This window comes from Paenibacillus oceani, from assembly GCF_014705615.1.
Lineage (GTDB): Bacteria > Bacillota > Bacilli > Paenibacillales > NBRC-103111 > Paenibacillus_AB > Paenibacillus_AB oceani.
In genome coordinates this window covers 1-57,671 of the sequence record NZ_JACXJA010000052.1, presented here as the reverse complement: position 1 = coordinate 57,671, position 57,671 = coordinate 1, and the positions used below count along the sequence as shown (strand labels likewise).

At 56.0% G+C, this 57,671-nt stretch carries 41 protein-coding genes (1 of these 41 running past the window's edge); 8 read left to right on the top strand and 33 right to left on the bottom strand.

Translation table 11 applies throughout. The features are described from left to right. From IDH45_RS29415 to IDH45_RS29355, 13 genes are all read right to left on the bottom strand, one after another. Positions 1-612, bottom strand: partial view of an ABC transporter substrate-binding protein gene (locus IDH45_RS29415; protein ID WP_190931731.1) — the beginning only. It extends 1,026 nt beyond the left edge of the window; the window shows 612 of its 1,638 coding nt (coding positions 1-612); it begins with the start codon at positions 610-612; its stop codon lies off the left edge, out of view. An 86-nt stretch (positions 613-698) separates the two neighbouring features. After that, positions 699-1,619, bottom strand: coding sequence for an oligopeptide ABC transporter permease (gene opp4C, locus IDH45_RS29410; RefSeq protein ID WP_190931730.1), 921 nt, complete (start codon positions 1,617-1,619; stop codon positions 699-701). Between the two features lie 18 nt (positions 1,620-1,637). Continuing rightward, on the bottom strand, positions 1,638-2,588 hold the full coding sequence (locus IDH45_RS29405) for an ABC transporter permease (protein WP_190931729.1): 951 nt from the start codon (positions 2,586-2,588) through the stop codon (positions 1,638-1,640). A gap of 31 nt (positions 2,589-2,619) precedes the next feature. Next, entirely contained in the window at positions 2,620-3,645 is a 1,026-nt protein-coding gene (locus IDH45_RS29400; RefSeq protein ID WP_190931728.1) for an ABC transporter ATP-binding protein, read from the bottom strand. Next, complete coding sequence (locus tag IDH45_RS29395) at positions 3,629-4,651, bottom strand: ABC transporter ATP-binding protein (RefSeq protein ID WP_190931727.1); 1,023 nt, start codon at positions 4,649-4,651, stop codon at positions 3,629-3,631. The genes IDH45_RS29400 and IDH45_RS29395 overlap by 17 nt, the downstream gene beginning before the upstream one ends. Before the next feature lie 240 nt (positions 4,652-4,891). Beyond that, positions 4,892-5,914 carry a LacI family DNA-binding transcriptional regulator gene (locus IDH45_RS29390; RefSeq protein ID WP_190931726.1) on the bottom strand — a complete coding sequence of 341 codons (1,023 nt, stop codon included), beginning with the start codon at positions 5,912-5,914 and terminating at the stop codon, positions 4,892-4,894. A 54-nt stretch (positions 5,915-5,968) separates the two neighbouring features. Continuing rightward, complete coding sequence (locus IDH45_RS29385) at positions 5,969-7,573, bottom strand: DUF4127 family protein (RefSeq protein ID WP_190931725.1); 1,605 nt, start codon at positions 7,571-7,573, stop codon at positions 5,969-5,971. Between the two features lies 1 nt (position 7,574). Beyond that, positions 7,575-8,960, bottom strand: coding sequence for an FAD-dependent oxidoreductase (locus tag IDH45_RS29380; RefSeq protein WP_223837100.1), 1,386 nt, complete (start codon positions 8,958-8,960; stop codon positions 7,575-7,577). Between the two features lie 166 nt (positions 8,961-9,126). After that, positions 9,127-9,828, bottom strand: coding sequence for a hypothetical protein (locus IDH45_RS29375; RefSeq protein ID WP_190931724.1), 702 nt, complete (start codon positions 9,826-9,828; stop codon positions 9,127-9,129). Between the two features lie 828 nt (positions 9,829-10,656). Beyond that, positions 10,657-11,553: a hypothetical protein gene (locus tag IDH45_RS29370; protein ID WP_190931723.1), complete on the bottom strand. Its 897-nt coding sequence runs from the start codon at positions 11,551-11,553 to the stop codon at positions 10,657-10,659. 278 nt (positions 11,554-11,831) lie between these two features. Beyond that, on the bottom strand, positions 11,832-23,291 hold the full coding sequence (locus IDH45_RS29365) for a fibronectin type III domain-containing protein (RefSeq protein WP_190931722.1): 11,460 nt from the start codon (positions 23,289-23,291) through the stop codon (positions 11,832-11,834). 86 nt (positions 23,292-23,377) lie between these two features. After that, positions 23,378-23,578 carry a stalk domain-containing protein gene (locus IDH45_RS29360; protein ID WP_190931721.1) on the bottom strand — a complete coding sequence of 67 codons (201 nt, stop codon included), beginning with the start codon at positions 23,576-23,578 and terminating at the stop codon, positions 23,378-23,380. Positions 23,579-23,596: 18 nt separating this feature from the next. Then, complete coding sequence (locus IDH45_RS29355; RefSeq protein ID WP_190931720.1) at positions 23,597-24,082, bottom strand: VOC family protein; 486 nt, start codon at positions 24,080-24,082, stop codon at positions 23,597-23,599. A gap of 197 nt (positions 24,083-24,279) precedes the next feature. Here IDH45_RS29355 and IDH45_RS29350 point away from each other — a divergent pair, with 197 nt between their 5' ends. Further along, positions 24,280-26,334: a LuxR C-terminal-related transcriptional regulator gene (locus IDH45_RS29350; protein WP_190931719.1), complete on the top strand. Its 2,055-nt coding sequence runs from the start codon at positions 24,280-24,282 to the stop codon at positions 26,332-26,334. Between the two features lie 195 nt (positions 26,335-26,529). Beyond that, positions 26,530-27,867 carry a hypothetical protein gene (locus tag IDH45_RS29345; protein ID WP_190931718.1) on the top strand — a complete coding sequence of 446 codons (1,338 nt, stop codon included), beginning with the start codon at positions 26,530-26,532 and terminating at the stop codon, positions 27,865-27,867. A gap of 2 nt (positions 27,868-27,869) precedes the next feature. On the opposite strand, the gene IDH45_RS29340 is transcribed toward IDH45_RS29345, so the two are convergent. From IDH45_RS29340 to IDH45_RS29320, 5 genes are all read right to left on the bottom strand, one after another. Continuing rightward, on the bottom strand, positions 27,870-28,862 hold the full coding sequence (locus IDH45_RS29340) for a FecCD family ABC transporter permease (RefSeq protein WP_190931742.1): 993 nt from the start codon (positions 28,860-28,862) through the stop codon (positions 27,870-27,872). 28 nt (positions 28,863-28,890) lie between these two features. After that, positions 28,891-29,898, bottom strand: a complete 1,008-nt coding sequence (locus IDH45_RS29335; protein ID WP_190931717.1) for a FecCD family ABC transporter permease — start codon at positions 29,896-29,898, stop codon at positions 28,891-28,893. A gap of 10 nt (positions 29,899-29,908) precedes the next feature. Further along, positions 29,909-30,928, bottom strand: a complete 1,020-nt coding sequence (locus tag IDH45_RS29330; protein WP_397327115.1) for an ABC transporter substrate-binding protein — start codon at positions 30,926-30,928, stop codon at positions 29,909-29,911. 23 nt (positions 30,929-30,951) lie between these two features. Then, positions 30,952-31,704: an alpha/beta hydrolase gene (locus IDH45_RS29325; protein WP_190931715.1), complete on the bottom strand. Its 753-nt coding sequence runs from the start codon at positions 31,702-31,704 to the stop codon at positions 30,952-30,954. A 71-nt stretch (positions 31,705-31,775) separates the two neighbouring features. Beyond that, entirely contained in the window at positions 31,776-33,437 is a 1,662-nt protein-coding gene (locus IDH45_RS29320; protein WP_190931714.1) for an AraC family transcriptional regulator, read from the bottom strand. A 339-nt stretch (positions 33,438-33,776) separates the two neighbouring features. Here IDH45_RS29320 and IDH45_RS29315 point away from each other — a divergent pair, with 339 nt between their 5' ends. Further along, positions 33,777-34,598, top strand: coding sequence for an alpha/beta hydrolase (locus IDH45_RS29315; RefSeq protein ID WP_190931713.1), 822 nt, complete (start codon positions 33,777-33,779; stop codon positions 34,596-34,598). A gap of 71 nt (positions 34,599-34,669) precedes the next feature. Here the strand turns inward: IDH45_RS29315 and IDH45_RS29310 are convergent, their stop codons facing one another. The 3 genes from IDH45_RS29310 to IDH45_RS29300 all read right to left on the bottom strand — a co-directional run bounded on the left by IDH45_RS29310 (position 34,670) and on the right by IDH45_RS29300 (position 39,191). Then, entirely contained in the window at positions 34,670-37,828 is a 3,159-nt protein-coding gene (locus tag IDH45_RS29310; RefSeq protein WP_190931712.1) for a hybrid sensor histidine kinase/response regulator, read from the bottom strand. A gap of 71 nt (positions 37,829-37,899) precedes the next feature. Beyond that, positions 37,900-38,919: an iron-hydroxamate ABC transporter substrate-binding protein gene (locus tag IDH45_RS29305; RefSeq protein ID WP_223837098.1), complete on the bottom strand. Its 1,020-nt coding sequence runs from the start codon at positions 38,917-38,919 to the stop codon at positions 37,900-37,902. Positions 38,920-39,047: 128 nt separating this feature from the next. Then, positions 39,048-39,191, bottom strand: a complete 144-nt coding sequence (locus IDH45_RS29300; RefSeq protein WP_190931711.1) for a hypothetical protein — start codon at positions 39,189-39,191, stop codon at positions 39,048-39,050. Between the two features lie 148 nt (positions 39,192-39,339). Between IDH45_RS29300 and IDH45_RS29295 the strand changes: the two genes are divergently transcribed. Then, entirely contained in the window at positions 39,340-40,182 is an 843-nt protein-coding gene (locus IDH45_RS29295; protein ID WP_190931710.1) for an AraC family transcriptional regulator, read from the top strand. Between the two features lie 119 nt (positions 40,183-40,301). After that, the gene (locus IDH45_RS29290; protein WP_190931709.1) at positions 40,302-41,159 is read left to right on the top strand and encodes a phytanoyl-CoA dioxygenase family protein; all 858 of its coding nucleotides are present in this window, start codon (positions 40,302-40,304) and stop codon (positions 41,157-41,159) included. A 139-nt stretch (positions 41,160-41,298) separates the two neighbouring features. Here the strand turns inward: IDH45_RS29290 and IDH45_RS29285 are convergent, their stop codons facing one another. Genes IDH45_RS29285 through IDH45_RS29265 form a run of 5 tightly spaced genes read right to left on the bottom strand, consistent with a single transcriptional unit; the run spans position 41,299 to position 47,879 of the window. Next, entirely contained in the window at positions 41,299-43,101 is a 1,803-nt protein-coding gene (locus IDH45_RS29285) for a hypothetical protein (protein WP_190931708.1), read from the bottom strand. Positions 43,102-43,105: 4 nt separating this feature from the next. Beyond that, positions 43,106-44,173, bottom strand: coding sequence for an alpha/beta hydrolase family protein (locus IDH45_RS29280; RefSeq protein WP_190931707.1), 1,068 nt, complete (start codon positions 44,171-44,173; stop codon positions 43,106-43,108). A gap of 60 nt (positions 44,174-44,233) precedes the next feature. Continuing rightward, entirely contained in the window at positions 44,234-45,532 is a 1,299-nt protein-coding gene (locus IDH45_RS29275) for an ABC transporter substrate-binding protein (protein ID WP_190931706.1), read from the bottom strand. Positions 45,533-45,562: 30 nt separating this feature from the next. Further along, positions 45,563-46,900, bottom strand: coding sequence for a sialidase family protein (locus tag IDH45_RS29270; protein ID WP_190931705.1), 1,338 nt, complete (start codon positions 46,898-46,900; stop codon positions 45,563-45,565). Positions 46,901-46,952: 52 nt separating this feature from the next. Continuing rightward, a complete protein-coding gene (locus IDH45_RS29265; protein ID WP_223837094.1) occupies positions 46,953-47,879 on the bottom strand; it encodes a dihydrodipicolinate synthase family protein in 927 nt (308 codons plus the stop codon). Positions 47,880-48,391: 512 nt separating this feature from the next. Between IDH45_RS29265 and IDH45_RS29260 the strand changes: the two genes are divergently transcribed. The 3 genes from IDH45_RS29260 (at position 48,392) to IDH45_RS29250 (ending at position 51,210) form a co-directional block, all read left to right on the top strand. Next, positions 48,392-49,069 (top strand): FadR/GntR family transcriptional regulator, encoded by a 678-nt coding sequence (locus IDH45_RS29260; RefSeq protein ID WP_190931704.1) that lies wholly within the window; start codon positions 48,392-48,394, stop codon positions 49,067-49,069. 425 nt (positions 49,070-49,494) lie between these two features. Further along, positions 49,495-50,196, top strand: a complete 702-nt coding sequence (locus IDH45_RS29255) for a FadR/GntR family transcriptional regulator (protein ID WP_190931703.1) — start codon at positions 49,495-49,497, stop codon at positions 50,194-50,196. 150 nt (positions 50,197-50,346) lie between these two features. Continuing rightward, a complete protein-coding gene (locus IDH45_RS29250; protein ID WP_190931702.1) occupies positions 50,347-51,210 on the top strand; it encodes a helix-turn-helix transcriptional regulator in 864 nt (287 codons plus the stop codon). Here the strand turns inward: IDH45_RS29250 and IDH45_RS29245 are convergent. The 7 genes from IDH45_RS29245 to IDH45_RS34820 all read right to left on the bottom strand — a co-directional run bounded on the left by IDH45_RS29245 (position 51,194) and on the right by IDH45_RS34820 (position 57,567). Then, a complete protein-coding gene (locus tag IDH45_RS29245; protein ID WP_190931701.1) occupies positions 51,194-51,574 on the bottom strand; it encodes a hypothetical protein in 381 nt (126 codons plus the stop codon). The two genes, IDH45_RS29250 and IDH45_RS29245, sit on opposite strands and share 17 nt — an antisense overlap. Before the next feature lie 116 nt (positions 51,575-51,690). Further along, a complete protein-coding gene (locus IDH45_RS29240) occupies positions 51,691-54,120 on the bottom strand; it encodes a glycosyl hydrolase 2 galactose-binding domain-containing protein (protein WP_190931700.1) in 2,430 nt (809 codons plus the stop codon). A 782-nt stretch (positions 54,121-54,902) separates the two neighbouring features. Continuing rightward, positions 54,903-55,604, bottom strand: a complete 702-nt coding sequence (gene sigK / locus IDH45_RS29235) for an RNA polymerase sporulation sigma factor SigK (RefSeq protein ID WP_190931699.1) — start codon at positions 55,602-55,604, stop codon at positions 54,903-54,905. Positions 55,605-55,702: 98 nt separating this feature from the next. Next, positions 55,703-55,828, bottom strand: a complete 126-nt coding sequence (locus IDH45_RS34830) for a hypothetical protein (RefSeq protein ID WP_263364885.1) — start codon at positions 55,826-55,828, stop codon at positions 55,703-55,705. 643 nt (positions 55,829-56,471) lie between these two features. Beyond that, the gene (locus IDH45_RS29230) at positions 56,472-56,723 is read right to left on the bottom strand and encodes a hypothetical protein (protein WP_190931698.1); all 252 of its coding nucleotides are present in this window, start codon (positions 56,721-56,723) and stop codon (positions 56,472-56,474) included. A 401-nt stretch (positions 56,724-57,124) separates the two neighbouring features. Beyond that, on the bottom strand, positions 57,125-57,286 hold the full coding sequence (locus IDH45_RS34825) for a hypothetical protein (RefSeq protein ID WP_263364884.1): 162 nt from the start codon (positions 57,284-57,286) through the stop codon (positions 57,125-57,127). Between the two features lie 107 nt (positions 57,287-57,393). Further along, on the bottom strand, positions 57,394-57,567 hold the full coding sequence (locus tag IDH45_RS34820; RefSeq protein ID WP_263364888.1) for a Fic family protein: 174 nt from the start codon (positions 57,565-57,567) through the stop codon (positions 57,394-57,396). Positions 57,568-57,671 lie beyond the last annotated feature (104 nt).

The following is a 57,671-nucleotide window of genomic DNA, read 5'->3' as shown; positions in this document are numbered from 1 at the left end:
CACATGCTTCGGCAGCGGCTTGAACTTCATGCCGAACTGCTCCTTAATGATGTTAGGGTCTGTCGGCGTTTTCGCTTTCAGCTCGAACGTCTGGGCATCGATGACTTTGAAGCCGGATATGTCGGTTTTGCCGTCCTCCAGCTTGCCGTCCCCGTTTACACCTTCCAGAAACGAGATGCTGGAGCCAAGGCTCGATTCGGCCTTCGGATTGGCGATCAGCAGCAGCGTGAACGCGACATCCTCGGTCGTTACCGGCTTGCCGTCCGTCCATTTCGCTTTGGCATTCAGCTTGACTGTGTACGTTTGTTTATCCTTCGTATCGAACGACTCCGCGAGCTGCGGCAAAAACTCCAGCGGCTGAATCCGGTTCAGCAGCGGCTCGAACAGCATCGTGCCGATTTCCGCGGACGACAAGTCTTTGGAGCTGATCAGCGGGTTAAACGAGATCGGGGCATTAAAGACGCCCACGTTGACGATTTTCGGCTTGCCCTTCGATTCGCCGGTTGCACCGCCGGCTTCCGGCGTTTGTCCCGAATTTTTGGACGAGCAGGCAGCCAGGAGCAGCGATGTGGACAGAAGCAGAATGGCGGCTGATTTGAACAGAGGTTTCATGTGTACGGTCCCCTTCTTTTTCTTAAATTGTGTCTATGCAGTCCTCTTCGCAGGAAGACGACATCTATGTGGTGAACCATAAACCGTTAGCTTATACTCTTCGGATCGAGCGTGTCGCGAATGCCGTCGCCGATGAAGTTTACCGACAGAACCGTCAGTACGATCATCAGTCCAGGCGGAACCCATAACCAGTACTGGTTGGCAAGCGTCGTCAGGCTTTGCGCTTCGGTCAGCATATTGCCCCAGCTCGCCGTCGGCGGCTGAACGCCTACGCCGAGGAAGCTGAGCGAAGCTTCCGTCAAGATCGCCGTCGCTACGCCGAAGGTCGCTTTGACCAGAATCGGCGCCGACGCGTTCAGCAAAATATGGCGGAATAACAGTCGGTGGGTCGGCAGCCCCAAGGCGATACCCGCTTTGATGTAATCGGCCTGCTTGATGGTAAGCACGCTGCCGCGCACAATTCTCGTAACCGCCGGCCAGCCAAGCAGCCCGAGCACCAGAATGACGTTAAACAAACTCGGTCCGACAATGCTGACCAGTACGAGGATCACGAGCAGCGCCGGAAACGACATCATAATATCGACTAGCCGCATGATCAGCGTATCGACCCAGCCGCCGAAATAACCGGCCAGCAAGCCGAGCAGCGTGCCGATGGCCATATAGATGGCGACCGCGCCGATGCCTACCAGCAGCGATACCCGGGAAGCGTAGATCAGCCGGCTGAACACATCCCTGCCGATCTGATCGGTGCCGAGTATGTAGTCGGCCGACGGCGCTCCCTGGAAAACCGCCGTAACCTCATACGGATCGTGCGGCGCCAGCCAAGGGGCGAGCAGTGCGGCTGCGGTCAGCAGCATCATAAACGCCAGACCGGCCACCGCCAGCCGGTGCTGCCGGAACCGGGCCCATCCCGACACCCCGCGTCCCTCGTCCGCATCCGTCCACGACTGTCCGGGAAGGGAGCCGGCAGCGGCTGCCGGATCTGTCTTCCGCTGTTGCTGTTGCATAAAACCTCCCCCTCCCTTCTATCGGTAACGGATGCGCGGGTCCGCAAACGAATATAAAATATCGGTAATTAAATTAACGGTCAGGACGACGACGGCCGCCCATAAGTTGATCGCCATCAGGACCGGATAGTCCCGGGACAAGATAGCCTGCATCGTCAACTGCCCCATCCCGGGCCATTGGAACATTTTCTCGGTTATGACCGAGCCGCCAATCAATACCGAGATATCGAGTCCGATTACCGTAATGACCGGGATGAGCGCGTTGCGAAACCCGTGCTTGACGACTACATAAAACGGCTTGACGCCCTTGGCCTTCGCCGTCCGCAAATAATCTTGTCCAAGCACCTCAAGCATGCTCGCCCGCACATAACGGACCATCTGTCCCGCAATCCCCGTGCTTAATACGAGGGCCGGCAGCACCAGATGCTGCAGCAAATCGCCGATTCCTTCGTCGCCTCCCAGCGTTCTCATGCCGCCCGACGGCAGCAACTGCCAGTGAAGCGAGAATAAGTAAATGACCGTTAAGCCGAGGAAGAAGTTCGGGACCGAGATCCCCAGGAACGACAGGCCGGTAATCGAATAGTCGAGCTTGGAATAAGGCCGGATCGCGCTGATCATGCCGATCGGAATGGCGATGAGATAGGCGACTGCAATCGCCGCTCCCATCAGCAGCAGCGTAGGGCCGATCCGCTCCAGCAGTATCGTCGTCACCGGCTCGTACGAGCTGAACGAATACCCGAAATCCCCTTTCAGCATATTGCCGAGCCATAGGAAGTATTGGACCCAGAGCGGATCGTTGAGACCCAGTTGCTCTTTCTTCAGCGCGATCTCGGTTTCCGTCGTATGCGGATCGATGTACATGTCTACCGGATCGCCGGGCGACAGATTAATGATGATAAAATTTATGACCGTTATGCCAAACAGCACGGGGATCGCGAGAAGGACCCTGCGTACCACGTATGCCATCATGAGCGTTTCTCTCCTTCGTGTCGCGGTTCGTTTATTGAAGCGGGAAGTGGCAGGCCGCCACATGATCCCCGCTGCCCGCAAGTTCAGGCTCCAGCTCGCTGCATACTGGCTGTGCGAAAGGACATCTCGTGCGGAACCGGCATCCGGACGGCGGATTCACCGAGCTGGGGACTTCCCCTTCCAGCACGACCCGCTCCTTTCCCCTTTGCTTCGGGTCGGGCACTGGATACGCGTCCAGCAGCGCTCTCGTATACGGGTGCCGGGGAGCGCGGAACAACGTTTCCGTTTTGGCGATCTCTACGATTTTGCCCAAATACATAACCGCGATCCGGTCGCTTATATACCTCACGGCGCCCAGGCCGTGCGCGATAAATAAGTAGGAGAATTGGAACTGGTTTTGCAAATCTTTAAGCAAATTCAAAATTTGCGCCTGAATGGACGCATCCAGCGCCGATACCGGCTCGTCGCAGACGATCAGCTTCGGGTTCAGCGAGATCGCCCTCGCCACCCCGATCCGCTGTCTCTGGCCGCCGGAAAATTCGTGCGGGAAACGGTGCTTGTGCGCCTTCGACAAGCCGACCAGCTCCAGCAGCTCCTCCGCCCGGACGTTGGCGGCCGCACGCTCCATCCCGTGCACGATCAGCGGTTCGGCAAGCAGGCTACCGATCCGTTGTCTCGGATTCAAGGACGAATACGGATCTTGGAATACGATCTGCAGCCGCTGGCGAATGCTCCTCATCTTGCTGCCGGCGAGCGACGTAATATCCTGACCCTCGAACCGGATCGTTCCTTCCGTCGGGTCTTCGAGCCTGACGATCAGCTTGCCGGCCGTCGATTTGCCGCAGCCGGATTCCCCCACCAAGCCGACCGTTTCACCCGGGTAGATGGACAACGAGAACCCGTCCAGCGCTTTGACGAACGCTTTTTGCTTCAGAAACAACCCGCTTCGGATCGGATAATATTTCTTGAGCGCCTCGACTTGCAGCAAAGGCTGCCGGATCGGTTCTATCTGTGCATTCGCTCCTATCTGATCAATCGGTTCAACGGACTTGTCCATATCCGGCCTCCTGTTCCCCCGGCCGGTTCGCAGCCGCCAAGTCGTTTGCAAACCAGCAGCGGGCCGAATGATTTTCTCCTGCAGGGAGCAAGGGAGGCTGTTCGGCGCGGCATCGGTCAGCCGCATACGGGCACCGGTTGTGGAACCGGCAGCCTTCCGGCATCCGGGTCAGACTCGGAACCGTCCCGGGGATGGCGGGCAGCCGTTCGCCTGGCGGCGCATCGAGACGCGGGATAGAGCCCATTAAGCCCTGCGTATACGGATGCTTCGGCGCTGCGAACAACGTAATCACGTCCGCTTCTTCGACGACTTGTCCGGCGTACATGACCAGCACCCGGTCGGCCATCTCCGCAACGACGCCGAGATCGTGCGTGATAAGCAGCATGGAGAGGCCGTATTCTTGTCTGGCCGCTTTTAATACGTTTAAGATTTGCGCCTGAATCGTTACATCCAGCGCGGTAGTAGGTTCGTCGGCAATGACGAGACGGGGCTGGCAGGCGAGCGCCATCGCGATCATCACCCGCTGCCTCATCCCGCCGGACAAAGCGTGCGGATACTCCTTCATAATCGCTTCCGCCCGGGAGATGCCGACCTTCTTCAGCAAGCCGACCGCGTATTCCCGCGCTTGTTTTTTGCCCCACTTTTTATGAATCCGGATTCCTTCGGTAAGCTGACTGCCGATCGAGAACACCGGGTTAAGCGAAGTCATCGGCTCCTGAAAAATGATCGAGATTTCGTTGCCCCGGATTTGGCGCATTTCTTCGGGAGTCGCCTCCAGCAGCTGCCTGCCCTCAAGCGAGATCGTCCCTTGCTTGACCCGGCCGTTTTTGCCGAGCAGTCCGAGGATCGACAGAGCCGTCACACTTTTACCGCTGCCGGATTCTCCGACCAGTGCGACGGTCTCGCCCTTGTACAGATCAAAGCTGACCTGGTCGACTGAAGTCACTTCGCCTGCCTCCGTACGAAAAACCGTCAGTATCTGATCCACTTGCAGCAATGTTTCCATGGTTTTCCCTCCATACGACGGCAACTACCAATATTAGTATATTATCCCCATAGGATTAGTATGTTTAATTTTCAATCCATAATATATTAGGATGCCTAGCCTGTCAACCTTTATTAGTATACTAGAAAAGCCGTTTCTTCGTAGAAAAATCTACGAGAAGACGGCTTCGTCGTTATCAATGGATGGATCGGATGTGTAAGGAAGGCGCTGAACGTGCCCGGCTGACGCAATAGGAGCGCATTAACGGCTTTGCGAGCTGTCCCGGATTACGAGCCTGCTGTCGATAATAATATCGCTCGGTACGGACCGGTCGATCTGATTATGGAGCAGTTTCATAAGCAGTTGCGTCGCTTCCTGGCCGATCCTCCGCTTATCCTGCCGGACCGACGTTAGCGGCGGGGCGAAATATTGGGCCGCTTCGATATCGTCGTACCCGACAACGGCGACGTCCTGCGGTATACGCAGACCCCGCTCCTTCATCGCTTCGCTCGCTCCGAACGCCATCAGATCGTTGCCGGAAAATACGCCGTCAAACGTGACGCCGCCCTCCAGCAGCCTGCTCATCTCGGCGTAAGCCGTCTGCTTCTCTGCTTGTCCGTACAGCATAAGCGACTCGTCCGGTCCCAGACCGGCTTCTTCCAGCGCCTGCACATAGCCGGCATACCGTTCGTTCTCGTGGTACGTGTTCAGCAGCCCCCGGATCAAAACGATTTTGCGTTGTCCCTGATCGAGCAAATGCTTCGTTCCTTCATAAGCGCCCTTCCGGTAATCGGACGTCACGCAGAACAGAGGAATATTGTCGCTTAGCCGTTTGCCGACCAATACGAACGGAATGTCCCGTTCGTAATAATATTGCAAGTACGACTCCTGAATCCGTTCCCCCATTATGATGAGCCCGTCCACTTTGCGCTTGTCGCCGATCCTTTTCCAATATTCGGCGTCCCGGTCGCTTCGGTTGGAGAACAGCACCAGATCGTAAGCGTTCAGCGTCGAATGGCTCTGGATGCCCTGCAGCACTTCGAAAAATAGATGGTGCGACAAAAACAGGGGGCTATTGCCGAATACGACAACTCCGATATTTTCCGTCCGGCCTCCGGCCAAGCTTCGCGCCTGGGGATTGGGCACATAACCTGTTTCCGCTATTACGCCCAGCACGCGTTCCCGGACGGCCGGCTTCACGCCGGGCTGATTGTTAATGACCCGCGAAACGGTCCCTCTGGAGACGCCGGACAGTTTGGCTATGGACTCGAGCGTATACGACAATCGCTATCACCGCGCTTCTTTTTCTTTCATTATTTCAGTGTCGGGCGCCGCTTGTCAAACTGTAGTTGGATCGCCGTCATCCGCAAGCGAGACCCGGACACGGACCTCCGCCTCGAACGTCCGGTTCCACGGCAACCGCACCGTGTCCAGCTCCGCGCCGATGATCGCGCCGCCCGCCCCTCCGGCGGCAGGGAACACGGGTCCGAGCAGTTGCGGCTTCGTCTTGTCGAACAGCTGCCGCACGATCTCGGCGGCCTTGGAGTTAACCCGGTCGTAATCCGACTCCAGATCCCACGGACTTCCGCTCAAACCCTGCTCCGATATCCAGCCATTGACTTCGCCTCTCCCCTGGGCCTGATAGCCCCATTCGTCCATCAGCCTGGAGAGCAGAAACGAATAATGCTCGGTATCCGCCTCCGCCGCGCAAGGGGCGGCAGCAGTCGTCTCATGCAGCGTCCGCGCCACCGCATGCGCGATGCAGGTGCCGAGCGTATTGCCGGCCGTATTCCAGCCGGCATAAGCGGTAAGCCCCGTAAACAGCCGTTCGTCCAGCAAATACCGGACCAGCTCCACGTCCGAGGCGTTCGGCATCGCTACATCGGCGACGGCGACCCGGCGGCCTTGCAGCATGTCATAACGGGCGCTTTCGACCAGATCGGTGAGCATATGGCGCGAATCGAAACAGGCTTTTAACCCGTGAGGCTCCTGACCGCCGTCCAGTTTACCCGCCAACGGAGGGTTTACGGACAATATCAGATCCGCTTCCAGCGCAGCACCTACGACGATCACGCCCGCCGACCACAGATGGGCTCTGACCGTCTCCTCCACGGGCCGGTCCTCAAAGGCCGGGATAGCCAGCTTGCCGGCATCGGACGAAAACCGCGGATACACCTTCACCCGGCGGCCCGACAACGTCTGCATCATCCGAGCAAGCAGCGTCTGAGCCGCTTCGTCAGCGCCCGGGTACAAGATCGTTTTCGCCTGCGCCCGCTGCTCGTACATCACGCGCTGCAGCTCATGCTGCTCGGGAATATGGACGCCCACCGGGCTTGCATCCTCCTGCGTAATCGCCAAGTAATCGATCACGCCTGCACCCGCCCATTCGATCAGCTTGCGGTGCACGAGTTTATTCCGCTCGCGCGCGCGGAAGAAGTCCTCCAGCACCTCCTGCGGAATTTCCGATTGCACGCGGGCAAGCTCATCCTCCAGGCCGCTCTCCAGCAGGCGGTAAACCCGGTCATACAACCGGGCGTAATCGGCTACCAGCTTCCAGTACTTAGCGAACAGCGCATTTTTGCCGGTAACCGTAGTTCGCATCAGCACGCTGGACACATAGATCGGCTTGGACGGATAACGTTCCTTGATCTCCCGCAGCACGTCCAGCGTCTCCATCGCCTGCTCGAAGCTTCTCTCGCAGGTTCTGGAGGCGATCAGCCCGCCATAAGCGAGCTGGTCCGCCGCCACGACGATGCCGTCCGCTCGCGAAGCCGCTTCTCGAAGCCAGTCCCGAACGGCTGAGCAATCGCCCGGCGTCATGAACCGGCCGAGCCGTTCGACCGCCGGCGTAAGCAGGCGGAACCCGCCGATTGCCGCGATCGATTCGGGAAACGACCGGCAGCAAGGCCGGCTGTCTAACGGGACTAAGGCGATAGGCTTCATCTTATCTCCCTTCCGGCTGCAGCCCGAGATTGCAGCCCTGTTCGATCAGCTTCTTCTGAAGCAGCCTGATGTCCAGTTGCCGGGGCTCGATCCCCGATACAGCGGCCAGCGCCGCCGCCGTGCCCGCCGCTTCCCCGATCGCCATCGCCGTCGGCGATACCCTCGCCGAAGCAAGCGCTTCGTGCGTAGCGGATATGCAGCGCCCGGCCGCAATCAGATTCCGCGCCGTATCGTTGAGCAGACAGCGGTACGGGATGTCGTAGGACGAGGCGGACTTCATCTCGGTGGCGTCCAGATCGCCGCTGTCCGGAGAATGGATGTCGATCGGATACGAACCCCGGGCGATCACATCGTCGAACTTGCGTCCGGCGAGCACGTCTTCACCGGTGAGCGTATACACGCCTTGCATACGGCGCGATTCCCTTACGCCGATCTGGGTGCCGCAGTTGATCAAGGTGGCGTTCTCGAAGCCCGGAATCCGCTTGTTCAGAAACCCCACCGCTTCCATAACCTGTGCACGGGATACGATCTCCGCCTGCGTAAGCGCCTGCCCATCGGTTGCGTCGTAACGGATGACGCGGGTCATGTTGACGCTCACTTCACCCGGCGCCGGAAGTTCAAACAACAACACGCGGTCGCGTTCGATCGTCAGCTCGTCCGATTGTCTCGCCTCGCGAACGAGCGAGAAGAAGCCCGACACGCCGACATGAGAGCAGTTCTCCCAGTCTTCCGCCAGCACGAACTCGTCCGGATGGAGCGCCATGTACGCTCTGACCCGTTCCAGATCAACGCCGCCCATCCGGAACATCATCGTCATCGGCTGAGCGAGGCCGTCCTTTTCTCTTCCTTTAAGAAACGGAACGCCGGCTTGCCAGATCACATCCCCGTCGCCCGTACAATCGACGACTACCGGCGCTTGCACCGTCTGCGGACCGGATTTGTTGTACACATGAAGCTTCCCGATCCGTCCTTCCGACACGTCCGCTCCGGTGACGACCGTATGCAGCATAAGCTCGACGCCGCTATCCACGCACATTTGCTGGAGGACGTATTTCAGCTTTTCCACATCGACCGGCGTGACGGACGGAGCGAAGCCGACCATATCTTTCACATGCCCCGGAGATCCTCCGAGCTCCACGAGTTTCGCTATCGCCTCTTCGGCTATGCCCAGGACGAGCTGTTCGTCTTTCGAATGGAAGCTTTGCATCGGCCCGACCAAAGCGTTCGTAATCATCCCGCCGAGGAAGCCGTACCGCTCGATCAGCAGCGTCTTCGCTCCTCCGCGGGCGGCGGCGATGGCCGCCGCGGTTCCGGACGGCCCTCCTCCCGCGACGATGACGTCGTATTGTCCCATGTTATCCGCTCTTCCTTGCTTGCTTGCCGTCATCCTAATCTCTCCCGTCCGTGTATCCTTATTTTTATCAGTTCCATACTACCATTCACGAAAAGGCGGAGATCGATAAATCCGACCGCAGAACCGTGAGCGCTCCCAAAAAACTATACTCTGATTTGGTTTTCGTACAACTCATCGTTCGAGGCCTGAACGCAATCGCTCAGCCGTTTCCGTTTAGGGCGTCCATAGCCCTGCGGAAATGTTTCGTCGTCTCGTAGATCGACGACGCCTCGGTCCCGGTTACGATCGCTCCGATCATGACGCCGCGCATGCCGGTCAATTGCAGCGCTTCCAGATCGTCGACCGTAATGCGGCGCTGGCTCGGTACGACAACAGGTTTGCCCGACGCTTCGACAAGTCCTCGGTAGGCGAGCAAATCTCGGACCGTCAGCGGGGTACCGTATTCTGTCCCCGGTACGATCGACGCCTCCAATACGTCAATCGGCAGCGTCCGGAACGAAGCCGCTTCCCGTTCCGTGTAGTCGCCGCTGACGGCGACCATCGTACTGATTCTGCGCTCTGTGCAGATCCAGGCGGGGGCATGATGGGCGTACAGCGAGACGAAGTCGAAGCCGTAACCAACGAGCCGGTCGATCGTCTCCTTCGTCACCTTCTCGGACGAATCCCCCGGCACGCAGCCGATCGGCCCCGGGAATATCCGGGCGATCTCTTCTGCGAGCCCGGCATATTGCTCCGGCTTGCCAAACGTCATCCCGCTGGCCCGGTGTTCGACATTAAAATGTATTTTTATCGCATCCGCCCCTCCTTCTACCGCCGCCTGAATCAAAGGAAGCGAATTGGACGGTACGCTGACGATCAAAGCCATCTTCTGTTCCAGCAGATCTACCAATTTCTTAATCATGTGACTACCTCCTGACCGTCCATCTGGGAGCGCTCCCGAAATTGGATGAACATAAGCCTATCCACAAGTTATCGCAACTTCTTTCGCTTGTCAACCACATTTCTTCGCGCGTCTGCCCTTCCTTGTCACAGACGGGCAATCATACGGACTTAGGATGAAAAAGCCGTGATAGGGCGGGCGTGTGATAGAGCTGGGGGCTAGTGCGAGCGGATGGGGGTCCCGGGCTGATGGTACAGGGCTGATGATGCAGAGCCGACTGAGAAGTGTTGAAGATGTAGTGCTGATCATGCACGGATGATGGCGCTCTGCTGATGGTATTCTGCTGATAATGCTCTGCTGATGGTGCTGAGCAGATGGTACTAGGCTGGATGATCCACGCTGACGATGCAGAGCTGGTGGTTCAAGATGCTAGTTGGCTAGATGAGTAATCAGGTTACCGGCTGGTTCCAGCGGAAGAAACAATTCCGTCATTCAAGGAACCCCTCGGATTCAGCAATAAACCGGAAGAATCATTTCCGCTATTCACGTAATCCCCCCCGATTTCAACTTTAACCGGAAGAAACACTTCCGTTATTCCCGCAAAAACGAGCCTCGCTCGTCCTTTACCCCTAAATAGCGGAAGCAAATCTTCCTCTATAAGCCGATCTGAAGCGCAATCGTTCAAATAAAGGAAGTTTTTCTTCCGCTAAAGGAAGTTTTTCTCCCGTTAAAGGAAGTTTTTCTTCCGCTGTCGCTGTCACTGCCGCCTCTGTCAATTATCGCCTCTGCCAGTCGGTTCGTTCACAAAATTTCAACCCCGAACCGCCTAGCGGGAAGCCGCACGCCAAATCACAAAGCCCGAATCCGATGCTGAAGCAGATCGGCAAGCTCTTCGGCCCGGTCCCACACGAACGGGCGCACCTGATCCGTCTGGATCAGCAGACGGTCCGCCTCCTTCCGGTTCACCGTCCAGACGACCGGTACGTCCAGGCCGAGCGCCAGCCCTGCGGCAAAGTACACTTCGGGCGATGGCACCGATAAATCCGCGATTAGCAGCTTGCTGCCGGACATGAGCCGGATCGTATCGTCTCCGACCTTGCCCGCCTCCGGCTTGCCGGCCAGTCTCGGAAAGTACCCGCACCCTTCGAGTTTCGGAAATACTTTCTCGGCCCATTCCGTCCGCATCTGCTCGTGATCGGCCAGTATTACGAAGCAGGGCTTCAACTGTTTGCCTCCGGCTTTGGCGGCCGCTTCCTGCCACCCTTTGTCCGTCAGCCGGATGGTCGATCCGGCCCTCTCGATCAGCCGTTCTTCCCGGAGCTTCTCTATAATATGGATGAACTCCTGCAAGTTCGGCGAATACGTCAAGTTGTACTGCTCGGGCAGCTGCCGGATGACGACCGCTTCGTTCGGCCCCGAACAACGCCTGTGGAAATAAGTGAGCAGCAGGTCGGCCTTCTCTTCGATCGAGGCCGGTACGCGCGGAGACTCGCAGATCGGCTCCAGATCGTCGATCGCGAGAGCAACCGTTTCTCCGCATTCGCTCATATCGCGGATATACCCGGAGACGATCGGGAACGTCTGGTGCTTCACTTGATAAGAAAGCGCGGCAAACGGCTCATAGCTGTCCGTACGCAAACTGTAGTGGCTGTCGGGCGCACAGCTGCAGCCGACAAACCAGCTGTATTCGCCCTTTTCTTTAACCGGCACGATTTTATCGCAAAATAAACAACGTTTCGTTATCATTTGCTGTCGTCCCCCCCTATAAGTGCGAGTTCAAAAAGTCCGGTTTTCAGCACCGAGAAGATGGGATGAAGCTAGGAAATGAGGACGGAGCGTAGTGGGTGCTTTTGTGAGCACCGGAAGTTCCGGCTGAATTTCCATATTCGATGTCGAGCAGGCTTCCTGTATCTGCTTCGTGATCAAAAGTGGACTTTTTGAACTATCTCTATAAGGAATGTTCGTATCCGATCTTCCGGATAAGGGGGCAAGGCAAAAGCCGCCCTCACCGGGCGGCTTCTGACCTACTCGCTTATATATCCGTAACGGGCCAGCAAACGCAGCAGCAGAACAGCCGCCTGTGCGCGGGACGCTTCTGCCTGAGGTTCGATCGTCCGGTCCGTCATCCCCTGGATGAAACCGAGACTGACGGCGCGGGCCATACCGCTCTTCGCCCATTCCGAGATCCGGCCGGCGTCTTCGAACCGGTCCAGCAACGTGTCGCCGTCAGGCTGCTCCGAAGCGTCGCGGCTAAGCAGATTTACGGCCCGGCCGACGAACAGCGACATTTCTTCGCGAGTCACAGGATCGCCCGGACGGAACATGCCGTCTGCGCCTTGCGCAATCCCGGCGCGGGATGCCGTTTCGACGTACGCGTAATACCACGCTTCCTTCGAAACGTCCCGGAAAGTCGGTGCTTCCGGAGCATCCAGTTTTTGTAAACCGGCACCAATCAGCGTCTCGACGAGCATCTTCGTCATTTCCGCGCGGGTGATCGCCCGGTCCGGCTCGAACCGGTTCTCCGATACCCCGTTCACGATATGTCGGCTGACGAGAACATCGACGTCCGGCCGGCTCCAGTGCCCCGCCAAATCGCTAAAGCTGCGTTCATACAGAAGTACGGCGTACTGGGCGGATTCCGTCACGTCCGTGCGGACCCGATGCTCCTTCTCCTGTACAATTCCCCCGACATATCCCCATCCGGCCGCAGCCATCGTGTCCCGCTTATACAATCCAAGACGGGCTGCATCCAATCCGTTTAACAGTGCAGGGTCGTATTCGATCAGCAGCGTTAGCGGCTGCTTCGGTCGGATCGTCCCGAGATTCAGCTCGTAAACTGGGGATGCTAACGAATATCCCGATCCCGGCTGCGCCGCCGGGCTTTCGCTTTGCACGACCGTCAGCTTGCTGCCCGCAGGGACAGCCCCTTCCTGCACGACTACCTTCACTTTGCCGTCATATGCGGTGTATGTTCCGCCTTTTTGCTCCATGATCCATTCCGAGCCTGCTCCCGGTATTTTCGGAGGAACCGGCGCATATCCGCCTCCGCCGCCTGGACCCGGCAGCGGTTTGCCGTTCGCCGCCTTCGTCGCGGCAGAGAGCTGACTTCCTATCGACTGGTTACCGCTCCGGTCGGCAGCCTGGATCGCAACCTCATATTCGGTATTCGGCTCCAGTCCCGAGATCGTATACGTCCCGACTCCCGGATCGACAGCGGCCGTCTTCGCCAGAGCGAAGCTTCCGGCCGGCTTCCAGCTCAGGATCAGCTTCGCCAGATCCGTCGCTACCGGATCGGTCCAAGCGACCTGGAGCCGGTCCGCTTCCGCTGCGGTCACCCTCAGATCGAGGATCGGCAGCGGCGGAGAGTAATCGTCCCGTTCGCGCTCGCCGATCGTACGCATCAGCACGACTCCGGCCGATTCGTTGCCGTTCGTATCGGCGGTTGCCAGCCGGAACGAATAGTCGCCCTGCTCCAGTCCGCTCACCGACACCCATTTCATCCCTTTGCTCACATCAAGCGGAGCACCATAGGACGGATCGGACGATTTTTTCCAGTATACGCGCACTTTATCGAAATCCGGGTCTGCCGGGTCGTTCCAGATCAGCGTAATCGAATCGGACGTCATCCCTTCTCTGACCTCGACTACCTCGGAAGGAGGAGCAAGATCCTGCCCCTGCACCGTAATCGTACGGCGGACGTCGGCTTGAAGCGGAATGTCCGCATAGCTTGTAACCGAACGGCTGACCGTTACTTCATACGTCTCGCCGACCGTCAGCGGAGCCGCAGGCTGGAACCGGATACCGCTCGCAATCGTCCGGCCGCCAACCGTCACCGGACCGATTCCATACACGCTTCCGGAGACCGTGCTTTCCCGTCCGTCTAAGCGGATCAGCTCCGGCGCCAGATCGTCCGCGTTAACCGGCTTCGAGAAGTAGACGTCCACCGAGCCGCCTCCCGGCTGAGCCGTAACGAAAGTGACTTCCGGCGGCTGATACGATACGATCGGAACATTCACGTCGAAATGCGGCGGCGGCACCTCCATCTCATGGCTGTAGGCCGTCTCATACCCTTCCTTCTCATACATGACCTGCCATCTGCCCTTCGGCACGTCCCAGCCGTATCGCCCTTCCCCGTTTGTATACTGTGGGTTGGCCTGACCGTACCAGGCCGCATCCCAGACGTTCCATAATCCGCTGGCCGGATCTTGCTCCAGCACCGTGGCCTTCACATCCGGAACGCGATTGTCCGGCAGCCCTTCGTACACATAACCGCTCGGGTCCCATATAAATTTCGGATCGGCTTGCGGTTTTTTCTCCGGATAAGGCTTCAGCTTGCACTTAAATTGATCCAGCGCCTTCTCCAGCTTGCCTTGTTCGTCTTCGACGAGCGAGTCGAGCACGTTTTCCGCTAACAGCCCGCTCAGCCAGAACCCAAGAGCCGTACTGAGCCCGAGCGTCTCGGGCCCCAGAACGAGACCGGCCGCCTGAAGCGTCCACTTGATCCCTTCATGGATCATAATCGTCGTGCCGATTTCCTCGGCCCATCTCGTGTAATACTCGCTAGCTCTCGGATCGCACAAATTTTGCGCACGGATCAGCAGCTTCTCGGCTTTTTCGAACAGTTTCGAGGCGCCTGCGAGATCCTTTAAGCTTTTCAGTTTGTCGATCAGCGCCATAACATCCGGTACGTGATCGGTCAGAGCGTCAAGCGTCAGTTGAAGCGCGAGCTTGATCATTTCTTTTTTGCCGCCGGACATGATGCGGACTTCGCCCTGGCCAGCTTTGCCCGTCGTCCCGGCCGCCTTTTGGCCGAGCCGCTGCAAACCTGCGGCCAGACTTCCCGCTTCCCTGATTGCTTCCGCCGGAATGTTGATGCTGAAATCGATGACGAGCGAATTGCCCTTTTTCTTGTAGCTGACCGACGTGCCGTAGACGGGAAGCCCGGTATACTCCGCCTGCCTGTATTCGTCCGGCGTCGGCTCGTAATCCGGCATCCGCTGAACCGTAATCTGCGCCTGCGCATTCATATCGCCGGGCACTTTGGCGTCGATCACCGCCGACTTGGCCGAGTCCGCCGTCCCGTTAAGTACGGCATTCAAGTCCGCGTCGGGAATCGTGATTTGCTCGATCGTATAATTTTGCATACGGGACGGCAGCCGGCTGCGGAACTGCTCCTCTGTCGGCATGCCGCCCGCCGTATCCGGAACCCACCTCGGCTTGACCCGGTAGGACACCCATACCGGACCGATATCGTCTGTTGTCGGAATGGTCGCCTTGAATAAGTCATCCACCTTTTGAGCATTAGCGATGTTGTTGCCCATCTGCACCGTTACGTCGCTAATGCGTTCCGGCTGGCTGAAGCTCATCTCGAACAGGAACGGCTTACCCGGCACGACGACGTAGGGGAATATAGCCTGCCCTTCGGACGGGCGGAACGTCATCCTGCGTCCATCCGCCTGCATCATCGACATTTCCTCCAGCAGCGCCGCTTCAGGATCGACGTTCACGAGAGCCGTCGCGCTCGTTACGTGCCGTCCCCCGACGACCGTCTCCGCCCGCAGCCGGTGTTCGGGCTCGCGGGATTCGGGCAACTGTACGGACAGATACCAATAGCCGGCCGGCGAGCTTACCGCCTGACCAAGCGGCACATTTCCGTCATATACGGTCACCTGTTCACCCGCAGGCGCCTTCCCGTTCACTTTCATCGAGTAACCGGTAACCGTCTCCGGCGCCGCAAGCGTGATCGGCACCGTATCTATCTGGCGCGCTCCAAGAAACTCTTCGCGTTCCTCAGCGCCGTACGCATAGTGCAGCGAAGCGGACAAAACCTTCTCCTGATTCGAGTCCACCTGGTCGATCGACAGCTGGAACAACACGACTCCCGAAGCGCCTGCCGCGACAGTTCCCACCGGAATCTCCGCAGTTTGTCCCTGCACCCGCGCTTCGCTCGGTTGTCCCCCCACCGTGACGCTGCCTGGTACGATCGCGGTGCCTTCCGGCAGCCCGATCGTAAGCTTCGCTTGCTCCGCCTGTCCCCGGGGTTCTCCCGTATTGGCGTAGCTGATTCGGATAGCAGTTGCACTGCCAAGCGTGGCCGGTCCGGACAAAAGCTGGAGACTCGTTCCGCTTCTGCCTTTGAACTTCCCGCTGTTGCTCAGCCGAATGTCGCCGAGCGGCTTCAATTCGCCCGCCCCGAGCCGGAAGCTTACGGTTTGAGCAGCCGTTGGACTAGACGGTTTGTCGCTGACATACAGCATGTAATGTCCTTCCTCGGCAATGTCCAGTCTAAAAGGTCCGCTGTTCAGCCAAACGATTCGCTGCAAATTCAACCGTCCCTGCTCGCTCAGCCGGTACAAATCCCCCCGGTAGCTTGCCGAAGCGGAGCCCTCCGGATAAACGATCGAACCGGTAACCGACGAGCCGGCGCTTTCGAGAAACAGATCAACGGCGCCGTTCCGGTTCCCGTCGATCGTCGTCTCCGCACAACCCTTGGACAGACCGGCCTCCCGGCCGTCGGCGCATATTTGGACGACATCGCCCTCCTGCGCCCGGATACGCGCCGGGTTCCCGTGCTCCAGCACCGAATGCGTGGACGTCAGGTGCATATGGATCGCGACTCTCCAATCGAGATCGAGCGGACCTTGCCAATTGCCGCCGGGCAATTTGGTATACAAATTGATGTTAACCCTCGCATCCATGTTCAGCAGCTTCGGGTCTCTCTGAACCCGCTCGCCTTCCGTTACGTCCATACGGGCCGGCTTCGAACGCACCAGCGCATTCGATTTGCTTACCGCCTCCACGGTGACGGAGCCTGCCGGCACTTCCATGCTGTACATGCCGTTCTCGTCAACCGCTGCGACGCTGCGGAACGATACATTGTAGATGTGTACGGCGGCGTCCGGGGTCGGCTTGCCAGTCGGGTCCAATGCGCTGCCGAACAACGTACCGCTAGGCTTCGCCACTGGTGAGACCGACTGCTCATAATGCTCCCGGTCCAGCACGAAGGAAGCAGTGAAGGGCTTATAGGCCGGCTGATCGCTCATGTCCGTCGTTACCATGACCGTTTCCCCGACGAACAACGCTTTTTGAGAGACGATGATACCGTCCGGTCCCGTCGTCCCTTGGTCGACCGACCCGCGATTTCCGCGAAGGACGTATTTCACGTTCGGAAGCGGCTGGCCTTTGGCGTCAAGTACCGTGATGCGCACTCTGGCCGGCGGCTCCAGTTGAACTTCCGTCTGCAATCCGTTTTGAATGCCGATGTTTGCCTTATTCCAAATAACGGTTCTGTTGCTGCCCATAATCGCGAACGAATAATCCGTTCCGGAAGGAAGCGGAATCGCAATCTCCCCGCCGCCCGTCCCGATCTCGCTCCACGTTGCGTACGATTTCCCCCGGACGGTTATATTGCCGTCGTATTTCCCGAAATCTTCCGGTATCGGATGTACGTTCACTTTCAGTTTGCCGGCAACCGGATAATACAGTCCAGTCACCTCTCTTTCCGCGCTCCGGCCGGAAGCGTCCGTGACGGACAGTTTTACGAGTCGCACCTCGGAGATCCCATCATCCAGCACAAATGTCCCTTTGTACCCGTTCGGTGCTTCGGGGTCCGGCTCCATCGCGATTTCTTTCGTCTGCTGCGCCGGCTCTTCCAGCAGTTGCCCAGCATCGTCGAACCACGTTTTGTACTCCACCGTCATCTTGGCGCTGCGGTTCGCTTCGCCTTTGAACCGGACCTGGAGGCCGCTGCCCGTTACGGCATATTTCGAGCTGCCTACCCGGATCGTATCCACGTTCCATAACGGATCGGCGATCGACAATTCCGGAGTAAAAAATGTCACTTCGTCGGAGAAAGGAGTCTGCGTGCCCGACGTTGTCCGTTTGTGCACCTCATACGAATACGAAGCTCCGCTTGCCAGTCCCGTGTCGGTGAACTTCGTAACCGACGGATCGTTTACTCGGCCGACTTCGGCCGGGTCGGCGCCGCCTGTCTTCCGATAGATCACAAAGCCCGCCAAATCCGTTTCGTCCGCCGGAATCGACCACGTGATGTCGGCGATCCCGCCGCCGGCATAGACGACCTGGAGGAACACGCGGAGATGGACGGTCGCTTCCGCCGTTAGCCCCTGACGGACCGTATATCCTTGATCCGATTCCCTCAAAGGCAGCTCGCGGCCAAGCGAGGAGCGGAGCTTCAGCTCATAGCCTTCGCCTGAAGGGAGACCGCCGAACGTGTAGGAGCCGTTGCCGGTCAGCGTTACTTTCTGTTCGCCCTGCAACGCGCCGCCGCTCAGCGTCAGCACCGCATTTTGGAGCCTCGATCCGTCCTCGGAGCGGATGTGCAGCTTCAAGCTGCCGCCTACGGGGATATCCAGCGTCTTGCTCAGCTTGGCGGATGCGGCGGCTACAGTTAAAGTTACTTCCACGCTGCGGATCAGCTTGACGCCCTCCGGGATGGCGAATTCCCCCGCATAAAGCGGACTTGCCGCACCGGAAGCGGTAAGCGGGATGACCAAGCTATCGGCCGTATCGTCCGCTCTGACATAGTCGATACGGGCTTCTGCGTTCCCTCCGGGACTTCCCTCCGCTTCGAGCCGCACCGTTCCGTTCAGAGTTGCGTAGCCGAGGGCGTTCCGCTTGGCCGCGGCCCGGACGTCGTTCAGCCGCACCTCCGATCCGCTCTTTGTCGCGGCAACGACCGTTAATCCGTTCGTACTTTCGTTTCCTGCCCCATCCACCGCTTTTACCGTAAATGTATATTCGGTACCGGGCAGAAGCCCCCAAACGGTTCCTTCCTTTGCAGGACCGGGAAAAGAAACGTAAGTTGCGCCGCCGTAATAAACGCGATAGCCCGTAACAGCACGGTCGTCGCTTGCCGCCTGCCAGCTCAGCGTCACAAAGTCGGCTCCCGCTTCCTTCACCAGGGCGCGGCCGCCCTCCGGGAACACCGGAGGAACCGTATCGTCGGGAGGCGGCGCCTGCATAGGTGCGAGGAACAGATCGGATACACCGTTCGTATCGCCGGTGATCAGATCGGAAGCTTCCGATTCAAACACCACGTATGTTCCGTCGCCGCTCACCGCAGGCATTTTGGAGCTGCCGCCCGCCCATCCGCCGGCATACGTGAGGCTTAGCGGGGCCGTCTCTCCGGTAATCCGGTCGAACGCATATACGTCGTATAAGCCGTTGGAGTCTGCTGCTGCCAGGTTGGCCGCTCTCGAAGCATATACGACATACCGACCGTCTCCGCTTATGGAAGGCGATTCGCTATCTCCGTCCGGCAGTCCTCCGGTGACAGATCGGCTAACCGCGACTGTCTCATCCCGGTCCCGGTCGTACATGTAAATAACCGGAAACAGATTATAATCGCTGTGATCTTCGTACTTGAACGCCACGTAACGTCCGTCCTCGCTAATGGACGGATCGTAGGAAATCGTCCGGTCGCCCGGGAACGTCGAGATCCGCTTGACCGTTTTGTCGGGAATATGGAATAAATAAACGTCCAGGTAGCGGTCCGTATCGGTCCGGTCCATGTTGCTTCCTTCCGTAGCGAAAGCAATATACTGACCGTTGCCGCTAATCACGGGCGGACCGCTGTCGTCGTTCGCGATCGTTCCGTCTGCCAGCCGCAGCAGCGACACGGAGTCCGTCTCCCGCTCGTACAGGTATACATTCAGTTGATCCGGTGCGTCCGGCACCAGCTTGGCATAGGAAAGGAAGACAATTCTTGAGCCGTCGCCACTTATAGCCGACCTGTAGCTGTCGCCGTTGCCCGCCCCGCCTTCGGCCGGATAGCTGATTTTGGCCATACGTCCGGTATGCCGGTCGTACAGAAACACATCCGCCCCCGGGCCGGCCGCGTCGTCCGTTATCAGGTTCCCTGCATACGAGGTGAATACGATATACCGTCCGTCGCCGCTAATTTTCGGTTCGAAGCTCATCTGGTCGGCGGAAGCTCCGTTTCCGGTTTTACTGATCAGCTCGATCGTGTCGGTAACCCGGTCATACAGGAATACGTCCGTTTTTCCATTACCGTCCAGTTCCGCCAAGTTATCCGCATCCGAATCAAATACGACGTATCTTCCGTCATCGCTCACATCCGGACGCAAGCTCGTTTGGTTGCTTTGTTCCCCGGAGCCGGAGACGTTTACGCGGGTGATTTGCCGCCCTTGGGTCACACGGGCTGTGGCCGGGGCGCTTTCGGAACGGTTGCCGTCCGCATCCAGGCTGACGAGCACGACCTCGTATTCGGTTCCGTTCGTAAGTCCGTGCATAGCCGCCGTCTGTACGCTCGGCGCGGTCCGAGCCGTTTCTTTGTAGCCGATCGCCCCTTTCTTCCGCCACTTCACGATGGTCCCGACATAATCGAGAGAAGCCGAGTCGGTCCAGCGGACCTCCAAACCTCCGAGTTCCGGCAGCAATGCGATGCCGCTTGCGGTTTCCGGCGGCGTCGTCTCAGGCTGGGCAAGCGTCGAAGCCGACGCCGATATCCGCGCCGCGCTCCAGTTGTAGAACGTATCGCCCGGTTCAACGGCGAACGAATACGAGGTGCCCGGCGACAATCCGGTAACGAGATAAGCCGGTTCCGGTACGATATCCAGCAGTACGCCGTCGCAGTATACCTTATAGATCGCCGGACTTGCTTCATCCAGCGCCGGCGTCCAGCGGAGCGCCGCATAGGTGCCGCCCGTTTGCGCTGCGGCAAGAGCGGCGCCTTCGCCCCATACGGGCGGTGTCCGGTCGCTGTTCGCGTAAACCGGCAGTTCCCTGAAATAGATATGCCCGTAAGAGGATTCTCCTTCCGGTTCGTCTGCCAAGTTGGAAGCGGCCGAATCGAAAACCGCATATTTGCCGTTCCAGCTTACAGCTCCGCGGATGCTGTCGGCGTTGCCCGGCTCGCCAGCAGGAGATGCGCTCATCAGCTCCGTCTGAAGGGTCTCGCGGTCGTGCAGGTAGACGTTCCGGTTGTACGCGCCCGGGTGCAGCTCATCGTTCGAGTAAAACACGATCCACCTGCCGTTCGCGCTGATCGAGGGCGATTCGTTCGATCCGAAGCCCGGTTCCGCCGACAGGGTCACGTTTACGAACTCCGTCGTTTTCGCGATTCTGTCGCGGACGAATAAATCCATGTTGTAGCTGTCGTCACCCGGAATAAAATTGTTTGCATACGAAGTAAAAACGACATACCGTCCGTCCGCGCTGATCGATCCGCTCTCGCTGGCGGAATTCCCCTCTTCGCCCGAAGAAGATAGGCTGACCCGTTCGGTAAGACCCGTCTTCCGGTCGTATACGAATACGTCTGATCTGCCGTTCGTATCGCCCGGCACCAGATCATGCTCATCGGAGGTGAACGCAATATACCGCCCGTCCGGCGTCATCGAGATCCGGGTCGTGTGGGGATACTTGAAGCTGCCGTACATCCGGTCCGTAATCCGGGTTGTCTGACCGCTCCACCGGTCCTTGACGAATACGTCCCAATTGTTGTTGAAATCATCCTCCACACCGTTCGTCCCGTAAGAAGCAAAGGCGACGTACCGGCCGTTCTCGCTCATCGCATACGGCCTCTCGTACACGTATACGTAACCGGAGCTTACGTCTTCGGCTACTTTTTCCAAACCGCCCGTCTCGCCGTCGTACAAGTAGAGATCTTCCGTCGAGCCGGACTCCGGAGCGGCGAGCAAGTTCGTCGCGAAGGAAGAAAACAGAACGAATCTGCCGTCCATGCTCATAACCGGCGCATGACTGCTGCCGTTGGCCTCCAGACCGCCTTGCGACATGCTGATCCGTTTCGTCATCCGGTTCATTCTGTCGCTGAGGAAAATGTCTTCCTTGCCGTTCGTATCGCCCGCGACCAGATTGGCCGCTTCGGAGCCGAACACCACCCACCTGCCGTCCTCGCTGACGGACGAATACCGGCTGTCGCCGTTCCCCGGCTCGCCAAGCCCATTCACGCTGATCTTTTCCGTAACGATGGGCGGCTTCGTCTGGATCGTCATGTATGGGCCGTCTGTCGTCCGATTGCCGGACCAATCGGCCGCTTCGACCTTGAATACGTAAGAGGTGCCGGGCGTCAGTCCGCGAATGTTCACCGGAGATTCGGAACCCCCCGGCAGCGGCGCCCCATCCCGGTATAAGACGTACCGGATGAGTCCGGTCTCGCCGCCCGCAGGCGTCCATTCCAGCCGGACCGCATTGTGACCGACCGCCGGTGCGTGGATAACGCTCCCGGCCGGCCATACCGGAGCCGTCCGATCCCCGGGGTCGAGTAGAACGGATAACAGCGTCCGATTCATGCTCCAAGACGTACCGGATGCACCGGCCGTTATCGCCTGGCGCACCTCGCCCGCCGTGAGCTCCGGCTGTACGGCGCGAACGAGCGCCGCAGCTGCCGCGACATATGCGGCGGCGCTGGCCGAACCGGTTTTCGTGCCGTACTGCCCGGACGGCAGCGCGCTTAGGATCTCCTCGCCGGGCGCCATGACGGTTGTTCCCGGATTCGATCCGGCCAGCGGGACTGACAACCGGCTCAAGGCTCCCGCCGATATCACCTGCGGCAGCGCCGCCGGGTAGTAGGCGTCGGTGTCCCCGTTACGCACCGGCGTTCCGTCGTCTCCGCCCCCCGCTACTATGACGATCTGCTGCGCATAAGCTTCTGCGATCACACCGGACAAGTAGGCCGGAGGATCATACTCCCTGAACCCGGGGCCGATATAGATGACGCTTACCCGCTCACCCGACGCTCCTCTCCACTCCATCGCTCTGCTGACTGCAGCCGCTACGTTAAAAGCGCTGTCGGCCGCCTGAACCGGCAAAATCGATACCGGCATCGTCCCGGCCGCGCCGGTTATCCCGATCCCGTTATTCGCAGTCGCAGCGATAATTCCCGCGGCGTGCGTTCCCCGCTCTTCGCCGTCCGTCAGCTTGTTCACGGCCCGTACCCCCGGAGCCGTATCCACGCACGGAATCTCTCCATCACCCGAGCAGTCGATCAGCGGCAGCAGCTTGCCGTCAAGATCCGGATGGGCCGTGTCGAACCCGTTGTCGATGACGGCGACGACGACCGGCGGCATGGCACCGTAAGCCGCGCGGGTAACCGTATTCCACGCCGCTTCCGCTTCGATCGCCCCGAACGCCCATTGCTGCGGCAGCAGCGGATCGTTCGGAAGCAAAAAAGCCGGGCCGTATACCGCTCCCGTCACTCCAAATCCCGACGGCCCTCCGGGCGCACCCGGAGGCCGCTCCAGCGTCGCGGCCTGAATCGTGCGGATTTCCCCCGCGTTATCCGCGCCTTCTCCGCTTGAATTTAACCCGCCTCCGCTTAACAGTTTCTCCAGCAGCTCTTTGGCCTCCGCAGCCGTCAAACCGTCTACATCCGACGACGACGCTTGAAGGACCGGCGATAACGTGCTCATCAAAATAATAACGACCAAACAGGCGTGAACGGTTCGTCTCCACCAGTCCCGCTTTCCTCTGCGCAAACTCAAATCAAGTCCCTCCCGGGTATCAAACGATTTTTATGTTACATTTCGTATCTTCAAAAACAGAGCCTTACGGCCCAATACGACTTTTTCTACTCCACAGCATCGGTAATAAAAATCTCCTCATCGTCGAACAACACTTTCATGTTGACATTTTCGAGTACCAAACGAACCGGTACGGACATCCTGCTGTCCCTGAATACCGCCTGAGCAGCCAGCGTGTGCAGCTTCCCGTTCACGTAAGCCTCCTTCTTGTCGATCGTCAGGACGATCTCGATCCCTTCCCCTTCCATCGTTTCGCTGCTCCTCCTTCATTCCCCGGCCTCATCCGATGGCTGCGGTTGTTCCTCCCGATTCTCGCTTTGCCAGTGTTCGATGCCCGCATCCGTCCACGATTCCAGCTGAATCGCCCGGATCGCGCTGCGACTGATCTTCAACCGCTGCGGCCATAACACCTCGATCCGGTTCCCTTCCGGATCGCCGAATTGAAACGAAACTCCCCAGCCTTCGGTATACGGCCCGTGTACGCGAATGCCCCGCGACCGGACATTCCTCCATAAACCTTGCAGCGCACCGAGCGATTCTGCATAAAACGTCATTTGTACCTGCCGCGGATCGCCGACAAAGCTGATCTCGTAATAGTCCGTCTCCGGCCGGAAAGCAAGAAACGTCTGATCCTCGTGCTTCCGGGAGCAGGCCGCGAGCTGCATATCGAATACCGACCGGTAAAACGACTCCAGTTTCTTGGCATCCCGGGCGTACAGCGCGGCGCTGCCCAGTCGAAATGGATTGGTCATCCTCGCACCCGTTCCCTCCTCCTTCGTTCTATCCTAACCTTATCACGGACCCGATCCGGGAATAAGTATCCGGTCAGATACAAATGAGGTATCCGAATGGATACCCCAACCCCATATTTCTATATCGCTTTGAGCCGAATCCGAGTAAAATAAGGAATGCCAGTAATTTCCGATCCGGATCGAAGAAGGTGTAATCGATGGCAGAGGACGAACGGCTGGATGAGCTTGAGAGCCAAATGCTCGTCGGAAGACAGCGGGAAATCGCCGCCTTCCTGCAACATTTTCACGACAGCTCCCGGTCCAAAAAAATAGTAAACGTATACGGCACGGCCGGAATCGGCAAAAGCACGCTGCTCGACGAGTACGACAAGCTGGCGCAAGCAAGCGGCGGGATCACCGTTACGATCGACAGTGAAGGCTTCGTCAAAACGCCGGAAGCGTTCTGCCGCCACATCCTGGACTCACTCGAATGGCCCGGCAATGATTCCTCCGACCCGGCGCGCCTCCCCGTCGAATGCATATCTGCGCTGAACGAAACGGCTTCCGGGCGGCGTGTTGTTCTCCTGATCGACGCTTACGAGCATTTGGAGGCGCTCGATCAATGGCTGCGGGAGTTTTTTCTGAAGAAACTCGATAAACACGTACTGATTGTCATCTCAGGGCGGTATGCGTTGTCCGAAGTTTGGTATTTGTCCCCGGCATGGAGGCAGCTTCTCGTAAAGCTTCCTCTCGCGGATCTGGATTACGAGTCGGTCGTCCGTTTCGCGGAATATACCCATATATTCGACCAGCCGACGATTCAGCGGATATGGCGTCATTCCGGAGGCCATCCTTTGACGATGTCGCTGCTTACCCTCCTCTTGGGTCAGTCCCCCACCGGCGAAGCTCAGCTGTACGCGGACGATCACGATACGCTGTCGTTTATCGTAAGCCGCTGGCTGCGGGAAGTGCCGGGCGAGCATATGCGTCCTTTTATCGAAGCGGCTTCAGTACTTCGTCAATTTAACCAGGAGAACTTGTCGTTCATCATGGACCGGGAGATTACCGCCTCCGAGTTTTATCAGCTCATCCGCTTCTCCTTCATCCGCAAAGTCGACCGCGGGTGGACCGTACACAGCCTAATGAGAGAGGCGGTCAACCGGGAGCTTCTCGCCCGGACTCCGAAGCGTTACGAGTCGATCCGTTCGCGGGCGCTGGCTTATTATTACCAGCAGTTGACCGAATCGGGCCGGCCGTCTCCTACCGCCAGAGAAGCGATAGAATTGATGTATTATATCGGTGACGCCTTGATCCGCGCGTTTATGAACTGGTTCGAGCTGTCGCCCCGGCACTTCGAGACGGCAGGCGCCAATTATCGGGAAGCGCTCGAGTTATACGCCCAGGACCGGTACGCCAATGCCAAGGATACCCGGATCGAGCTGTACGACCCTTATACGGACGGTTCGTTTCATTTTCACCTTACGGCGGAGCAGACACGCTTCACGATCAAAGACATCGACTTCGGCGCCTTGTTCACGCTCGGATACGATGTCGTCCGGTTCATGAAAGACGCGGGAGGCGCCATCATCGGAGTCGCGGTCATTATACCGATTAATGCGAACACGCTGCCTTATTTGAAGAAAGCTCCGCGCTCGGCGGCGTACTTCAACCATCTGCCTCCCGATATGGCGAAACGGCTGAACGTACCCGGCCATACGAGAGCCGGCTGGTTTATCGAGACGATCGATACCGCCGACTTCGCAGACGCTTCCCAGCAAACTGCAATCGGTCATCTGCTCCATTCCCTGATCTTCACCGGCGAGCTGATCGTCGAATCGCCATCGCCTCATCCGTACTTCGTAGAAACTCACAAAAGCCTCGGCTTTGAAACCGCACCGTACGGCACCCATCGCAATTACGACGGCATAACCGAAACGGCGACGTTCGTACTTGACTTACATAACGAGCAAGTGCTCAGCTACATCCATAAAATGTTACAGGTTACCGGGCAGGCCGGCCTTTTCCCTCCGCCGCAGCCTCCCGCTGAGGTAGCACTGCCGGAAAACGCATCCCGAGACCGGATCTTGGAGCGGACCGATATAACGGCGCGGGAGAAGGAAGTGGCGAAGCTGCTGGAGCTGGGACGCACGAACGCGGAGATTGCCTCGACCTTGTATTTGAGCGAGGTTACGGTCAAAAAACATATTAAATCGATGCTTGGCAAGCTGAACGCCACAAACCGGACTCAATTGCTAAAAAGGCTGCTGGAGTAGGTAAGTCATTCATAGAATATGGGAGTTAGTCTGCACAATCATGTACATAGCCCCAGCCGTCCGTAAGCGTGCGGACGGTTATTCGGGCTTGATGAAGCACCCGAAACGATTTACATCTGAATATTCCCGATTATAATGGAGACAAACTGGAGTCTTCGTTGATCTACAACGCGGGCAAGTCTGGAGGAGCCGCACATGACCGCCGAATCATCTGTTCGCCTGTACAAAATCAGGCAGCACGTTCCCGATAGCCGGATCGCCGATCTTCCTTCCGCGATACGCGACTCCGTGGAGCAGTCGTTAAAGGAAGCCGCCCTGCCGTCCGGTGCGGCCGTCGCAATTACAGCCGGGTCGAGGGGCATCCGAAGCATCGACGTTATACTGCGTACGGTCGTCGACCAGCTTCGGCAGAAAGGATACCGCCCGTTCCTCGTCTCCGCCATGGGCAGTCACGGGAGCGGCGAAGCGGAAGGACAACGTGAGGTGCTGGCCAGTCTGGGCATTACGGAACAGTCGATGGGAACGGAGGTCCGATGCTCCGGGGAAGTGGTACAGCTCGGCGCGACGGAGGGAGAGGCGGTCCTTGCAGCCTCGGCAGCAACCTCGGCCTCAGCCGCAGGCGTTGCCGGCCTTCCGGTATATATGGCTAAGGAGGCGTTCGAAGCCGACGGCATCCTCGTTATCAACCGGATTAAGCCGCATACCGCGTTTCAGGGCGATTACGAGAGCGGACTGCTGAAGATGCTCGCTGTCGGACTCGGCCGCACGCCCGGAGCAAACAGCGTCCACAGCTTGGGGGCCAAGCAGCTGGCCGCGGCGATTCCCTCGATCGCGCGCGTTTGTCTGGAGAAGGCGCCGGTTATCGGCGGGATCGCCATCGTGGAGAACGCCGAAGAGCAGACCGCGATCATAGAAGGCATCCCGGCCGGGTCGCTGTTTGCCGCCGAGAAAAGGCTGCTGCTGGAGGCGAAGCGGATGATGCCTTCGTTGCCGGTTCAGCGGATCGATCTGTGTCTCGTCGGAGAGATGGGCAAAAACTACAGCGGCACCGGCATGGATGCCAACATCATCGGCCGGATGAGAATTCACGGGGTAGCGGAGCCGAAGCTCCCGGATATTACGTATGTCGGGGTTCTCGGGCTGTCGTCTGCGTCCCGCGGCAATGCCGCCGGAATCGGGCTGGCCGATTTTACGACGGATGCCGTGGCCGGCAGCATCGACAAGCAGGCGACGTATCTCAATTGCCTGACCAGCGGTTTCGTGATGAGGGCCGCCGTCCCGATGAGCTTCGCTAACGACCGGGAGCTTGTGAACCAGGCGATGTTTGCATTAAAAACGCCGGATCCTCGAAAGGTCCGGCTGGTGTACATCAAAAACACGCTTCATCTCGATGAAGTTTGGGTATCCGAGCCGGTCTGCGAGGAGCTTCGGGACCGGCCGGACTGTACGGTACTCGAAGGTCCTCTCGCCTTGTCCTTCGACCGGAACGGGAGGCTCCTCCTGCCCGGGTGCTCCGGAAGCGAAGCGGACTGAAACTACGCCCGCTTTTTGTTCCGGTACAGCAGGAAAATAAAATACGGCACGCCGATAATCGCGATCACGATGCCGACCGGGAGCTCGGCGGGAGCAAACACCATTCTTCCAATAAAGTCGGAGGCGAGGACGAGCAGCGCCCCGACTAATCCGCACACCGGCAATATCTGCCGATGCGCCCCTCCAACAAGCCGCCTCGCGATATGCGGGGCCATCAAGCCGATAAAGCCGATGCCGCCGGATACCGACACGCAGGCGCTGACCAGACCGATGCTGCACAGCAGCAGCAGCGCCTTCTCCTTCTCCGACGCTACGCCCACGCTTCTGACGCTGTTCTCGTCCAGTTGAAGAAGGTCGAGGATGTACGACTTCCGGATAATCACCGGGATAAGCAGCACCAGCCACGGCACAACCGCTCCGATATATTTCCAGTTCGCGTTGTAGATGCTTCCCGACGTCCAGACCGCCACCATCTCGAAGTCTTTGGCGTTCATCTTTAACGTCAGGTAAAGCGAGACGGCGCCCAGTCCGGCAGCGGCGGCGATTCCCGTCAGCAGCAGACGCTGCGGCTCCAGCCGGCCGTCCTTCCAGGAGATGGCGTAGATAAGCAGCGCTGCGGCGAGCCCGCCCGCCAGCCCGAACAGAGGCATCGCCATAATGGCGGCTAGTCCGGTCCCTTTAATCTGCCCTTGATAAAAAAATAAAAAAATAACGATCGCCGCCCCGGCTCCGGCATTAATGCCCAGTATGCCCGGATCGGCCAGCCCGTTACGCGTCACGCCCTGCAGGACGGCCCCCGCGATGGCGAGTCCCACGCCGACCAGGATAGCGATCACGATGCGGGGCAGCCGCAGCTCGAAAATAACGAAGACGAAATCCTGCTGCGGATTGATCCCCAGCAACGTGGTGAATACATCCTTAACCGCCATATCGAACGCGCCGTTGGTCAGGCTCATATAAAAAGTCAACAAAATGATGCCGACGCCGGAGGCCATCACGGCCGCAAAACGTCCGGTTGTCCCTTTATGCACGTTTCTCTCCCCCTCTCGTCCGGATCAGGTAGAGGAAAAACGGTACGCCGAGCATCGCCGTCACGACCCCGATCGGCATCTCGAACGGATAGTTGAGAAACCGGCTCAGCACGTCGCAAAGCGCCAGGAACACGCCGCCCAGCACGGCCGAGCAAGGGATGATCCATCTGTAATCGAGACCAGTCAGAAAACGCGCGACATGGGGCACGATCAGGCCAACGAAGCCGATCTTCCCGGCAATCGCCACCGATATGCCAGTCAGAATAACGACGCACAGCGTCGCCGCCAGCTTAATAATCGCCGTCTTTTGGCCGAGGGAGACGGCGACGTCTTCGCCAAGCGCCAGTACGGATATCGACTTGGACAGCAGGAGCGCCATGATTATGCCGACGACCGCGAACGGAATGGCCAGCTTGATCAACGCCGGGTCCAACTGGTGCAGCCGGGCGTTATACCAGAAGCTAATATTTTGCGATACTTGAAAGTAAGTCGACAACGCCGCGGAGACGCTGCTCAGGAACGTTCCGATAATCGTGCCGAGGATCGCCATCCTGACCGGAGACAGACCGCCGGGAAGAAGCGAGGCGAGGCCGAACACGAGCACGATGCAAAGCGCCGAGCCTGCGAACGAATACAGGATCATATCCATCGACGAACTGTTCGGCAGAAACACCATGCACAGCGTAATCGCAAACGCCGACCCGTCGGACACGCCCATAATCGAAGGGGATGCAAGATAGTTTCTTGTCATCCCCTGCATAAGCGCTCCCGAGACGGCGAGGAAAGCGCCGACCAGCAGCGCTCCCATCACACGCGGAATTCTGGAATGCATTATAATCTGATGGTTCACATTCCCTTCGTCAAACCGGAACAACGAATCGCGGATCGTCCCGATATCGATCTGCTTGGCTCCGTACAGCACGGACAGCAGCATCGTCAGAACGATCGCAACCGGAGCGGTCCACAGGATGACGGTATAGGCGCGTAACTGGAATCGCATAGGGCTCCGCTCACTTCGCCTGCATCAATTTGCTGGACTTGACCGCATCGAGGAACGCGATCTTGCTGTAAGCCGTGCCGCCTTGAGCCGCCGGATCGACCAGGTTCACGAAGACGTTGCCGTTTTTGACCGCATTGATGCTTTTCCAGATCGGATTGTTCTGCAAATCTTGCAGCGCCTTCGGATTATCCGCATTTTCCTCTTCGGCGAACTGGACGAATACGTAGTCCGGATTCATCTCCGAGAACTTCTCGAGCGAGACGGTCTGCTGCGCCTTGGCCTGCTTGACTTCCTCCGGCACGGCGGCTCCGAGCTCCGCGTAGATCGACGGATTAAAGAATACGTCCTGCGGATACAGATTGATGCTGCCCGAGCGAACCCGGATGATAACAACCTTCTTGTCCTTGAATACCGGTCCGAGCTTCTCCTTCACGGCTTGAACCTCGTCCTTGTACGACTGCAGCGCCTTCTTCGCCAATTCCTGCTTGCCTGTCAGTTCTGCGAGCAGATTGAGGTTCGCCTCCCAGTCCGTCGAGATGTGCGATACCGGAACCGTGGTGCCGACTTTGCCCAGCTTCTCCAGCGTTTCCGCAGGAAACTTCGTGCTGGCGAGGATAACGTCCGGCTTGAGCTTGAGAATCGTCTCCAGGCTCGGCTGCGTTTTCTCCCCGATGCCGGTAGAGCCTTCGGTAATTTTGGAGAAGATCGCCGGGAATTTGCCGCCCACGGTCAGCGCCCCGATCGGCTTAACGCCGAGCACCAGCGCGTCTTCCATCGATTCGACCGATCCGGTGATGACGATTTTGTCCGTAGGAACGGTTATCGTGTACTCCTTGCCGAGGTACGTCAGCTTTTTCGGAGCCGCCTGATTGGCGGCCGCCGGTGCCGAAGCCGCCGGAGTCTGTCTTCCGCTTCCTGCATGGGTCGTTCCCGTATTCCCTGCAGCCGGGGCGGCCGTCTCCTTCGCTCCGCAAGCGGTAAGTCCCAGCATCAAAGCAGCAAGTCCTGTCAACATCAATTTCTTATTCACGTTTCTCGTTCCCCTCTCTTTGTTTACCCGTTTGGAAACATCCATTGCAGCGCCTCCGGAAAACGATCCGTAAAGCAACTGAGCTCATGGGACGCGCCTTCTTCGACATGCAGCTTCAGCCGGTCCGGCGGGAACCCGCCGGCAAGCAGCACTTCATGTGCTTCAAACGTCCGGGCGACCATGGTTTTCTGAATATTGGTTTTCGTTGCGCCTTCCGCGGTCCCGACATACATGTAGATCCGCCGCTCCCCGTCTGCGATCGGCTTCTCCTTCATATACTCGACGAACCTCTCGTACCAGTACGAACCGGAGATGGAGCCGATTTGCCCGAATACGCCGGGATACTCATAGGCGGCGAACATCGAGATCAGCCCGCCGAGGGACGCGCCGATCATGCCGGTATGACCGGGACCGCTCTCCGTCCGGTAGCGCTCCGCGATAAACGGCATCAGCTCCTCGACGATATACGCGAGATACGCCGGCCCTTCTCCGGCAAAGTCGTTGAACTGCGCCGTCAGCTTTGGGGCCGGCCAAGGCGTATACTCGTCTCGGCGTTCCTTCGGATCGATGCCCACCAGCAGCAGCGGCCGCACCAACCCGTCTGCCGTCATCCGCTCCAGCACCGTCAAACTGTCGCTTACATCCGGAGAGAACAGCTCATCCCCGTCGTGCACGTATACGACCGGCAGCTTCCCGGAAATGGTTCCGTATTGCGGCGGAACATACATCGTGAGAACTCTGCCGTTGTAAGTATGCCGATTGATCGTTCCTTCCAACTTGTCAGCCTCCAAGATAGCGGCATCCGCACAATATACGAGAACCGTTATCAGTTAATTGAAAATAATTCTCATTTAGAATTATAATCAACATCGGTTCTCCCGAACATGGACAATTTCCGGAAATGAACTGGATGATCTCCATATACGTGACGAATCATGTCGTCCACCATCCGCTCCGCGGCGGAAGCCGAATATTCCCGCCAAGGGTCGGAGGAAATCGGATGGACGTAATTGCGGCGGACCGCCCTCAAATCTTTCCACAGCGGATTCGTTTGCAGCGACTGCCAGAACGCGAGCGATTCCGTCTCCTGGCAGACGTTGACCAGAATCCGGCCGGCATCGATGTCCGCCAGCTCGGAGAAGCTTACCGGCCGGCCGCATACGGCTTCGTCGAACCCGCCCGGCGCATTCAAGCGCAGATCGCCGTACAGCACTTCCCGCATCCCCCGTCTCGGACAGAGCAGGCACGTATTCTTATGAATGCTGAGGACAAGCACCGTATCGTCCTGTATTTCACGCTTCAGCAGTTCGCGCGCGGCCGCCAGCTTTCTCTCGTACTCGCCGAGCCAGCGCTCCGCCTCGGCCGTCGCATCGAGCCATCCTGCGATTGTCCGCAGTTGCTGCCGCCAGTCGGCAGCGGGCTGTGCCAGGCTATGCACCGGAGCAATCGCCTCCAGCTTGGGCAGCTCATCGGGACGAAGATAATCCGCATGACACAGGATCAGATCCGGCCGGGCATGCGCCAGCGCCTCCACATTCGCCTCCCAATCGTGATTGAACCGGTAGGCGCTCAAATGAACGGGGATGTCGGAGCGGTATTTCTTATGATAGGACGCCGTCCATTTCGGATGCATCGGAGCCGCGTACGGCACGATGCCGAGCGCCAGCAGGTGTCCGAGGATGGCCGACGTGTAAGCCGCGATTTTGCGGCGGCGCTTCTTCATGTAGGCCGAAGGGGATACGCCCGCAGCCTGTTTGAATTTGCGGCTAAAATAAAACTCATCGCTGTATCCGACCTGATGAGCGATATCGCGCAGCTTCGTTTCGGACTGCACCATCAATTGTTTGGCGTGATTGACCCTGACCTCGGTTACGTAATCGATTGCGCTTTTGCCGTACGTTTTCTTGAACAGATCCACAAAATATTTCGGGCTGAGCTCGGCGATCCGCGCCAGCTGCTCGATCGTCAAATTTTCGTTGTAGCGGCTTTCAATGAATTGGCGCGTTCTTTCCAGCGCGCTGAGCGAGTCGTCCACCGGCAGCTGCCGCTTATGTTTCATCACTCCGTACAGCAGCTCGTGGAAGGCGGCTTGTCTCCGGAACCTCTCGAGCGGGTCTTCGCTGCGGCTGTAGCTTAGGAGCCGCTCGCATTGGATAGCCGTGTGTGACTCCGGATACAGCGGAATTTCTCCCTTTAGCGGAAACGGCTCCGCGGCTTCCGAATCGGGCCGCACCTCGAAGGAAATCCGGTACAGCTCCAGCCCTTCCGTACCGCCGGATACTCCGATGGTCTGCCCCGGCCATGCGATATAGATCGTATCCGGACGCAGGCGATACTCGTCCAGATCGATCGTCAGACAGCCTTGTCCCCCCGCGGCTGCGATAAGCATATAAGAATCGATCAGTTGCTGCTCCAGACGGCCGCGCTGCCCGTCCATGCTCCGCAGCTTGATCCATAAGCGGTCCAAGACTGCCGGCCCGGGCAGCTGATCAGGAAGTCGATGAAACATCCTGGTTACGCCCCTTCTATAATTGAGAATGATTATCAGTAATAAAAGTAGCATGAACCCGTTCCCTGGTCAAGCCCAGTCTGAGCACGTCAACCTTTTCTCACCATAAGCAACTCCCGGCGCAGCTCCGTCACACGCTGGCTGTCCGTCTCGCGTAGTCGGTATGGTGATGGCGCATTGTAAGGCGGGATACGCCGACCTCCGCCGCGCCCGCCGTTCCCCCCGCTCCGGTTCCGGACGCAAGAAACAGCCGACGGTTGCCAAATGTTTGCTCTCCCGATTATAATGATAATCAATCTCAATTAGCGGAATGCTACTACGATACGGGGAGCCAAACCGATGACTTCACTCCAGCAGCAGCCTGTCCACATCCCGCGGTCCCAGCAGATGACCGCCGAATACCGGGGCCGAACGTACCGGATCTTTATCAGCGTGCCCTCCCAATCGCCGCCGGCCTCCGGCTATCCGGTCATTTATGTGCTCGACGCCAATTCCGTGTTCGCAACGATGACCGAAACGATTCGCGCCCAATCGCGCGCTCCCGAGAAAACGGGCGTGTTTCCCGCTATCGTCGTCGGGATCGGCTACGAAACCGAGGAACCGTTTCACCCGAACCGGCATTACGACTTTACGATGCCCGTCCCCCGGTCCGAGCTGCCGAAACACCCGACGGGCGGGGAATGGCCCGAGCAGGGCGGCGCGTCCGGCTTTTTGACTTTTATCGAAGACGAGCTGAAGCCGGCGATCGCCGCCATGCATCCAATCGATCCGGCCCGCCAGTCGATAATCGGCCATTCGCTCGGAGGATTGTTTGTCCTGCACGCCTTCCTTACCCATCCCGGCGGTTTCCAAACGTATATCGCAGGCAGCCCGTCGATTCATTGGAATGAGAGCGCTCTGCTCGAGAAGGAGCGGACCTTACCCGCGAGGCTGAACGACGACGGCGGCCGGATCGGCCTCCTGATCGCGATGGGCGAACAGGAGCGTACGCACAAGAGCAACGCTTACGATAAAGCCGAAGCGATGGCGGCCCGCTTGTCCGCGCCGAACCATTCCTGGCTGGACGTATCGTTCAAATCGTTTGCCGAAGAAGGTCACATCTCCGTATTGCCGGTACTGATCAGTCATGCCGTCCGGTTTCTGTCGAAAAATCCCCGGTGAGCCGCAATAGGCGGCCCCTCCGGGGATTTTGTCCGTACAGCTTCAGCTTGCGCGTTGTCATTCGCCTCGGGTCAGGCTTCGTCCGCAAGCGCTGCTTGCGCGCTCCGCACCGCATCCGGAATCTCAAACGAGACGCTCGTCCCTTCGCCCGGCTGGCTGCGTACCGACAATCCTTTGCCGTACAGCTGCTTCAATCGCCGATTCGTATTGATCAAGCCGATTCCGCCGCGGCTTGTCGTCCGGCTGAGCAGTCGGTTCACCGTCTCCTCGTCCATTCCGCGGCCATCATCCTGCACCTCGAAATGAACGGCACCCTGCAGCCTCAAAATCCGGATGCGAACGGTGCCTCCCTGCACCCGGCTGCATACCCCGTGCTTCACCGCATTTTCGACCAGCGGCTGGATCGTCAGCGGCGGAAGCAGCAGCTCGATGTCCGGTTCCACCTCCCAGACGACGGTCAGCCGTTCCTCGAACCGCTCTTTTTCGATATACAGATAAGCTTCGACCAGCTCCAGCTCATGGGAAAGGCCGACCAGCTCCCCCGCGTTCAGGAAATCGAAGCTGATACGCAAATACGACGTAAAGGCGTCGCCCAATTTCCGCATCTTGTCGGTGTCGAGTTCGCTTAGAGCCATAATCGAGTTTAATGTGTTAAACAAAAAATGAGGATGGATTTGCGATTGCAAGTAAGCGGCCTCCATGCGCAGCCGTTCCTTCAACGATTGCTTGACGGCGGCGAGCGACCAGATCCGGTATTTCAGATCCAGGGCGTCGACCGGCTTCGTGACGTAATCGTTCGCTCCGGCTTGAAAGCCGGCATAGCTGTCCTCCGGCTGGCTGCGAGCGGTCAACAGCAAGACCGGCAGTTCGGATATGGCGTATCGTTCCCTGATCCGGCGCGTCAACTCGTAGCCGGACATCTCCGGCATCATCACGTCCGCGATAACGAGATCCCACTGGCCGGCGGCGAGCAGCTCCAGCGCCTGGCGGGGGGACGTCGTCGTCCGGACCTGATAAGACTCCGCCGAAAGAATGCCGGACAGCACTTTCAGATTGATCGGATCGTCGTCGACCACGAGAATATGGATTTTGCCGGCCGCCAGAGGCGGCGATACGTCCGGCAGCGGGGAGGCAGCGACGAGTTTGTCCCCGTCCGGCGGACGGTCCGTCCCGGTCCGGTCCGCCGCTGCGATCTCCTCTTCGGCCGGAAGCCCGAACGCAGGCGCGGAGGAAGAAGACTCGGACTCGGACACCGCCGCAAGCGGCAGCGTGAAGCTGAACTCCGAACCTTTGCCCGGCTCCGATCGCACGGTTAGCGTTCCGCCCTGAAGCTCGACGAGCTGCTTGCAGATGCTTAATCCGAGACCGATCCCTCTGCTGCGATCCAGCCCGGGCGTCCCTTGCTCGTAAGGCAGAAAGATGCGGGCCAACGTCTCTTCGTCCATCCCCGATCCCGTATCCGTCACATACGTGACGAGCATCCCGTCCTTCGCTTCCGCGGTCATCGTCACAGAGCCTTCATTCGTGTAGGTGATCGCGTTATGGACCAGATTTTGAATAATTTGCACCAGCCGTTTCTCGTCGGCGAGCACCGGCGGCATCGACTCGGGGATGTCCACCTGGAGAGCGATCGGTTTGTTATCGGTCATGAAGACAAGCATTCCCATCACGCCAGACGCTACAGACTGCACGTGCACGGGCTTGCGATGCAGCTGAATCCGTTCCTCCTTCAGCCGCACCACATCCAGCAGATCGTCGAGCAGACGGGACATCTGACGGCTGATCGAGACCAGCAGCTCCATGTCGCGCAAGCTTCTGCCGCCGATCACCGGCTTCTCCCTGTTCGCCACGGTCCGGGCGATATTCATAATGGCGTGCAGCGGCGTCCTCAGCTCATGGGACGTCTGGGCAAGAAATTGATCCTTCAGCTTGTCCGATTTGCGCAGTTGCTCGTTCAGCTTCGCATTGTCCTGCGCGTTGCGGACATACCGCTTGAACCAGTACGCGGAGAAGCCGACGATTGCCGCGATAATGTCGATCGGATAGTAGATCGCGCTGACCTTGCCATACGGACCGATCAGCCCCCATATAACGCTGGAGGCGATACTCGTTGCTGCGACAAGCAGGAAGAAGGCGTCCGGCTCCTTCCTGCGAACCATTCTTCCAATCAAATACACAAACCAGATAAACGGAAGCATGTACAATACGGAAAATACACGGAAACCATAGCTATAATAAACGAGTGTCGCTGGAGCAGCGACAATAAAAGCCGAGTACGCGCCCAATACAGCGGCATACAGTCTGAACCGGGTAGAGCCGGACGGAGTATCCGAGAAATACCGGGCAAGCAGCACCATGAAGAAGGTCAGCCACATGTACGAGAGCATCCTTATTTTTAACGCCCAGGTATAATTCAGCTGCAGCCACAGCAGCAGCAGCTTGTCGTGATCCGATACGATTGATATTCCGGCCGCAACTAGCAAAAGGAAAAAAACTAGAAACGCTTTTTGTCGTGGATTAAACAAAAACAAAACGACGGCGTATAAGCCGTGAAGCAGCAGGACGATAAATGTAACGAGTTGGAACCCGATCGAGTACCACCGCTCCGTATCGACCGCCGCCTGCGATCCGAAGCGGATCGGCTTCGCGATTCCTCCCTGAATCGGATTGTCGAAGTTGGACACCGTAACCAGCAGCTCGATTTCCGTCAAGCCGACGTTTTCGAACGAGGCGGTGTATGAAGTCGCCCGAGGCTTGTAGACATCGGCGCTTTCTCCCGCCTGTCCGAATTCACCCGCCAGCTTTCCGTTAATGTGAAGCCGGGAAGCCGCCTGAATATCGATGATCCAGAACGTGTACGGCTCGTCTAGCAGCGGATCGATGAGGATGCGCAGCCTGTACGTACCGTAGCCGAAGGGCGAATCCTCACGTTCGCCGGCCGCCTCCTCCCAACTGCCCGGCACCTGGATATATCGGGGCTCCGGCCCGGCAGACCGCCAGTCTTTGCCGGAGGCGAGAACTTCGGGGTACAGCTCCCATTCGCCGTTCAACGGGATCGTCCGCTTGCCGCCAAGATCCCATCCCCGAAGGTCCAGCACGCCTTGAACCGCTGTCGGGGAGGCCCCCGCGGAATACTGGAACCAGAGCGACCGCAGACCAAGCAGAAGGAGCAGAAATACAATGAATAGTACTACATATTTCCATGCGAATGTTTGGGATGTCCGTTTCATGTTATCTTAATTCGGCACGGTGAACGATCATTCCTTTCTGAGCTCCGCAGGAATGATCAGCCCCCATGGTGCTAGCGGCTCCCGGTCAGCTTTTGAACGATAAAATCCAGATGTTTCTCCATCGATACCGGATCGTTGAAATAGGCCGCGTCTTTGTTGAGTTCGAAAACCCGGTTGTTTTTAACGGCGGGGAGGTTTTTCCATATCGTGCTTCCGTACACGGCATCCGGATCGCCCTGATCTCCTGACCACGGGCTGGTAAATATAAAATCGCCTGCATACTCGGGAAGCACTTCCAGCGACAAGCTCGCCCACCCCTTGCCGTTGTCGATCGCGTCCTTCTGAATCGGCGAAGGCGCCTTCAGCTTAAACTCGCCGTACAGAATCTCGCCGCCTCTTCCGTAATTATGTCCGAAGGCGTAGATCCCTTTCGCGTAAGGCTGAAGAATCGATACGGTTTGGTCGCCGACGGCGGCTTTCACTTTCGGCTCGGCATCCTTGATCTTCTGATCCCACTTCGCGATCCAGTCAGCGGCCTGCTTTTCCCGGCCCGTCAGCTTGCCGAATTCCAGCAGCTGCTCGCGCAGTGGAAGCTTGCCGTAAGCGATCGCCACCGTCGGCGCGATTTTGGACAATTGGTCGATACTGCCGTCATCGCTCTGGAAGACAATAATCAAATCCGGCTGCAGCTCCAGCACTTTCTCGGTCGACTTCCCGTCGCCCAAATCCGGTACGTTCACATATCCGGCAAAATACGGATTGCTCTTCACATGCTCGGTGACACCGATCGGCTGAATGCCGAGCGCCAGCAAATACCCGTAGTAGCTGTCCCCCAACACGAGTACGCGCTTCGGCTGTTTGGGCACCTCGATTTTGCCGTTGGCCGCCTCGTATATCATCGTTCCCTTCTCCTCCGTCTGGACTGCGCCGGCTGCCGCCCCGTTGGACAACGCTCCAGCGGACGCCCCGGAACCGTTCGAACCGCTCCCGTCCTCCTTGACGGACGCTTGTCCGCATCCAGCCGTAACGGCCAGCGCGATGATCATGCAGACCATCGCCGATACAACCCGTAATCGATTCCGACTCATCATGTTCCACCCTCCAAATTATATTGATAATGATAATCGTTATCATTATATCAAACAACCTTTACAAATCAACTAAAATTTGCCGCAACGCGCAAAAAAAAGACAGAGCCCTCCTGCGGCCTGTCTCCGGTTTATCTAAGCACTCCTTTTTGCACAATGCGCACGCGGACTTCCGGGCGAATCTTCACTTTCGCGTAATCCGTATCCCAGTCCAACTGCTTCCACGTATCGGAAAGATGCGCGATCAGCCCGCCCTTCGGGTATTCGATCGACACGGACTACTTCCTCCGGGACGGAGCCGGTCTGCAGCTACAACGCAATAAAGCCGGGAACGGCGCCGAAACGGAGCTGGAACCGTCCGGACGTTTGAAGTAAACTGAGAGTGCTTTGGAACGAATGGGAAGGAAATGGAGGCGCTTAACCGTGAACCACCCTTTGGAATCCGTTACTTTTCTGCCAAGTCCATCTTACGGCAAACGGGACTGCGCGCCGGGATGGTATTGGGATCACCAGACTCCGTTCCATGACTACGATATCTTCTATGTGTTGTCCGGCAAAGGCACGATGACGCTCGGCGGCGAGCGGTTCGAGCTTCAGAAACAGAGCTGCCTGATCATGCGTCCCGGCGACCTTCCGAAAGCGGTGCAAGATCCGCACGACCGGCTGACGGTGCTGTATTTGCATTTTCAGGTTGCGGACGCGGGCGGTAAGGTGCCGTTTTTTCCGTTTCCGCGGTTTACGGTAACCGGCGGCGCTTTTCGCGCGGAGAACCTGCTGTATGCGATCATGGAGCTGCTTGATGTTCCGGCGCCGCTGCAGGAGCTCGAATTCGACAGCCTGATGAAGCAATTTTTCGTCCGGCTGTTCCGGCTGCACCTGGTTCCCCGCGATTATGGCCCGGGCTCGGTCAAGCAAATGCAGCGGGTCCGCCAAATGATGGCTTACATCCGGGAAGCCCGGGGCGTCGACGTCGACCTGGAGGAAATGGCCGATGCGGTGGGCATGTCCCCTTCCTATATGAGCCGGCTGTTCAAAGCTTGCAGCGGAGTTACGCTGAAGGCGTTCATCGCGAAGACCAAAGCGGAGAGCGCCCGCGATCTGCTGGTGGAAACCCGGATGAGCGTCTCCCAGGTAGCCGAACGTATGGGCTACAGCGACGTCTACGCATTCAGCAAAAGCTTCAAGCGGGTGTTCGACGCAGCTCCGTCCCAATACTTGGCTAACGCCAGACTGTCCCGGCCCGCTCCCGGCTCCCGACAGTCGTAATTCCGCTGACGCTTCGCCCGGCTCCTATACGTTTCAGGACATCAATATACGACATCGCGCATTCCGGTTCCTACTAGCATCTGTTACGATACGATCAAACGGGTGAAGGAGGATGGGCCATGTTCAATCCGGTAGCGAATCCGCAGGACATCGCGCAGCGATTGTATCGTTACGACAAACTGGCCGAGCATCGGATCGGGACGGTGGACGACATAACGGAGGAGACGGTGCGCAATTACCGGGAACTGGGTTATGTGGCGATTGACGGGGTGCTGAGCGCAGACGAGCTGGAGAAGGCGATTCAAGACATCTCCGATACGATTCACGGAAAAATCGTCGGACCGAAAATCCAATATTTCAAAGGCAAACGCGAGATGGAAGAAGCCGGCCATTTCCTTACGCCGGAGGAACAGGAGTTTGCGGTCCGCAAGCTTCATAAATTTATCGGCTACTGCCCGAATCTGCATCATATTTGCTATCATCCGAAGATCAGGAAGGTGCTGGAGATGGTGTTCGGCGAAAAGCCGCGCTTCTGCGAAGACCAGGCGCTGCTCAAGCCTCCGTCCAAGGAAGCCGGGATCGAGAAGCCCTGGCATCAGGATATGGCCTACTCCAATTTCTCATTTACGAAAATGGTCGCCGGGGTGTGGATCGCCTTGGACGAGGCCGCTCTCGACAACGGATGCATGCATGTCATTCCGCGTTCCCACAAAAACGGCCCGGTGCCGCATTACGCTGTAAGAGACTGGCAGCTATGCGATACCGCGGTAGACGTACAGAGGGACGAAGCCGTGCCGCTGCGGCCGGGCGGGATTCTCGTTTTTTCCGGCTTGCTTCATCACGGAACGCCTCCGAATTTATCGAACAAGCGGAGAAGGGCGCTCCAATTCCACTATGCTCCCGAATCCGCCGTAAAGATGACGCCCGACCAATACAAAGTCGTGTTCACGAACGAGATGACGCAAGCGGAATGTTAGCTGTAATTTGAAAACTAAACCGTCCGGGACGTGTCCCGGACGGTCTTTTGGGTATTTGGCCTGCTCGGATAGCCGATTGTGGGGCTCTCGTCAGTATCTATAAAATTTAAGCATGTTCCCGTAGTGCACATTCAATTGTTCAATTCGAAACGATAATTTCGCCGAACGTCGCTCCGGTTCCGCCGCTATGAAGCGTAAAGGTGACGTTTTGACCGACCTTGGCCGTCGTTATTTTCATTTGAACGCTGGAATCGTGCAAAATGGACTTGTGAAAGCTGTAGCTCGTGCGGCTGAGCAACAGGAGGTCGAACTCGAACGGATAAGCATACGTTCCATGCACGACTCTTCCCCCAAGCTGCGTGTACGGTCGATCCCCGTTATCCCCCTCGATGTCGTAGCTGAACGAAGTTCCCGATGCGGCAATCGCTTTATAGTCGCTGCATTTGTTGAAAATCGCTTGATTCACCCAACCTGACGGCACGATGTTGTCTTTGATGTCCCATACTTTGGGATTTCCGCTGCTGAGCGGATTATTCCAAATATGCACGGTTCCGGTCGCCTCGGAAAAGTCGTTGTCGGAAATGTCCAACACGTCGAACAACGATCCGTTGTAGTCCGCGCTGTAGATGGTTGGCAAAGCGCCGCCGTCCGCCTTGCACCTTTGAATTCTCGACGTCTTGTGCACCCCGGCGACTTGGCCGGCCCTTCTTATCATCGTATCGGCATTTTTGAACGTAACGTCTCTGACTAAGCCATGCCCGGTTTCGTACTGGCGCAATAATTGGCTTACGTTTTCGACATAGCCCTTTTCGACAATAACCGTGCCGCAGCCAAATGCGCCAACCAATATTGGGTTCAACTGCTTGTTGCCGGTATACTTGCCAATCTGGACCGTCACGAGCTTGGAATACGAAACGAAACCAACAACTTTCGGATTTCCGCCGTCGAACTTCGGATTTTCGATCGAACCGACTTTGACCGTGTTCGTGCAATCGGGCATCGACGGATCACCCTTCATTTGAAACGGTTCGTTGCTTGTTTCCTTTATATAGGCAACATCGATATGACAATCGATCGCCTCCCCGTCGAATACGATGCCTTTATGATCCGACTCGCCGACGCCGCCGCTGCCAACGACGCGGCAACATTTCGATTTTTTGAATCCGATGCAGTTGTTGTTATGGGCCGCTACGTGTTCGGCTCGGTAGTAGGTTGCAATCTCCCCGTCCAATTGATAGTTCACATTTTCGCAATAGCCGATAATTGTAAAGTTTCCATTGTCGGGATCTTGGTACAGAGGGAACCCGAATATATGCCCTACGCTAATGGTCGATCGCGCCGTGTCATTTAAATACCCTTTGATGGTGCAGCCTTTTATATGGTTGATGTACAGATTGCTTCTAAGCGGGTGGATCGAACCGATGACATAAACGTCGCCTTGTATGCCAAACTCGCAATACGCAACGGACGGATCTCGGAGAAGCATCTCGATTTTGCGGCGATTCTCGATCGCCACAGATTCGTTCAGCGTTTCCGTCGGCAGCACGCCCATGCGGGCGTCCGTCGGAATATCGTCCAGTCTCCATCCATTGCCGTCGCCATCGTAAAAGGCAATCTCGTTGCCCGTATTGGCCTGCCCTGTCGTTCCGTCCTTGACATAGACAGCACCTCCGATTCCTCCTTGCGTGTGCTGCACCGTCCATACTTTGACACAATGCTGGAGCTGTCCCGATGCCGACGCGGTTTGCAAGTCCAGCCAAGTGTCATATTGTCCGTGACAGGCATTGCCCCCCGAATGACTCTCCGGCTCTATTGCATCGGATGCCGTGTCGTTTCCGTTAAAAGCGTGAACCCACCCGCCCGAAGCGACGGCCGCTCCGGCGACGCCAAGTGAAGTGAGCAGGACCCGACGACTGACTTTTCGCTTGCTGTCTTGCTCCATGTTTTCATTCCTCCGTTCGGTTTGATTGCCGGACGAACGGCCATACCCGCTCTTTGAAATAGCGGTGCCCGCCGTTTCCTTCGTATAGCTCGCACCGGTCCGGATGAGAGGGTGCTATCGCCTCATAGATGGCCCGTGTGTGCGCGAACGCTTCCCGCGTATGTTCGATCGGAAAGATAGGATCGTCCACGCCATTGACGATCAATAACGGCCGTGGTGCGATCAGTCCGGCGATATCGTACATTTCCCCTAACTTCATAATTCCTGGAATAAAATTGCAAAGACAATGCGGAACGTTCATTATCGAACCTGCAAACGTGCAAAAGTAAGCTCCGGGTACGCAAACGGAAATACGCTCATCCAAGGCCGCGGTAAACAGCGATACCGTCCCCCCTCCGGAGAAACCGGTGATGGTGATTTTCTCGGTATCGATTTCGGTACGGGTGGCGGCATAATCGATTAACCGTCCCATATCGTGCACGCGCTCTCCGATCAACGTTCTGCCGTACATGAAGGCGCGTTTTTGCAGCTCGTTGCATGAGCAAACCCAGTTATTCGAAAACTCCTCGACCCTCGACATTTCCCAAAATCCCCGAACGTCCATGCAAATCGTCGCATACCCTTCCGCTACCGCCTGCAGCGCAATGTCGGCTTCCGAAGCCAAGTGTTCCTCTCTTTCCTCAGGATTGATGTAATTTCCGGCATAGATTTCTTTTCCTTTTCTGAGATGCCCGTGCGGTGTCAATACGAGCGGGAACGGACCTTCCCCTTCTGTCGGCAGCAGCAGATAAAACGGAATTTCGATGCCGGGCTCCGTAGCGATATATATTTTTTCTCTGCGGTAGCCGGGAAATGATTGCACTTCAACGACACGGGGAGACAGGGGGAGATGTAGGTTTTGCTCCCGGATCTCGGTCAATCCGGTCAGCGATGACAACTGCTTGCGAAAGGAACGCTGCCATTGCGTCCAATCGCCTCCGTCCAAAGCTTGCTTATAATCGAACGTTCGAACGACGCTGTCGTCCAAATTGGCCATATACTTATCGGTTGCAAATAAAATGGAGTCCGTCATTGTCTTTCACCTTCCGTATCTGGTTTGTTCAACAGTATGTGTTCGCCGGATGAGAACCGCCTACTTCTTCTGACTGGCGATTTGCTGGTTGATTTTTTCTTCGGTTTCCCTAATTACGGTATTGATATCTTTACCCGCGATATAATCGTACATGCCGGAGTTAATCGTCAAGCCGACGCCGATGCCTTCAAAGCGGGAAAAAGCGGGGGCGGCGATCGCTTTGCTTTTGAAAGCAGCTTCCAGATTTTTGCCTTCCAGAAACGGCATATCTTTCCCGAGTGCCTGCTTCACTTCCGCATTTCTCAGCACGGTCAACCTCCCCGACTTGCGGGCGCTTAACATTTGCACTTCGTCCGAAGTGAACACCTTCAAAGCTTGTATCGCCTGGTCTTTATGCTTGCTTGTTTTCGTCACGGCAAATATATGCGCATCGACGATGGTGGCCACATTCGGCAGCTCTCTGTAGCTGGGATATTGAACGAGATCCCAATCCAACCCGTTTTTCATCGCTTCTTCAAGGCCGATTGCGAGCATATTGACCGTTCCCATCATGGCAAGCGTTTGCTCCTTGAGAAAAAGGGGCCTCGAACCTACATTTTTCGGACGGAAGTTGTTAGGAATCGTATATACCTCACGCGCCAAATCAAATGCTTTCCGCCAATTATCTTGATCCAAAGAAGCTTTCTCCGATACCGGATCAACCGTTAATACACCGAACGGCCTTGACACTCTGACGACATCATCGATATCGAGTCCGTGATACTGTACGCCGCTATCGGAACGCGACAGCTTCTTGGCCAGCTCGACCGTCTCATCCCAATACATCCCGTCTCTCGGGTAATCGACACCGAATCGATCGAATAACGATTTATTGTAGTACAGCGCATTGAATTGCTGCGTGAACGGAAGCGCCGTAATCGATCCTTCTTTCGAAGTTACCCGGATGGAGTCCATTACCGGCGCTTCAAATCGGGATAAGTCGATACCGTGCTTTTCGATCAAAGGGGTCATATCCATCAACAGATCGTTTAAGTTATATCCGGGGAGATTTCCATTAAACGTATAGATCAAATCCGGTGTCTCATTTGCCGCGATCAGTGATTCCACCGATTTGCCCCGGATCAGTTCCAATGTGATATGGGGATATTGTTTCGCCAACGGTTCGATCCATAAAGCTTTAGCATCTTCATCCGACATCGGCTGTTGAACCAAGACGCGTAATACAACAGGCGTTGTATCGATTTCGGTTTTTTGCCCTTCTGTCTCGCTATCCTGTTTTCCGCATCCCCCGAGCGCCACGGCGAACAGTACTGTCCATAAAACCGGAGTAGCATACGGATGTTTCATTTTTGTAATCATCTTATAAAATTTCCCTTTCTGTGAGGTTTTTCACTTTTTTTGTCGAACCCACGCCAACGTAAATGTCGTAAACCGGATTGTTCCTCCGTCCGCTTCATAGAGCAGGGCCGCCTCTCCGTCCGGCAATTCGCTGAGACAGGAATACCCGTATTCTCCCGGATGAACCGTGCGGCTGTACCCCCAGCACTTGCCGCCATCCTCGCTTAACCGGAGTTTCCCCGTACGGCGATGCTCCACATGTGCCGGGTTGGCCCATAGCAACAGCGTCCTTCCGTGTTCCCGATCCGGATACCGGATCACCGTCGCTTGACAAGTCGGGTTCGGAAGCGCATCCTCGAACCGTACTTCCCCCCATGTCTCCCCGCCGTTCTGGCTTGACGATACGGCCGTTCTGCCGCATCCGGCGTGGTTCCTCATATAGAGGAGAAGCTCGCCGTTGTCCAGTTCAACCGCTTGCGACTCCGTCAATTGCGCTTCGGGCGCGGTCAGCGATTCGGCACTCACCGTTTCTCCCTGCCACTGTCTTCCGTCGTTCGGGGATCGGCCCATCGCCCAGCTCTTCCCGTGATCGTCGCTGTAGATAACAGCGCACGACAGGATACCAGAGGCATTGGAGAAGTATACGGGAAACAACAGACGGCCTTGATTCGCACCGACCTGAAGCTGAATGCCCCTGCCCGGACCTGCACCGATAAATCTCATCCACGGCTGCTTGACGTCGAGGTTCAGTTCGATCGGACTGGACCAGGTCAAGCCGTCATCGTCGCTTTTGATTGCCTGGAGAAAAGAAGTTCTTGCTTCGAGAAAGCTTTGGGGGGCGACGCCCTCCTTCAAATAGATGTTGCCGGCGTACCTGCCGCTTGAGAGCACGTCACCGTTTTCCGCCACCGCATAATGCGTTTCCTTTCCTTCAGAATCGAAAACGATGCCTTCCCGAAGCGTACATTCGCGGCCTTCCGCGTCATACAGCAGCCGAAACCCATGAGGATCGAATCCTTTCCCTTGCCGCGACGATCGCAGCCCGACTCCCCCCGGCGTATGCGAAAATATCATCCAGATTGTCCCCGTCACCCGATCTTCCAGCAACGCGGAATCGAGGGAGGCCGCACCGTCCAATCCTTCCCCAGGATAGCGGACGGGCACTTGCAAGTCCCCCCATGAGTCTCCGCGATCGGTGCTGCGTCTTAATCCGATGGCAATTTGGTTCGGATTATCCTGGATATCGTTATAACGTACGTCGATTCCGGCGATCAAGGTACCTTTGACGGTCGTAAGGAGGGAAGGAATGCGGAAAGCACATGAACCGAACATACCGGGCTCATATACCGTGATCACAGACGATTTTCGTATGTTGTCGTTGTTAATCATTTTGGTATTTTCTCCTTACTGTAAGCACGGAACGGACCGGCGACTAACCGGTTCATGGCCGTCCCGCCTGTTTTGTTTCTGCCGTGAATCGAACGATTTTCTCATAAATGGCCGCTGCTTGACGTCTCCCTTCTTCACTCAACGGCTCAAGCGGACTGCGCGGCCGACCGCAATTGAAGCCCTGCAACTCAAGAATCGCTTTGCAGGCTGCATACAACGGCAATTGAAGCAATTCCGCTATAATCTCATTTACTTTGAACTGCCAGCTTTGCGCCTCGCGAATGAGCCCTTCGGACAAGCAGCGCTCGATCTGCAGAAACAATTCGGGCATTACCCCGTACGTGCCCCCGATTCCGCCATCCGCTCCCATGAGCCGGCCAGCCAAATATTGTTCGTCGGGTCCGTTAAAGACGAGGAAACGGTCTCCTCCCGCCATTTTGAACTGTTGCAGTTGGTACGCGCTTTCCGTCGTCACTTTGATCCCGATCACCTTGTCGAGCTTCGCCATTCGCCGAAGCAGTTCCAACGATACCCGGAAGCCTGTCGTTTGTGGGATGTGATACATGATGAACGGCAGGGAAACGCTTTCAATAATCGTTCGCCAATGCCGCTCCACTCCCGATTCCGGGATATTGTAATAAATGGACGGAACGGCCGATATCGCATCTGCTCCGACTCGCTCCGCATGTCCGGCCAGCTCCGCGCTTTCGCGTGTGGACGCCGCCCCGATATGGGCGATGACCGTCGTTTCTCCTCCTACGGCCTCCATTACAGATTGCAGTACAAGCTTGCGTTCCTCCATGCTTTGTACCATTCCTTCTCCCGTGCTGCCGGCGATGTACAAGCCCGTTACCCCGAGGCTTGTGTAATGGGACGCCAGCTTGCGGATCGCTCCCGGATTCACCTCCCCCTGCTCGTCATAGCATGCGTTCATCGCAACAATAACGCCTTTGAATCGGGACAAATCGTAAAGTTTCAAACCGTATCCCTCCGAAAAGTCAAATTTCTATCTTGTATTCGACCTCATGAAGCATTACCGCTTCGGGTTAGAGTTCTCGGGCATCGCCTCCTTTTGCAAAACCGACAACGACCTGGTTGTCAACTGATATGGTGGAATGACCAGTTTCGTTTTCGACTTCACTATAACGGCTTCCCATTTTGTTGTCAACACAGTTTGGTAAATTTTGTTTCGACAATCGCCCCCTTTCAGTGCGAGTTCAAAAGGTCCGGTTTTCAGCGCCGAGAAGACGGGATGAAGCAGGGAAATAAGGAGCGAAGCGTAGTGGAAACTACGTGAGTACCGGAAGTTCCGGCTGAATTCCTTATTCGATGACGTGTACGCTTCCGGATCAGCTTCGTGATCAAAAGTGGACGTTTTGAACAACCTCTTTAACTGACCGTTTTCCCCAGTTGACAATCGGGATTTAAAATAGCATACTAGACAGTGTCTGGTCGGACCATCAGTTATTCATATGATCGGTGGTGATTCCTTTGCTTCCTCCCACAAAGAAAAAATCGCTCGTGGACATCGTTAACGATCGAATAAAAACCTATATCGCAGATCATCAGTTAAAGCCCGGCGACAAGCTTCCTTCCGCCAAAGAGTTGAACGATATGCTGTCAGTCAGCCGCTCCGTCGTACGCGAATCTCTTATTTCGCTACAATCGCTCGGCATCGTGCAAATCAAACCAGGCGGCGGCATCTCTGTCGGGGAAATGTCGCTCGGCACCGTGATGGATCAAATCCCGTTTTTATGGAAATCAAACTCCACCGTAATGAAAGAGCTGCTCGATTCCCGTATAATACTGGAGCTGGGTGCAATCGAGTTGGCGATTGCCCATTACGATGTTGCGCTGATTGAGAGAATGAACGACTGGAACCGTCAACTGGAATGGAAAATTTCCCTAAACGAACAACCCGGCGAAGAGGATGTCCGTTTCCATCTCGCTTTGTTTCAAGCGACCGGCAATAAATTGTATATCCGGTTCGGCGATCTTGTCCGGGACTATTTCGATAAAGGGCAGTTGGACAAAATCAATCTCCCTGATGCTTTGCGCTCGGCGTGTAAGGAACACGACGAAATCGTTTATTGGATCAAGGAACGGGATGTGGAAAAGGCGAAAGCTTGCATGCGTAACCATTTGGAGCCACTGTATCGCCTTTTGTAACTCCTAGCCGCGATTAGGCCCAATTATTATTCCATCCCTTAAAGTGCGTGTTTAAAAAGTCCGCTTTTCAGCACCGAGAAGATGGGATGAAGCAAGGAAATGAGGAGCGGAGCGTAGTGAAGCTACGTGAGCACCGGAAGTTCCGGCTGAATTCCATATTCGATGTCGCGTACGCTTTCGGATCCGCTTCGTGATCAAAAGTGGGCTTTTTGAACAACCGCTTCTAGTTCGAGTTTAAAAAGTCCGCTTTTCAGCACCGAGAAGATGGGATGAAGCAAGGAAATGAGGAGCGGAGCGTAGTGAAGCTACGTGAGCACCGGAAGTTCCGGCTGAATTCCATATTCGATGTCGTGTACGCTTTCGGATCCGCCTCGTGATCAAAAGTGGGCTTTTTGAACAACCTCTTAAAGTTAGGAGCATTTCACATGAAGCCGATACAAAAAGATGAACGGTTTACGTTAAGCCAGATCATAAGTGAAAAGCTCAAGCAGTACATTATCGAGCAGCAGTTGACACCGGGTCAAAAACTCCCTTCCGAGCGCGAGTTGGTGAAAACATTGGAAGTAAGCCGTTCCGTCCTTCGGGAAGCACTGCGCGCTTTAGAAAATTCTGGAATTTTGTCCATTCGGCACGGCGAAGGCGCCTTCATTCAGCGACACAATATCGCCCCAGTGTTCAACCAGCTCATGTTCCTGTGGAAGCTGGATCATAAGAAAGTATGCGAATTGTTCGAACTGCGCCAAGTATTCGAGCTAAGCGCCATCGAACAAGCAGTGGATAACGCTACCGAAAGCGATTTCGATCGGCTTGAGACGCTCGCCTTGCGCATGAAGCAGGTTGCCGGCGATACCCGGCGTATTCAAGAGACCGATATTGCGTTTCATCAAACGCTCATCTCCGCCACGCACAACGAGCTGTTCACGCAGTTGACCGAACTGATCGTTCAATATTTCGCCAGCATCCCTCACCATCATATGGGAGAAAAGGAGCTCGGGAAGTCGGTCGAGGAGCATCTGCAAATCGTAGATGCGTTGCGAAGCCGCAATCCTATCGAAGCGAAACGGATTCTCCGGAGCCACCTTCAGTTTTCCAAAAAATATGTAAAGGACGTAAACGATCCTATCTGATCTGATCAAGCATTTCAAGTCCCTGTATCATGGAGTTTTTTGCGTTTCGGACCGAGCGCCGATGACGGTAACATATACTTCATAAATCTCAGACAGCCGTTTGCAATTGACGTATAATGAAGCCAACGTGTATGGAAGGGTGGTCTCTCCATGTCTATCCCAATGAATCGTCTGCCGGTCCGCTTCGCTTACCGATGCGTCAAGCCATATCCTTTGCAATTTCACTCGCACAATGAATACGAAGTGTTCTACTTCCATCGCGGACGGTGCACTTTTATTATTGGCGGGCTCATTCACACGCTGCAGCCGGGAGACATGATTTTGATGGACGGCATGACGCTGCACAGCTCCAACTCAGACCCCAACAACTATGTGCGCACCAACATGCATTTTGATCCGTCGTATTTACGCAGCATGTTGAACGATTCGATCTTTACGAGCGCGTTCGAAACGATTGGCAAGTTGCGCAACCATATTATTCATCTGGAAGGAGAGGCCCGCGAAGAAGTTGAGCAGCATCTGGCGAAAATGAACAAGCTGTTCCAGCGGAGCGATACGATCTCGTACCGGCGGTTTCTGCTCGCCCTGTTAGATATGCTATATGACATTCAGCTGCTTTGTCTCGCCCCTGATCAAGAGCAGCCATCGATGACAGAGAAAGATCTGCACGTACAGCGGATGATCACTTACCTGGAAGCACATTACACCGAGGACTTGCATATGGAGCAGTTAGAGAACGAGCTCTATTTGAATAAATCGTACCTGGCGAAACTATTCAAAGAAAAAACTGGCATGACCATCTTCATCTACGTGAAAAAAAGGCGGATGAACCAGGCCAAAATTTTGTTTATGATGGACAAGAGCGTTACCGTGTCCGATGTATGTTACGAGGTCGGCTACAAGCATCTGTCGCACTTCAGCCGCCTCTTCAAAAAAGAATTCGGGTGCACGCCCGAGCAGTTTCATCGGAACGTGCACCATGCGACTCCCCGCAAGTCTACGCTAAGGCTGTGACGGCAAAACGGATCGTGTAGAAGCCGGGCTCTGGTAATTCGGGTGAGAACGAAGACAGCACAATTTGTTCGAGCCCGTCCCGCAGTTCCACATCACGATACGCTACGTTTTTGATCACTCGCCCATCTTCGCTTAGGATGGAGACGTCCAGATGAATGTTAGTTGCTCCCTTGACGTTCAGGACAACGGGATGAATCTGGTCGTCGGCACCAAGCACCACATCGGTGTTGCCGTTGCATGCCAATATGTCCTGAAATCCCATCCGCAGCCCGTAAAAGCCCAACTTCGCATGACCGAAAAAGTCGATTGGCGGCTTTTTGTACGTCACGTTGTTCGCCCCTTCGGACAAACAGCACCATACCAAGCCATCCGCTCCCGCCAACCTTGCCCGCTTCACCGCATGGAACGCGCCGAGACATTGAAACGCCTGCGATTCCTTCCATTCCGCAAACGTGAGCGGCCGGCCGATGCTGCCTTTGTCTACGGCTTCTCATAGGACGGGACATGATGCCATGCTTCATTTTTCTGAAACTGCCAATTCGGGTCCCCTGTGACGGCAAATTCCGTCACCAAGTATGCATGCTTCTTGCTCGTCAGAAGTTCTTCCTGCCAACGCCAGTCCTGCTTGCGCAATTGATCCCACGTCTGCCCATACCCGTTCAGCATCACATACGGATGACAGCTGCGTACGACATGAGGCGACGTCCAGCCGTGGGAAGACTGCACCGGATTGCCATCCTGATCCATCGTGCCGTCATCGTTGTAATACTGGTGCCGATCGCCGTACAAGCCGCCGCCGTAGTATAGATGGGAGCACGGGCTGAGCAGCCGTGTCGGATCGAGATCTGCGAACAGATCGACATAGGCGTCGTACATCCGGTCAACTTGCGCCAAGTTGCCATGAAATTCATTAGAGCCTTCCCACATTACAATCGACGGATGGTTGATCACCTGCTGAATCTGACTCCGGTATGCTTCTTTCGGTTTCCAGCCCTCTTCGTACACACATGTCTCCAACGTATCGATCATCCGTGTCGTCCAGATGAGCATAACGCCCAACTGATCGCATACTTCCCCATACCTCGGGTCATTCGAGCCATAACCAAGCATATGCAGCCGAGCGGTGTTGCCGTTCATTCGCTGGATCATCATCATTTGCCATGCAATCTGCTCCGTGCTCGGACATACATGATTGATCGGAATCTCTTCGAATGGCGGAAGAAACTGCATCAATAGCGCCCCGTTGAGCATAATCGGCTTTCCGTTCAACCGAACAGCGCCACCCTGCTGATCAATCGTGCGAATTCCTGTGACGACCGTCTCATCGTCAATTGGCGCACCTTCCCGATCGAACAATTGCAAGCTGAACTGATACAGTACCGGTTGATCGACATCCCAATAATCAGCCGCCATCCGAAACCTGCTTGACAGCTTTGTCCGCTCCCCTGCCTCGATAACGACCGGTTGCTGGTGCAACTCTTCCCACGCACACTCGGATGGGAACCATCTGCGCGCCTTCACCCTCAGCTTCCCGCGAAACGTATGCGCTCCCCCGTGTGCAACCTGTGTCTCAATCTCGATATCCGCCAACCTATTTCCGTTCACACTCCGGGTGCGTACGACTGGTTCGCTAATGACACAAGAACCTGTCTGCTCGATGCGCATCCGTCCCGCAAACCAGCCGTGATATACGTCGGTATTGCGGTGCCACGGGTAGTATATCTCAGGAGCACGCGGGTAAACCTGGATCGCGAGCGTATTGGGTCCATCCGATGCTACAACATCCGTGATGTCGATACGCGCCTGCAGGAAATGCTTTTGTTCCTGTACAAGAGTCCCATTGATCCATATATCTCCGTGCGGATCCAACGAATCAATCACGAGCAGAACACGTTTGTTCGCCTCGACCGTGAACGTCTTGCGCAGTAGCAGCGGTTTGTCCCGTTCCCGAAACCCACCTACCGCACAGGGCAAATCGGTCCGGCTCCAAGCGGAGTCGTCGTATCCCGGCTGGTTCCAAATTGTATCGATCGCAGCGACGGACTGTTCCATCACGACATCCTCGTACCGATCACCGTTTTCCACGCCGGACCGACACAAGCGCAAGCCCCGTATACGCCACGGCGCGCCTGGATGCATTCCGCCGTCGAAAAACATATTGTTCAACTGCTCACAGGGACACGGGAATGGAATCGGCTCCATTGCGTCATGCTCTCCGAATTGGACCGTATATGTCTGCTGCTGCCAATCCAGTTGAATGCTTACCTGCATCCATTCCCCTGGCGTATACGTCCCCGCATCCCCCATACGCGGATGCCACATATTGTTTCCATATGTTTTTCGATGTCCCGTCGCCAGCCACTTGATTTTGACCGCATACAGTGTATCAAAGCGCAGTTCAAAGCTTCTACCGATACTGCTGTAGTAATGATGCTCACTCACCTCGGATTGGAAAGCCGGATCGATCCAGATTTCAAATGAAACGTTGGTCACTGGTGCAGCCTCTGCGAGTACATATTTCGCGCAGCTTACAGGGGCTATGTCCCCATCGTACAGCACAAGTTGTCCATCCTCCACGGACGCGCCAGTGCCGTACAGCTTCCAGCCCGGACGTTCGCCCCCGACCGTGGTGTAAGCAAGGTCGGTCAGCTCGGTTTGTTTGCGGATCGCCGTTGTCGGCCGCGGCTTCAACCGGTTCACTGCATCCTGCAGTTCTTGCTGTGGAACGACTGACTTCGCAAGGTCATGATCGTCGAACCATGCTTGCGCCTGCTTCGCGTAGCTTGCCAGAAAGGCAACACGCTGTTCGGTGTCCAGCACGCTGTCCGGACCGCTGAAATCAGTCGAGCTGTCCGAACGTTTTTGCCCGTCGTAATACACATACTCATAGGTTGCGAAATGCTTCTTCATTGATTCCGTTCTCCTCGAATTTGGTATCGTGCGCCTCCTCCGCGATGACGGAATGGAGTTGCCTGCTGCTCTAACAAGAGCAGCTACTTTTTCAATTTGCGTTCTTTTGTCCTCTTTTTGTGTTCCCCTTATATGACATTGCTCCCAATGCCGTTCGACCGCCCCCTCTCGCTCTTCCCCCTTATTGTAACAACCTCTCAGGCGTCCATTTTGCATGTCACTCGACTGTTCATGCCTGGCATTTAACTGTCATTCTACCGTTCTATCCATGCAGGCAAAAACAGAACATTCGTCAATCGCATACCGCAGACTGGTGAAGCCGGAGCAAGTGGCGGGAACGTCAAGAAACAGTCATCGTACGAGAAAAAGCACTGCCTTATCTCAGATTGAGATCGCAGTGCTACATTCATTTTAGAAAATGGGCGAACCTGATCGTTTAGAAAACAACCACTACAACTTGATCATTATGAACAAGTATAGCTATAATATCCTCCCGATCATCTTCTCCTTCATGATGAGCAGCAGCAATAGTATCCTTGTTCGCTTCCTAGCCGTACTGCAGCTCAATTTATGAATTTTTTTCCAGTAAAGGCTTCTTCGTATGATCTCGTGGTTAACCACACTCCGAAGACTCCCATACACAAATTTTAAGTTCCAAAAAAAACGCAGCCGATGTTGAACGAAAAAAGCAGCCGATCGATTCGCCGGCTGCCTCATTATGACCTGCTATTAAGCTCGCGTGCTAGTTCTGCGGTTATCAGCGTCATCCCCGTCCAGCACGTTCACCGCTTCGCTTTATAAAACTCATGATACAGCTTCATCAGCGCCCGTTTCTCGATCCGCGATACGTACGAGCGCGAGATGCCGAGTTCCTTGGCAATTTCCCGCTGCGTCCGCTCTTCTCCGCCGTGCTCCAGACCGAATCGGCCGACGACGACCTCCTTCTCGCGAACGTCGAGAATGTCCAGGTTCTTGTATATTTTCGATTTCTCGATCTTCAGCTGTACTTTGTCCACAACATCATCGGCTTCCGTACCGAGAATATCGATTAACGTTATTTCGTTACCTTCCTTGTCCGTCCCAATCGGGTCGTGCAGTGACACATCCTTGCGGGTTTTCTTGAGCGACCTTAGGTGCATCAGGATCTCGTTCTCGATACAGCGCGCCGCAAATGTAGCCAGCTTCGTTCCTTTGTCGGGCGAGAACGACTCGATCGCCTTGATCAGCCCGATCGTCCCGATGGAGATCAAATCCTCGAGGTCTTCACCGGTATTGTCGAACTTCTTGACAATATGAGCGACCAGACGCAAATTATGTTCAATCAGCACGTTGCGCGAATGCTGATTTCCTCCGGCCATCAGACGGAGATGCTTTTCCTCGTCCTCCTCGGCAAGCGGCTGCGGAAACGCATTATTTTTGACGTAGGATACCAGCAGCAAAAGCTGCTTAATGAAAATGGATACGGCACCGAAGAAACCAAGCACATGTGTCACCCCTTAGGAAAAGATCATTTTAATGTATGTGGGCGACTACCCAGTCGTGCCTGTACGCCAAAAATAATGCAGCTTTTTGGCCGGCGGCCTTACCGCTTGCCGTGTCTGGATACGATATCGATCATTTTGAACATCATCCGCAGCGCCTTCCCCGTAGAACGAAGCTGATTGAAGTTGCCGATCAAATAAAGGTCCAGCTCCGCCTGATAAAACAAAAACAAGCCGGCTCCGTGAACCCTTCGAGCTCCGGATCGGACTTCATATGGGCGACCAGAGCGGTCAACTCTTCCCTGTACCCGATCTTATGCCTATTGGGCTTCAGCACCAGATCGCGGAACATCACGCTGTATTCTCTGGCGAATCGCAAACTGGCCGCACCGATTTCGTGAAACGTTATCTTGCTCCTTCAGCAAACGCCGGGAGCTCGAAGATGCTGCGGACGACCTCGCTGGTCAGCTCCTCGACGTCTTTGAAATTGACATAAATCGGCGCGATCGAGCTTCCTTCCCAGCTTCTCGGCCACTTTCCGGATTGTAATCCCGCCGAGTCCTACCACTTTGGCGATTTCGAAGGCAGCGTCGATGCTCGATTGTTTCGTAAATTTGGCTTTCGGCGGCATGAGCCTTCCCTTTTTTTCGATAATCATTTGTTATACATAATTCATCAAGTTTGAAAACATCTTAAGATGCTTAAAAGTGGTGCAAACTTGAGGGCAATTCAACAACAATTAAGGCATGAGTTGTTAGGTACGACGTTGGAGTACCTCTCCATTTTTTCGGATAGTTTGATATTAGACGAGGATTAAAAAAATGCCCTTCCAATGTTAAGTTGGACAGGGCATTCATATCGTTTGTTGAATTAATCTATGGCAGTTAAATGTCTCCACGCCATCTCGATATGTGTATCTTTAAAGACATTCTTTTTCCTTTCATTCCAGGCCTTAAAATGATCAATTGCAATCTTTACATTATCTCTGGAATCAGGATAATACTTAATAATCCAAGCGGTTGTAGCTAGCAATTCAAGTCCGTAAGGAGTTTCGAAACCTTCAATTATTTGTTTGGTATCCTGAAGCCTTTTATCTGTACTCCCATCATTTAATTGACTCAAAAAGTCTTTAGCTTCCTTTGTTACTTCTGGTAGAAGATAAATCTCGGCATCCCGATTTCGATCTCCATATCCCCTTATATTCCTCCATTATGACGGATTACAGAGACAATAGATTGTCAGCGAATGTACGTTCTGCCAATTAAAAAAGCACCGCGAAATCTCATCTTGAGATCGCAATGCTGCATTCATTTTAGAAAATGGGTAAACTTATCCGGGGCATTCCGAATGTCTTGAGCCAGCTTCTCGTATTCCGCAGATAGTTTTACCGAACGAACCCTTTTGGCGTCTTGATCACGCAGCTCAATGAATCCTTCTCTCTCCAATGGCTAACCTTTTCCCTTATTGAACGGTCCGACAAACGAAGCAGGTCCCTCATTTCGCTTGTCGTTAGGGTGTCTTGTTTAAAGGTTAATTGAGCGAACCATTCTTTGCTGGGGATCCAACTTGCGAATCAGATCCGGTTCGATTTTCGTCATTTGGGCGGATTTATCTGTTACAATGGCAGCAGCTTCTTGAAAAACCTCCGCCAAACCATCAATAAAGAATTCCAGCCAAGGTGTCAAGTCAGCCTCATTCCGCCCAAAATAATTTTTGTGATGGAGACCCAACTGAAGTCGTCGGTAATATTCAGCTAAGTTGCGGTCATAGAAATTCTCGAGTACAATTAACGCTAAGCCATATCCGCCGCGGCGTAAAGATAGGTCGTAATCATCCGGGCCGTTCGGCCATTCCCGTCCAAATACGGATGAATCGTCAGAAACTGCCACATGAATATCCCAGCCTTGATTGGAACCGGTACCAAATAGGTTTCCGGCGAGTTCACCCAGGCAACCAAATCCTCCATTAATACCGGAACATTATAATGGACTAAGAAATTCAGACAGCAAAAAAGGAGTAAGTTAGTTGTATGAGCACGATGCGAAGAAAGTTCACGCCTGAGCAAAAAGC

Coding starts and splice junctions, on each gene's coding strand:
- opp4C (WP_190931730.1), bottom strand. CDS start 1,619: ATGCAACAGCAACAGCGGAAGACAGATCCGGCAGCCGCTGCCGGCTCC.
- IDH45_RS29405 (WP_190931729.1), bottom strand. CDS start 2,588: ATGATGGCATACGTGGTACGCAGGGTCCTTCTCGCGATCCCCGTGCTG.
- IDH45_RS29400 (WP_190931728.1), bottom strand. CDS start 3,645: ATGGACAAGTCCGTTGAACCGATTGATCAGATAGGAGCGAATGCACAG.
- IDH45_RS29395 (WP_190931727.1), bottom strand. CDS start 4,651: ATGGAAACATTGCTGCAAGTGGATCAGATACTGACGGTTTTTCGTACG.
- IDH45_RS29385 (WP_190931725.1), bottom strand. CDS start 7,573: ATGAAGCCTATCGCCTTAGTCCCGTTAGACAGCCGGCCTTGCTGCCGG.
- IDH45_RS29380 (WP_223837100.1), bottom strand. CDS start 8,960: ATGACGGCAAGCAAGCAAGGAAGAGCGGATAACATGGGACAATACGAC.
- IDH45_RS29375 (WP_190931724.1), bottom strand. CDS start 9,828: ATGATTAAGAAATTGGTAGATCTGCTGGAACAGAAGATGGCTTTGATC.
- IDH45_RS29370 (WP_190931723.1), bottom strand. CDS start 11,553: ATGATAACGAAACGTTGTTTATTTTGCGATAAAATCGTGCCGGTTAAA.
- IDH45_RS29360 (WP_190931721.1), bottom strand. CDS start 23,578: ATGGAAGGGGAAGGGATCGAGATCGTCCTGACGATCGACAAGAAGGAG.
- IDH45_RS29355 (WP_190931720.1), bottom strand. CDS start 24,082: ATGACCAATCCATTTCGACTGGGCAGCGCCGCGCTGTACGCCCGGGAT.
- IDH45_RS29350 (WP_190931719.1), top strand. CDS start 24,280: ATGGCAGAGGACGAACGGCTGGATGAGCTTGAGAGCCAAATGCTCGTC.
- IDH45_RS29345 (WP_190931718.1), top strand. CDS start 26,530: ATGACCGCCGAATCATCTGTTCGCCTGTACAAAATCAGGCAGCACGTT.
- IDH45_RS29340 (WP_190931742.1), bottom strand. CDS start 28,862: ATGGCCTCCGGCGTCGGCATCATTTTGTTGACTTTTTATATGAGCCTG.
- IDH45_RS29335 (WP_190931717.1), bottom strand. CDS start 29,898: ATGCGATTCCAGTTACGCGCCTATACCGTCATCCTGTGGACCGCTCCG.
- IDH45_RS29320 (WP_190931714.1), bottom strand. CDS start 33,437: ATGTTTCATCGACTTCCTGATCAGCTGCCCGGGCCGGCAGTCTTGGAC.
- IDH45_RS29315 (WP_190931713.1), top strand. CDS start 33,777: ATGACTTCACTCCAGCAGCAGCCTGTCCACATCCCGCGGTCCCAGCAG.
- IDH45_RS29310 (WP_190931712.1), bottom strand. CDS start 37,828: ATGAAACGGACATCCCAAACATTCGCATGGAAATATGTAGTACTATTC.
- IDH45_RS29305 (WP_223837098.1), bottom strand. CDS start 38,919: ATGATGAGTCGGAATCGATTACGGGTTGTATCGGCGATGGTCTGCATG.
- IDH45_RS29290 (WP_190931709.1), top strand. CDS start 40,302: ATGTTCAATCCGGTAGCGAATCCGCAGGACATCGCGCAGCGATTGTAT.
- IDH45_RS29285 (WP_190931708.1), bottom strand. CDS start 43,101: ATGGAGCAAGACAGCAAGCGAAAAGTCAGTCGTCGGGTCCTGCTCACT.
- IDH45_RS29280 (WP_190931707.1), bottom strand. CDS start 44,173: ATGACGGACTCCATTTTATTTGCAACCGATAAGTATATGGCCAATTTG.
- IDH45_RS29275 (WP_190931706.1), bottom strand. CDS start 45,532: ATGATTACAAAAATGAAACATCCGTATGCTACTCCGGTTTTATGGACA.
- IDH45_RS29270 (WP_190931705.1), bottom strand. CDS start 46,900: ATGATTAACAACGACAACATACGAAAATCGTCTGTGATCACGGTATAT.
- IDH45_RS29255 (WP_190931703.1), top strand. CDS start 49,495: ATGAAGCCGATACAAAAAGATGAACGGTTTACGTTAAGCCAGATCATA.
- IDH45_RS29250 (WP_190931702.1), top strand. CDS start 50,347: ATGTCTATCCCAATGAATCGTCTGCCGGTCCGCTTCGCTTACCGATGC.
- IDH45_RS29240 (WP_190931700.1), bottom strand. CDS start 54,120: ATGAAGAAGCATTTCGCAACCTATGAGTATGTGTATTACGACGGGCAA.
- IDH45_RS34820 (WP_263364888.1), bottom strand. CDS start 57,567: ATGGAGGATTTGGTTGCCTGGGTGAACTCGCCGGAAACCTATTTGGTA.